54 protein-coding genes (1 of these 54 only partly in view) are annotated in these 55,540 nt (G+C 69.5%); 20 read left to right on the forward strand and 34 right to left on the reverse strand.

The features are described 5' to 3' along the window. Positions 1-65: 65 nt before the first annotated feature. The 5 genes from LCL61_RS11610 to LCL61_RS11630 all read right to left on the reverse strand — a co-directional run bounded on the left by LCL61_RS11610 (position 66) and on the right by LCL61_RS11630 (position 3,572). Positions 66-695, reverse strand: coding sequence for a pyridoxamine 5'-phosphate oxidase family protein (locus LCL61_RS11610; RefSeq protein ID WP_219146274.1), 630 nt, complete (start codon positions 693-695; stop codon positions 66-68). Between the two features lie 15 nt (positions 696-710). Then, on the reverse strand, positions 711-1,595 hold the full coding sequence (purU, locus tag LCL61_RS11615) for a formyltetrahydrofolate deformylase (protein ID WP_340686835.1): 885 nt from the start codon (positions 1,593-1,595) through the stop codon (positions 711-713). Next, the gene (locus LCL61_RS11620; protein WP_340686836.1) at positions 1,573-2,232 is read right to left on the reverse strand and encodes a DedA family protein; all 660 of its coding nucleotides are present in this window, start codon (positions 2,230-2,232) and stop codon (positions 1,573-1,575) included. Before LCL61_RS11620 ends, purU begins: the two co-directional genes overlap by 23 nt. A gap of 63 nt (positions 2,233-2,295) precedes the next feature. After that, a complete protein-coding gene (locus LCL61_RS11625) occupies positions 2,296-3,093 on the reverse strand; it encodes a class I SAM-dependent methyltransferase (protein ID WP_340686837.1) in 798 nt (265 codons plus the stop codon). Next, entirely contained in the window at positions 3,075-3,572 is a 498-nt protein-coding gene (locus LCL61_RS11630; protein ID WP_340686838.1) for a DUF2505 domain-containing protein, read from the reverse strand. Before LCL61_RS11630 ends, LCL61_RS11625 begins: the two co-directional genes overlap by 19 nt. A gap of 26 nt (positions 3,573-3,598) precedes the next feature. Between LCL61_RS11630 and LCL61_RS11635 the strand changes: the two genes are divergently transcribed. The 6 genes from LCL61_RS11635 to LCL61_RS11660 all read left to right on the forward strand — a co-directional run bounded on the left by LCL61_RS11635 (position 3,599) and on the right by LCL61_RS11660 (position 9,686). Further along, positions 3,599-4,651: a UDP-N-acetylmuramate dehydrogenase gene (locus tag LCL61_RS11635; protein WP_340686839.1), complete on the forward strand. Its 1,053-nt coding sequence runs from the start codon at positions 3,599-3,601 to the stop codon at positions 4,649-4,651. A gap of 179 nt (positions 4,652-4,830) precedes the next feature. Next, positions 4,831-6,006 (forward strand): L,D-transpeptidase, encoded by a 1,176-nt coding sequence (locus LCL61_RS11640; RefSeq protein WP_340686840.1) that lies wholly within the window; start codon positions 4,831-4,833, stop codon positions 6,004-6,006. A 46-nt stretch (positions 6,007-6,052) separates the two neighbouring features. Then, the gene (locus LCL61_RS11645) at positions 6,053-6,865 is read left to right on the forward strand and encodes an alpha/beta hydrolase (RefSeq protein WP_340686841.1); all 813 of its coding nucleotides are present in this window, start codon (positions 6,053-6,055) and stop codon (positions 6,863-6,865) included. A 21-nt stretch (positions 6,866-6,886) separates the two neighbouring features. Next, the gene (gene mshA, locus LCL61_RS11650; RefSeq protein ID WP_340686842.1) at positions 6,887-8,191 is read left to right on the forward strand and encodes a D-inositol-3-phosphate glycosyltransferase; all 1,305 of its coding nucleotides are present in this window, start codon (positions 6,887-6,889) and stop codon (positions 8,189-8,191) included. Beyond that, entirely contained in the window at positions 8,188-8,703 is a 516-nt protein-coding gene (locus tag LCL61_RS11655; RefSeq protein WP_034310547.1) for a YbjN domain-containing protein, read from the forward strand. The genes mshA and LCL61_RS11655 overlap by 4 nt, the downstream gene beginning before the upstream one ends. Positions 8,704-8,771: 68 nt before the next feature. Beyond that, positions 8,772-9,686: a DUF4349 domain-containing protein gene (locus LCL61_RS11660; protein WP_340686843.1), complete on the forward strand. Its 915-nt coding sequence runs from the start codon at positions 8,772-8,774 to the stop codon at positions 9,684-9,686. 67 nt (positions 9,687-9,753) lie between these two features. Here LCL61_RS11660 and LCL61_RS11665 read toward each other — a convergent pair whose 3' ends face one another. The 5 genes from LCL61_RS11665 to LCL61_RS11685 are packed head-to-tail and all read right to left on the reverse strand — an operon-like array spanning position 9,754 to position 14,051. After that, positions 9,754-10,611, reverse strand: coding sequence for a biotin-dependent carboxyltransferase family protein (locus LCL61_RS11665; protein WP_340686844.1), 858 nt, complete (start codon positions 10,609-10,611; stop codon positions 9,754-9,756). Beyond that, the gene (locus LCL61_RS11670; protein WP_340686845.1) at positions 10,608-11,213 is read right to left on the reverse strand and encodes an allophanate hydrolase subunit 1; all 606 of its coding nucleotides are present in this window, start codon (positions 11,211-11,213) and stop codon (positions 10,608-10,610) included. The genes LCL61_RS11665 and LCL61_RS11670 overlap by 4 nt, the downstream gene beginning before the upstream one ends. Next, a complete protein-coding gene (locus tag LCL61_RS11675; protein WP_340686846.1) occupies positions 11,213-11,986 on the reverse strand; it encodes a 5-oxoprolinase subunit PxpA in 774 nt (257 codons plus the stop codon). The genes LCL61_RS11670 and LCL61_RS11675 overlap by 1 nt, the downstream gene beginning before the upstream one ends. Continuing rightward, positions 11,986-12,780, reverse strand: coding sequence for a putative hydro-lyase (locus LCL61_RS11680; protein WP_340686847.1), 795 nt, complete (start codon positions 12,778-12,780; stop codon positions 11,986-11,988). The genes LCL61_RS11675 and LCL61_RS11680 overlap by 1 nt, the downstream gene beginning before the upstream one ends. Before the next feature lie 26 nt (positions 12,781-12,806). Beyond that, positions 12,807-14,051, reverse strand: coding sequence for an MFS transporter (locus LCL61_RS11685; RefSeq protein ID WP_340686848.1), 1,245 nt, complete (start codon positions 14,049-14,051; stop codon positions 12,807-12,809). Between the two features lie 182 nt (positions 14,052-14,233). Between LCL61_RS11685 and LCL61_RS11690 the strand changes: the two genes are divergently transcribed. Beyond that, the gene (locus LCL61_RS11690) at positions 14,234-14,881 is read left to right on the forward strand and encodes a GntR family transcriptional regulator (RefSeq protein ID WP_125674432.1); all 648 of its coding nucleotides are present in this window, start codon (positions 14,234-14,236) and stop codon (positions 14,879-14,881) included. A gap of 73 nt (positions 14,882-14,954) precedes the next feature. Here LCL61_RS11690 and LCL61_RS11695 read toward each other — a convergent pair whose 3' ends face one another. Beyond that, positions 14,955-16,181 carry a family 16 glycosylhydrolase gene (locus LCL61_RS11695; RefSeq protein WP_340686849.1) on the reverse strand — a complete coding sequence of 409 codons (1,227 nt, stop codon included), beginning with the start codon at positions 16,179-16,181 and terminating at the stop codon, positions 14,955-14,957. 155 nt (positions 16,182-16,336) lie between these two features. Beyond that, positions 16,337-17,581 (reverse strand): ROK family protein, encoded by a 1,245-nt coding sequence (locus tag LCL61_RS11700; protein WP_340688555.1) that lies wholly within the window; start codon positions 17,579-17,581, stop codon positions 16,337-16,339. A gap of 85 nt (positions 17,582-17,666) precedes the next feature. Here LCL61_RS11700 and LCL61_RS11705 point away from each other — a divergent pair, with 85 nt between their 5' ends. Together LCL61_RS11705 and LCL61_RS11710 are read left to right on the forward strand one after the other, a co-directional pair. Beyond that, entirely contained in the window at positions 17,667-19,055 is a 1,389-nt protein-coding gene (locus tag LCL61_RS11705; RefSeq protein ID WP_340686850.1) for a GH1 family beta-glucosidase, read from the forward strand. 111 nt (positions 19,056-19,166) lie between these two features. Next, complete coding sequence (locus LCL61_RS11710) at positions 19,167-19,880, forward strand: DUF2306 domain-containing protein (RefSeq protein ID WP_340686851.1); 714 nt, start codon at positions 19,167-19,169, stop codon at positions 19,878-19,880. On the opposite strand, the gene LCL61_RS11715 is transcribed toward LCL61_RS11710, so the two are convergent. Together LCL61_RS11715 and LCL61_RS11720 are read right to left on the reverse strand one after the other, a co-directional pair. Further along, positions 19,852-20,994 (reverse strand): acyl-CoA dehydrogenase family protein, encoded by a 1,143-nt coding sequence (locus LCL61_RS11715; protein ID WP_340686852.1) that lies wholly within the window; start codon positions 20,992-20,994, stop codon positions 19,852-19,854. The two genes, LCL61_RS11710 and LCL61_RS11715, sit on opposite strands and share 29 nt — an antisense overlap. Continuing rightward, positions 20,991-23,342: a bifunctional salicylyl-CoA 5-hydroxylase/oxidoreductase gene (locus tag LCL61_RS11720; RefSeq protein ID WP_340686853.1), complete on the reverse strand. Its 2,352-nt coding sequence runs from the start codon at positions 23,340-23,342 to the stop codon at positions 20,991-20,993. The genes LCL61_RS11715 and LCL61_RS11720 overlap by 4 nt, the downstream gene beginning before the upstream one ends. Positions 23,343-23,390: 48 nt before the next feature. On the opposite strand from LCL61_RS11720, the gene LCL61_RS11725 reads away from it, so the two are divergent. Next, the gene (locus tag LCL61_RS11725; RefSeq protein WP_340686854.1) at positions 23,391-23,792 is read left to right on the forward strand and encodes a RidA family protein; all 402 of its coding nucleotides are present in this window, start codon (positions 23,391-23,393) and stop codon (positions 23,790-23,792) included. A 152-nt stretch (positions 23,793-23,944) separates the two neighbouring features. Here the strand turns inward: LCL61_RS11725 and LCL61_RS11730 are convergent, their stop codons facing one another. After that, the gene (locus LCL61_RS11730) at positions 23,945-24,793 is read right to left on the reverse strand and encodes a PaaX family transcriptional regulator (protein ID WP_340686855.1); all 849 of its coding nucleotides are present in this window, start codon (positions 24,791-24,793) and stop codon (positions 23,945-23,947) included. Between the two features lie 73 nt (positions 24,794-24,866). Between LCL61_RS11730 and LCL61_RS11735 the strand changes: the two genes are divergently transcribed. The 3 genes from LCL61_RS11735 to LCL61_RS11745 are packed head-to-tail and all read left to right on the forward strand — an operon-like array spanning position 24,867 to position 26,380. After that, the gene (locus LCL61_RS11735; RefSeq protein ID WP_340686856.1) at positions 24,867-25,538 is read left to right on the forward strand and encodes an oxidoreductase; all 672 of its coding nucleotides are present in this window, start codon (positions 24,867-24,869) and stop codon (positions 25,536-25,538) included. A gap of 36 nt (positions 25,539-25,574) precedes the next feature. Continuing rightward, positions 25,575-25,925 carry a PLDc N-terminal domain-containing protein gene (locus tag LCL61_RS11740; protein ID WP_340686857.1) on the forward strand — a complete coding sequence of 117 codons (351 nt, stop codon included), beginning with the start codon at positions 25,575-25,577 and terminating at the stop codon, positions 25,923-25,925. Positions 25,926-25,963: 38 nt separating this feature from the next. Beyond that, positions 25,964-26,380, forward strand: a complete 417-nt coding sequence (locus LCL61_RS11745; protein ID WP_340686858.1) for a nitroreductase family deazaflavin-dependent oxidoreductase — start codon at positions 25,964-25,966, stop codon at positions 26,378-26,380. A 33-nt stretch (positions 26,381-26,413) separates the two neighbouring features. Here LCL61_RS11745 and LCL61_RS11750 read toward each other — a convergent pair whose 3' ends face one another. Further along, complete coding sequence (locus tag LCL61_RS11750) at positions 26,414-27,595, reverse strand: acyltransferase (RefSeq protein WP_340686859.1); 1,182 nt, start codon at positions 27,593-27,595, stop codon at positions 26,414-26,416. Between the two features lie 99 nt (positions 27,596-27,694). Continuing rightward, a complete protein-coding gene (locus tag LCL61_RS11755) occupies positions 27,695-29,029 on the reverse strand; it encodes an FAD-binding oxidoreductase (RefSeq protein ID WP_340686861.1) in 1,335 nt (444 codons plus the stop codon). Between the two features lie 70 nt (positions 29,030-29,099). Between LCL61_RS11755 and LCL61_RS11760 the strand changes: the two genes are divergently transcribed. Further along, a complete protein-coding gene (locus LCL61_RS11760) occupies positions 29,100-29,984 on the forward strand; it encodes a LysR family transcriptional regulator (protein WP_340686862.1) in 885 nt (294 codons plus the stop codon). Here LCL61_RS11760 and LCL61_RS11765 read toward each other — a convergent pair. From LCL61_RS11765 to LCL61_RS11775, 3 genes are all read right to left on the reverse strand, one after another. Continuing rightward, the gene (locus LCL61_RS11765) at positions 29,953-31,017 is read right to left on the reverse strand and encodes a class I SAM-dependent methyltransferase (RefSeq protein WP_340686863.1); all 1,065 of its coding nucleotides are present in this window, start codon (positions 31,015-31,017) and stop codon (positions 29,953-29,955) included. The two genes, LCL61_RS11760 and LCL61_RS11765, sit on opposite strands and share 32 nt — an antisense overlap. Positions 31,018-31,141: 124 nt before the next feature. After that, a complete protein-coding gene (locus LCL61_RS11770; RefSeq protein WP_340686864.1) occupies positions 31,142-31,966 on the reverse strand; it encodes an NAD(P)H-binding protein in 825 nt (274 codons plus the stop codon). Next, a complete protein-coding gene (locus LCL61_RS11775; RefSeq protein ID WP_340686865.1) occupies positions 31,963-32,571 on the reverse strand; it encodes a hypothetical protein in 609 nt (202 codons plus the stop codon). The genes LCL61_RS11770 and LCL61_RS11775 overlap by 4 nt, the downstream gene beginning before the upstream one ends. A gap of 52 nt (positions 32,572-32,623) precedes the next feature. Between LCL61_RS11775 and soxR the strand changes: the two genes are divergently transcribed. Then, positions 32,624-33,070 (forward strand): redox-sensitive transcriptional activator SoxR, encoded by a 447-nt coding sequence (soxR, locus tag LCL61_RS11780; protein WP_340686866.1) that lies wholly within the window; start codon positions 32,624-32,626, stop codon positions 33,068-33,070. Here soxR and LCL61_RS11785 read toward each other — a convergent pair. Genes LCL61_RS11785 through LCL61_RS11795 form a run of 3 tightly spaced genes read right to left on the reverse strand, consistent with a single transcriptional unit; the run spans position 33,060 to position 36,226 of the window. Further along, entirely contained in the window at positions 33,060-34,277 is a 1,218-nt protein-coding gene (locus tag LCL61_RS11785) for an RNA polymerase sigma factor (protein ID WP_340686867.1), read from the reverse strand. The genes soxR and LCL61_RS11785 overlap by 11 nt on opposite strands. Further along, positions 34,268-34,633, reverse strand: a complete 366-nt coding sequence (locus LCL61_RS11790; protein ID WP_034305837.1) for a YciI family protein — start codon at positions 34,631-34,633, stop codon at positions 34,268-34,270. The genes LCL61_RS11785 and LCL61_RS11790 overlap by 10 nt, the downstream gene beginning before the upstream one ends. 27 nt (positions 34,634-34,660) lie before the next feature. Next, positions 34,661-36,226, reverse strand: coding sequence for a trypsin-like serine protease (locus LCL61_RS11795; protein WP_340686868.1), 1,566 nt, complete (start codon positions 36,224-36,226; stop codon positions 34,661-34,663). Between the two features lie 171 nt (positions 36,227-36,397). Between LCL61_RS11795 and LCL61_RS11800 the strand changes: the two genes are divergently transcribed. Next, entirely contained in the window at positions 36,398-37,165 is a 768-nt protein-coding gene (locus tag LCL61_RS11800; RefSeq protein WP_340686870.1) for an SDR family oxidoreductase, read from the forward strand. Here LCL61_RS11800 and LCL61_RS11805 read toward each other — a convergent pair whose 3' ends face one another. Next, the gene (locus LCL61_RS11805) at positions 37,166-37,702 is read right to left on the reverse strand and encodes a TetR/AcrR family transcriptional regulator (RefSeq protein ID WP_340686871.1); all 537 of its coding nucleotides are present in this window, start codon (positions 37,700-37,702) and stop codon (positions 37,166-37,168) included. Between the two features lie 77 nt (positions 37,703-37,779). On the opposite strand from LCL61_RS11805, the gene LCL61_RS11810 reads away from it, so the two are divergent. Continuing rightward, the gene (locus tag LCL61_RS11810) at positions 37,780-38,274 is read left to right on the forward strand and encodes a DoxX family protein (protein ID WP_340686872.1); all 495 of its coding nucleotides are present in this window, start codon (positions 37,780-37,782) and stop codon (positions 38,272-38,274) included. A 215-nt stretch (positions 38,275-38,489) separates the two neighbouring features. On the opposite strand, the gene LCL61_RS11815 is transcribed toward LCL61_RS11810, so the two are convergent. From LCL61_RS11815 to LCL61_RS11825, 3 genes are all read right to left on the reverse strand, one after another. Continuing rightward, entirely contained in the window at positions 38,490-39,197 is a 708-nt protein-coding gene (locus LCL61_RS11815; protein ID WP_340686873.1) for a hypothetical protein, read from the reverse strand. Positions 39,198-39,737: 540 nt separating this feature from the next. Beyond that, positions 39,738-40,961, reverse strand: a complete 1,224-nt coding sequence (locus LCL61_RS11820; protein ID WP_340688556.1) for an HNH endonuclease signature motif containing protein — start codon at positions 40,959-40,961, stop codon at positions 39,738-39,740. Between the two features lie 336 nt (positions 40,962-41,297). After that, positions 41,298-42,164, reverse strand: a complete 867-nt coding sequence (locus LCL61_RS11825) for a DUF4394 domain-containing protein (protein ID WP_340686874.1) — start codon at positions 42,162-42,164, stop codon at positions 41,298-41,300. Positions 42,165-42,291: 127 nt separating this feature from the next. Here LCL61_RS11825 and LCL61_RS11830 point away from each other — a divergent pair, with 127 nt between their 5' ends. Then, positions 42,292-42,714: a hypothetical protein gene (locus LCL61_RS11830; RefSeq protein WP_340686875.1), complete on the forward strand. Its 423-nt coding sequence runs from the start codon at positions 42,292-42,294 to the stop codon at positions 42,712-42,714. A 160-nt stretch (positions 42,715-42,874) separates the two neighbouring features. Here the strand turns inward: LCL61_RS11830 and LCL61_RS11835 are convergent, their stop codons facing one another. The 5 genes from LCL61_RS11835 to LCL61_RS11855 form a co-directional block, all read right to left on the reverse strand. After that, positions 42,875-45,874, reverse strand: a complete 3,000-nt coding sequence (locus LCL61_RS11835; protein ID WP_340686876.1) for an AfsR/SARP family transcriptional regulator — start codon at positions 45,872-45,874, stop codon at positions 42,875-42,877. An 87-nt stretch (positions 45,875-45,961) separates the two neighbouring features. Next, the gene (locus LCL61_RS11840; protein WP_340686877.1) at positions 45,962-49,945 is read right to left on the reverse strand and encodes a TIGR02680 family protein; all 3,984 of its coding nucleotides are present in this window, start codon (positions 49,943-49,945) and stop codon (positions 45,962-45,964) included. Then, complete coding sequence (locus tag LCL61_RS11845; RefSeq protein ID WP_340686878.1) at positions 49,942-51,162, reverse strand: TIGR02678 family protein; 1,221 nt, start codon at positions 51,160-51,162, stop codon at positions 49,942-49,944. The genes LCL61_RS11840 and LCL61_RS11845 overlap by 4 nt, the downstream gene beginning before the upstream one ends. Next, positions 51,159-52,652, reverse strand: a complete 1,494-nt coding sequence (locus LCL61_RS11850; protein ID WP_340686879.1) for a TIGR02677 family protein — start codon at positions 52,650-52,652, stop codon at positions 51,159-51,161. The genes LCL61_RS11845 and LCL61_RS11850 overlap by 4 nt, the downstream gene beginning before the upstream one ends. 87 nt (positions 52,653-52,739) lie before the next feature. Next, positions 52,740-53,066, reverse strand: a complete 327-nt coding sequence (locus tag LCL61_RS11855) for a hypothetical protein (protein ID WP_340686880.1) — start codon at positions 53,064-53,066, stop codon at positions 52,740-52,742. A gap of 108 nt (positions 53,067-53,174) precedes the next feature. Here LCL61_RS11855 and msrA point away from each other — a divergent pair, with 108 nt between their 5' ends. Both msrA and LCL61_RS11865 read left to right on the forward strand, forming a co-directional pair. Further along, positions 53,175-53,669, forward strand: a complete 495-nt coding sequence (gene msrA, locus LCL61_RS11860) for a peptide-methionine (S)-S-oxide reductase MsrA (protein ID WP_340686881.1) — start codon at positions 53,175-53,177, stop codon at positions 53,667-53,669. Next, on the forward strand, positions 53,648-54,118 hold the full coding sequence (locus tag LCL61_RS11865) for a molybdenum cofactor biosysynthesis protein (protein ID WP_340686882.1): 471 nt from the start codon (positions 53,648-53,650) through the stop codon (positions 54,116-54,118). The genes msrA and LCL61_RS11865 overlap by 22 nt, the downstream gene beginning before the upstream one ends. On the opposite strand, the gene LCL61_RS11870 is transcribed toward LCL61_RS11865, so the two are convergent. Continuing rightward, on the reverse strand, positions 54,089-55,348 hold the full coding sequence (locus LCL61_RS11870; protein WP_340686883.1) for a plasmid pRiA4b ORF-3 family protein: 1,260 nt from the start codon (positions 55,346-55,348) through the stop codon (positions 54,089-54,091). The two genes, LCL61_RS11865 and LCL61_RS11870, sit on opposite strands and share 30 nt — an antisense overlap. A 19-nt stretch (positions 55,349-55,367) precedes the next feature. Further along, positions 55,368-55,540, reverse strand: the 3' end of a protein-coding gene (locus LCL61_RS11875; protein ID WP_340686884.1) for a helix-turn-helix domain-containing protein. 406 nt of this gene lie beyond the right edge of the window; 173 of the gene's 579 nt are visible here — the last part of the coding sequence; its start codon lies off the right edge, out of view; it ends in the stop codon at positions 55,368-55,370.

A 55,540-nucleotide genomic window follows, 5' to 3' on the forward strand; every position in this document is an offset into this window, starting at 1 on the left:
GCAATGAAGGGGCCTTTCATCGCAAAATTTGCGATGAAAGGCCCCTTCATTGCACGCGCGGAGGCTCAGTACTGCGTGGTGAGAGCGCCTTCCGTCAGCGCGGCGTCCAGCGCCTCCGCCGACATGTCCAGCTTCATCTGGTCACGGAAGATCTGGCCGGCGGTCGGCAGGCTGGAGCGCTCCGGCCAGGTTTCCGGCTTCCACAGCGAGGACCGCAGGAAAGCCTTGGCGCAGTGCATGTACAGCTCTTCGACCTCGACCATGATCGCCAGCGCGGGCCGCTTCCCCTTGACCACGAGGTCGTCGAAGAACGGCGCGTCCGCGACCAGTTTCGCGCGGCCGTTGATCCGCAGCGTCTCGTTCATCCCCGGGATCAGGAACAGCAGTCCGGCGTGCGGGTTCTCGAGGATGTTGGTCTGGCTGTCGAGCAGCTTGTTGCCCGGCCGGTCCGCCAGTACCAGCGTCTTGTCGTCGAGCACCTTCACGGAACCGGCCGGGTCGCCCCGCGGGGAGACGTCACAGGTCCCGTCGGACGACGCCGTCGCCAGCAGGTAGAACGGCGAGTGCTCGATCAGCGTGCGCGCGTGCTGGTCGAGGAAGGGGATGATCTTCCCCTTGGTGCGCTCGGCCGGGTGGCCGAGGTGTTCACGCAGCGCTTCGCGCGTCTCGATCACTTTGATCTCTGAGGTCCCCATAACGCCAGTGAACCACTAGAAGACGACAGTCCGGTTCCCGTGCACCAGCACGCGGCCTTCGAGGTGCCACCGCAGCCCGCGCGCCAGCGTCACCTTCTCGATGTCGCGGCCCTTGCGGACCATGTCCTCGACGGAATCGCCGTGGTCGACGCGGATGACGTCCTGGTCGACGATCGGACCCGCGTCGAGGTCGGCGGTGACGTAGTGGCAGGTCGCGCCGATGAGCTTCACCCCGCGCGCGTGGGCCTGGTGGTAAGGCCGCGCGCCGACGAACGACGGCAGGAAGCTGTGGTGGATGTTGAGCGCCCGCCCGGCCCACGCTTCGCACAGTTCCGGGGGCAGGACCTGCATGAACCGGGCGAGGACGACGGCGTGCGGGTCGTGCTCGTCGACGAGTTCGCGCACTTCGGCGAACGCGGACGCCTTGGCCGCGGCGTCACCGGCGGGGAACGGGACGTGGTGGAACGGGATGCCGTGGGCGCGGGTGATGTCGCCCAGCGAAGCGTGATTGCCGATGACGGCGGCGACGTCGATGTCCAGTTCGCCGGAGGCGACCCGGCCGAGGAGGTCGTAGAGGCAGTGCCCGGCCTTGGAGACGAGGATCACGGCGCGGCGGCGCTCGCCGGTGTCGCTGACCTGCCAGTTCGACTCGGCCGAAAGCGACTTCGCGACGTCGGCGAATCGGGTGCGCAGTCCGGCGGCGTCGAACGGGAGCGAGTCGGCGCGCACGACCTGGCGGGTGAAGAACCAGCCGGTGTCGGGGTCCGTGTGGTACGCCGCTTCGACGATCCAACCGCCGTGCTCGGCGAGGAAACCCGAGATACGGGCGATGATGCCGGTGCGGTCAGGGCAGCCGAAGGAGATCACATAGCGACGTTCAGGGTTCGACACGGACTCCATTGTCGCTGGTCTCGGCCGCGGCGCGGCGCCGGGTCAGTATCCGGACACGGACCCGCCGCCCGACCTCGATCGCCGCGACCAGCAGCAGGCCGAGCGCGAAGGACAGCAGAAGGCCCTTCTCAGGTTCGTCCGCGAAGGCCGCTCCGCCGACGAGACCGATGAGGACGCTGTAGACCGCCCAGATGCTCGCGCCGAGGGCGTCGAGCGGGACGAACTTGCGCGGCGGGTAGCCGAGGCTGCCGTTGGCGAGCCCGCTCGCGACCCGTCCGCCGGGCAGATAGCGGGCGGCGAGGATCAGCAAGACGGCGTTGCGCCGCACTTGGATCTTCGCCCATTCGTAGCGCCGGACCCCGTCCGGGCCGCGCTGCAGGCGGGCGAGCGCTCGCGGACCCGCGGCCGCGCCGACGGTGTAGCCGAGACAGTCGCCCAGCCAGGCCCCGAGCGCGGCGACCAGCGCGAGCAGCGCCAGCAGGGAGAAGTCCGTGCCGATCAGGACGGCGACGGTGATGACGGTGGTCTCGCTCGGCATGAACGGCAGGAGCGCGTCCAACCCGGACACGAGGAACACGATCACCCACAGCCAGGGCGATCCGAGCGTGCCCTCGAGCAGCTCGGTGACGTACTCCAGCAGTTCCACGGTTCCATGGTGATCACCGCAGGTCGCTTTGGGGTGACGGAGCGGGGTTCGACCGGTGAATTCCTAGTCCGGGGCGACCGACGACCACGGCACGGTGAGTTCGCCGAGCCGCCACCGCGACGGCCGGTTCAGCACCGGCCAGCCCCGGGCGGTGAGCAGGTGGACGGCGTGCGCCCAGCGGGCGCGGACGCCGAAGTTCTGGTGCGGCGCCGCCGTCGCCCAGCATATGTCCAAAATGGACAATAGCTCGTGGACGCGTTCACCGGGAACGTTGCGGTGGATGAGGATCTTGGGCAGTCGTTCGGCCACTGTGGACGGACGTTCCAGGCTGGCGAGGTGGACGGACAGGGTCAGGCTGCGTGGTCCGCCGGAGCCGACCGCGACCCACGTGCTGAGCCGCCCGATCTCGTCGCAGGTGCCTTCGACGAGCAGCCCGCCCGGCGTCATCGCGTCCAGCATCAGCGACCAGGCGCCAGGGACCTCGGCTTCGTCGTACTGGCGCAGCACGTTGAACGCGCGCACCAGCACCGGCCGCGTCCCGGCGAGTTCGAAGCCGCCGCGCCGGAAGTCCAGCCACGGCAGGTCGACGGCGGCTTGCGCGACGGCGACCCGTTCGGCGTCCAGCTCCAGGCCCAGCACCCGGACGTCGCGCCGGACCGTGCGCAGCCGGCGCGCCATTTCGACCGTGGTCACCGGTGAGGCGCCGTAGCCGAGGTCCACCACGAGCGGTTCGTCCGCGCGGTGCAGCAGCCGGGTCACGCCAGGGTCGCTCGCGAGCCAGCGGTCGACGCGGCGGAGCCGGTTGGGGTTGGTCGTGCCCCGTGTCGGTGCCCCGACCGGTTTCAGCGCTCGGCCAGCCACTTCGCGACGAATTCGGCCTCGCGTTCCAGCAGCTTGGTGACCTGTTCGGCGATCACGCCTTCCAGCTTCCCGCCGACGAACGGGATCCGCACCTTGACCTCGCCGCTGTTGACCAGCGTCACCTGCTCGCCTTCGCCGGTCAGCGATGTCTTCGCGGTGATCTCGCCCGGCACGCCCGAGACCGACGCCGTCGCAATGCCGGTGTAGCCGGATCCGGCGGTCTTCCAGGTCTGCTCGCGCTCGACGATCAGATCGCCCCGGTGCAGCGTCCGCACGGCCGACGGGAGCTTGTCCGAGCTGATGCCCTGGCGCAGCTTGTAGCGCACGCCGTCCCCGGCCGGGACGTACTCCAGCAGCTCCGCGTCGTCGCCGCCGATCTCCTCCAGCCTCGCCCGCAGCGCCGCCTCGCCGGCGACCGCGTCGAACGTGGTCGCGAGGTCTGCGGAGAACGTCGATCGGTGCTCGATACGGGAGGCCATGGCGCCAGACAGTACCGTTCACGGGCGTGAGCACTGCCGAAACTCCCATCCTCGCCGACCACACCACGTTGCGCCTCGGCGGTCCGGCACGGCGTTATGCCGAGGCGAAGACCGTGCGGGCCCTGGTCGACGCGGTCCGCGAGGCCGACGAAGCGGGCGAGCCGGTCCTGCTGCTCGGCGGCGGTTCGAACCTCGTCGTCGCCGACGACGGCTTCGACGGCGCGGTGCTGAAGGTCGGCAACACCGGCTGGACACGTGACGGGGATCTCGTCGAGGTCGCGGCGGGGGAGAACTGGGACGGTTTCGTCGAGGGCCTGGTGGCCGACGGCGTCGGCGGGCTCGAATGCCTGTCCGGGATCCCCGGTTCGGTCGGCGCGACGCCGATCCAGAACGTCGGCGCGTACGGCTGCGAGGTGGCCGAGTCCCTGGTCTCGGTCGACCTCTACGACCGTGCCACCCGCGAGATCCGCACGCTGACCGCCGACGAGCTCGGCTTCGGCTACCGCACGTCGATCCTGAAGGGGACCGACGCGGGCGTCGTGCTCACCGTGCGTTTCAAAGTCACCGAAGACGGCCTCTCCGCTCCGATCCGCTACGCCGAACTCGCCCGCACGCTGGGTGTCGAGATCGGTGACCGGGTCCCGGCGGCCGAAGCACGCGAAGCCGTCCTCGGCCTGCGTCGCGGCAAGGGCATGGTCCTGGACGCCGACGACCACGACACGTGGAGCGCGGGCTCGTTCTTCACCAACCCGATCGTCGGGGAGGCGCGGCTGGCGAAGGTGCTGGCGGGGATCGTGGACGTCGTAGGCGAGGACGTCCGCGTGCCGCAGTACCCGGCGCCCGGCGGTACGAAGCTGTCCGCCGCTTGGCTGATCGAGCGGGCCGGGTTCGCGAAGGGCCACGAAGGGCCCGGCGGCCGGGTCTCGCTGTCGACGAAGCACACGCTCGCGCTCACGAACCGGGGCAAGGCCTCGACAGAGGACCTTCTCGCTTTGGCGCGCGAAGTGCGCGGCGGCGTCGAGGCTCGCTTCGGCGTTTCGCTGCACCCTGAACCCCTGCTCATCAACTGCTCGCTCTGAACCCCTGCCCGCATTCAGAGGACTAAATGCGGGTGGCGAACAACCCCACGCCGTCCCCGTGCGTCTATCCCCTTGAGGGGCGCGGGTGACTTCCGTCGCCGCGGGTAACGTCGGAGAGGTTCCCAGCGCTGAGCGGGTAGGGGCTCGCGGGGAGACGGGGATCTTCATGGGAGGTACAAGTGATCGAACGGCGCACGGTGTTCAAGGCCGCGCTCGCCGCGGGGGCTGCCATGCTGGCCGCTGCCTGCTCCAGTGGTGAAGGCGGCAACGCCAAGCCGGAAGGCAGCGGCGGCGGAGAGCAGAACGCCGCCCCGGTCGCCAAGATCACCGCCGAACCCGCCGCCGACGCCAAGGACGCCTCCGTGGTGACGCCGGTCGTGGTGAAGGTCGCCGACGGCAAGCTCACCGAGGTCAAGGTCACGGGGGACAGCGGCAAGGACGTCAAGGGTGAACTCTCCCCCGATGGGCTCACCTGGACCAGCACGGAGGTCCTCGGCTACGGCAAGACGTACACCTACGCCGCGAAGGCCACCGGCAGTGACAACAAGCCGGCCGAGTTCAAGGGCTCGTTCAGCACGGTCAAACCCGCCAAGGAGGTTCGCGCCACGCTGAACCCGACCGACGACGCCGAGGTCGGCGTCGCGATGCCGATCAGCGTGAAGTTCGCGTCCCCGGTCAAGGACAAGGCGGCCGCCGAAAAGGCACTCAAGGTGAAGACCGACAAGGACGTCGAGGGCTCCTGGGGCTGGCTGTCGGACACGCAGGTCGACTGGCGGCCCAAGGAGTACTGGCCCGCCAACATCAAGGTCAACGTCGAGGCGAAGCTCTACGGTGTCGCGCTCGGCGGCGGCGCGTACGGCAAGGCCGACGTGACCACCGAGTTCAAGATCGGCCGTAACCAGGTGGTCAAGATCAACACCCCGGACCACGTGATGAAGGTCTACCGGGGCGGCGCGGAATCGGCGAGCTACCCGTGCTCGAACGGGCTCGACTCCGACGTCCAGCGCAACACTCCGAACGGCACGTTCATCGTGATGACGAAGGAGCCGACGGCGCGGTTCGACAACGCGCGCTACGGCTACACCAACGTCAACAAGAAGTGGGCCTGCCGGATCTCGAACAACGGCGAGTACATCCACGAGAACCAGGACAACGCGGCGAACATCGGCAAGGCCAACACCTCGCACGGCTGCGTGAACCTGCTCGACGCGGACGCGAAGAAGTACTTCGACACGGCGATGATCGGCGACCCGGTCGAGATCACCGGTTCGAAACTGGGCAGCCCGACCAAATCGGACGTCAAGGACTGGTTCTACGACTGGAAGTCGTGGAAAGCCCTCTCGGCGATCAAGTAGCGAGGGCGCGGGTGGCCACCCCGGCCGACCTCATAAAGTGCGACGCATGAAGACCGAGGTAGTCGGCTACGGCGGGACACGCATCGGGTTGTGGGTCGAGGGCGCCGAGAACACCCGTCCGATCGTGTTCGTGCACGGCTGGGCCCAGTCCGCCAAGGCCTGGGCGCCGCAGCTGGCGGATCCCACGCTCAGCGAGCGGTTTCGCCTGGTCGCGATGGATCTGCGCGGGCACGGCGATTCCGAGGTGCCCTCCGCCGGCTACGACGATCCGCGGGTCTGGGCCGAAGATCTCGCCTCGGTCCTCGACTTCGCCGGTGAAGACGCGATCGTCGTCGGCTGGTCCTACGGCGGGCTCGTGATCGCCGACTACCTCCGCGTGCACGGCTCGTCGAGGCTCGGCGGCGTCGTCTTTGTGGGCGCCATCACAGAAATCGGCAAGAACCGGCCCGGCGGCAAGGTCGGGCCCGCCATGCGCGAGGCCATCCCGGCGGTGCTGGCGGACGATCCGGCGGTCGCGATTCCCGCGTTGGTGCAGTTCAGCGAGCGGATGACCGCCGCCCCGGTGTCCGGCACGCTCACCCAGTCCTTGCTCGGCGCGTGCCTTTCCACTCCGCCCGCGGTGCGTTCCGCGCTGTTCCGGCGCGACATCGGGAGCGAGGACGTCCTTCGTGAGCTGGACAAACCGGCACTTATCGTCCATGGTCTCGCGGACGCTGTGATCGATCCGACGTCGGCGGAATACGCGGCGGGGAAGATTCAGGGGGCTGTCGTGCGTTGGCTACCTGAGGTGGGGCATCTGCCGTTCGCCGAAGCGGCGGACGAGTTCGGTGATCTACTGCGCCGGTTCGCCGATCAGTAGGACTTCGGGAGTGTTGACCAGGTGACGATCCCTCTGCACGGGTTCGACGCCGCGCCCAGGCGCGTCGCGGTGCTGTCGTTGCACACCTCTCCGCTGGAGCAGCCGGGTACCGGCGACGCCGGCGGCATGAACGTCTACGTGAGCCAGACGGCCACCGAGATGGCCCGCCGCGGCGTCGAGGTCGAGGTGTTCACGCGGGCGACGTCCTCGGATCAGCCCCCGATCGCCGAGCTGGCGCCCGGCGTGGTGGTCCGGCACATCCCGGCCGGGCCGTTCGAGCCGCTGGGACGCGACGAGCTGCCCGCGCAGCTGTGCGCGTTCACCGCCGGGGTGCTGCGGGCCGAGGCGTTCCACGAGCCGGGCTACTACGACCTCATCCATTCGCACTACTGGCTTTCCGGTCAGGCGGGCTGGCTCGCTCGCGACCGCTGGGGCGTGCCGCTGGTGCACACCGCGCACACCCTGGCCAAGGTCAAGAACGCCGCGCTCGCCGAGGGCGACACCCCGGAGCCGCGTACCCGCGTGATCGGCGAGGAGCAGGTCGTCGAGGAGGCGGACTGCCTGGTCGCGAACACCCGCGTCGAGGCCCGCGAGCTGATCGAGCTGTACGACGCCGACCCGCACGCCGTGCACGCCATCCCGCCGGGCGTCGACCTCGACCGATTCACCCCCGGTTCCCGGCCCGCCGCGCGCAGGGCCCTGGGCCTGCCGGAGGACGCGATCGTGCTGGCCTTCGCCGGCCGCATCCAGCCGTTGAAGGCGCCGGACGTCCTCCTGCTCGCCGCGGCCGAAATGCTGCGCGAGCGGCCGGAGCTGGCGTCGCGGCTGGTGGTGCTGATCGTCGGTGGGCCGTCCGGGACCGGGCTGGAGCAGCCGCAGGCCCTGCGCGAACTGGCCGTCTCCCTCGGGATCGAGGAGCAGACCCGGTTCATGCCGCCGCAGCCCGGCCAGTCGCTGGTCAACGTGTACCGCGCGGCCGACATCGTCGCGGTGCCGAGCTACAACGAGTCGTTCGGGCTGGTCGCGCTCGAGGCGCAGGCCTGCGGGACGCCGGTGATCGCGGCCGAGGTCGGCGGGCTGCCGGTCGCGGTCCCGCACGGGGTCTCCGGGCTGCTCGTGCCTTCGCACGACGCGAAGGACTGGGCCGGTGCGCTCGCGAACGTCGCGCTGCGGCCGGGCTGGCGTGCCGAACTTTCGGCCAACGCCGTCGTCCACGCGCGGCGCTTCTCCTGGCGCCGTACGACGGACCGGCTGCTGGACACGTACGCTCAGGCGACCGGCGCGTTCCGGCGTGCCCTCGAACAGCGCGCGGAGGTGGCGGTTTGACGCTCGACGAGACCTTGCGGTCCTCTTTGGACAATGCGGGCCTGGAATACGAAAGGCGTGGCGAGGGAAAGTACTTCGTCACGTTGCCCGGTACCAAGAAGTTGCAGACCAACTGCTGGCTGGTCGCCGGGGATCACGCCTTCGCCGTCGAAGCCTTCGTCTGCCGCCGTCCCGATGAGTCCCATGAGGACGTTTACCGGTTTCTGTTGCGCCGCAACGCGAAGCTGTACGGCGTGCACTACACCGTGGACGCGATGGGCGACATCTACCTGGTCGGCCGGTTCGGCCTGGACACGGTCACCGAGTCCGAGTTGGACAAGATCCTCGGGCAGGTGCTGGAAGCCGCCGACGGCGATTTCAACACGTTGCTGGAGCTCGGATTCGCGGAATCGATCAAACGCGAGTGGGATTGGCGCGTTTCCCGCGGCGAATCGCTGGCGAACCTGCAGGCGTTCAAACATCTCGTCGAGCCTTCGAACGGACACGAACCCGGGGCCTTGACCGACTCGTGACCCGAACGGTGCAACGGGCCTGAGCCCGGCTCCGTCTCTTTCCGCGACACTGGAGGGAGACGGTCTTGATGCGCAAGCGAGTGAGATGGGTCGCCGCCGCCGGCATCGTGCTGGCATTGGCGGGCTGCTCGGCGAATGATTCCGGCGGTGAATCCGCCGCGATGCCGATGTCGGCCGACACCAAGCAGGCGGCACCGAACCAAGGGCCGGCGAACAAGGAGGCCACCGACAGCAAGGCGGGTTCGGGCAAGGCCCCGGCGCCGGCGGGGCAGCCGGGGATCACCGACCGCAAGCTGGTGCGCACGGCGAGCCTGGAGCTCACCGCGCCGAACGTCGCCGACGTGATCTCGCAGGTGCGCGTCATCACCCAGGGCGCCGCCGGCTACACGGGGCAGGAGAGCACCCAGGAGAAGCGGGCGTCGGTCAACGTCGTCGTGCCCTCCGAGCGCCTCGACGGCGTGCTGGACCAGTTGGGGAAGCTCGGGAAGCAGGTCAAACGGGAAGTCACCGCGACGGACGTGACCGAGCAGATGGTCGACGTCGATTCGCGGCTGGCCACCCAACGGGCGAGCGTCGAGCGCATCCGCGCGCTGCTCGCGAGGGCGACGTCGGTCTCGGAGATCGCCTCGGTCGAGAGTGAGCTCACCAGCCGCGAGGCCGAGCTCGAGTCGCTCCAGAAGCGGCGCGAGAGCCTGGCCGGAAGTGTCGCCATGTCGACGATCTCCCTGCAGGTGAAGGCGGAGACCGTCGCGGCGGCGGAGGAATCCCGCAGCGGGTTCCTCGGCGGGCTGGCCGACGGCTGGGACGCGTTCCTGACCTTCGGCGGCGGCCTGCTGACCGTGCTCGGCGCGATGGCGCCGTTCCTGCTGGTCTTCGGTGTCCCCGCGGCCGCGCTGGTGTGGTGGCTGCGCAAGCGGCGCCGTCCGGCGGAGCCCGCGATGGCGACCGCCTCGGATCTGCCGTCCGCGCCTCCGCTGGACTGAGCCGATCAGGGCGCCGGTGGCCGTTGGGCTCGTGAGTGGCAAGGACGGTTAGAACCGTCCTTACCACTCACGAGAGCCGGAACCGCACCCGCTGCCCCGGCCGTACCTGCGCGGCCAGATCCAGATCCGCTTCCTCCACCACCGCGATCACCGGGTAGCCCCCGGTCACCGGATGGTCGGCCAGGAACAGGATCGGCTGCCCCGAAGGAGGGACCTGCAACGCGCCCGGCACAGCCGCCTCGGGCGGCAGCTCGCCACTTCGCGCCCGCGACAGCGCGGGACCCCCGAGTCGTACGCCCACCCGATCGACGTCGGACGTGGCGACGTAACCGGAAGAGACCAAAGTGGACAGTGCGGCGGGGGTGAACCAGGAAACCCGAGGACCGGCGCCGACCCGCAGAACCGGGACGTCGGGCAAGGGAGCGCGAGGGGCGAGATCCACCCCGGGATGGGCCTGTACCTCCTGGCCCACCGGCAAGGTCATCCCCGACGAAAGCACGGGCGGGCCGAGTCCGCCCAGGGTGTCGGTCGCCCGCGCGCCCAGCACGGGAGGGACGTCGATGCCGCCACGCACCGCGACATAGCAACGCAAACCGTGAGAAGCCATGCCGAGCACGAGTTCGTCGCCGGGGCCGACCGGGATCGGCGAGTCCGAGCCGAAAGCCCGTCCGCCGACGGTGATCGAGCAGGGCGCGCCGGTGACGGCGATGGTCGCCGGAGCCGGGAACCGCAGGACGAGACCGCCCAGAACGCACTCCAGGGCCGCGTGGCTCTCGGGGTTGCCGACCAGCCGGTTCGCCAGCCGCAGCGAACCGCGGTCGGCGGCGCCGGACCGGCCGACGCCGATCGCGGCCAGGCCGGGCCGCCCGAGATCCTGCACGGTGGCGAAAACCCCGGGCCGGACCACTTCGATCTTCGCGGTCATGAAGTGAACCGGATCCTGGTTCCGGGCGCCAGCAGGTTCGGCGGCTCCCGCTCGACGTCCCACACCGGCAGCGTGGTCCGCCCGATCAGCTGCCAGCCGCCGGGGGAGGCGTTCGGGTACACCGCCGTGTACTCGCCCGCGATCGCGACCGACCCGGCGGGGACGCGCGTCCGCGGGCTCGTCCGGCGCGGCAGGTGCAGCGCCGGGTCGAGCCCGGTCAGGTAGGCGAATCCGGGAGCGAAGCCGCAGAACGCCGAGACGTACGTCCCGTCCTCGTGCCGCCGGACCACCGCTTCCGCCGACATGCCGGCGGCGGCCGCGACGTCGGCGAGGTCCGGGCCGTCGTAGCGCACCGGCACGACGATCTCGGCGGCCTCGCGCGGTTCGACGTCCACTGTGGACCGATCGAGGACGTCGCCGGCGAGCCGGTCGTGATGGGTCCGGCCGGGGTCGAACCGGATGAGCAGGGTCCGCGCGGCGGGGACCAGCTCGACGACGCCGTCCGGCGGGTCCTGCTCCAGAGACGCGTGCAGCCCGAGCACCTCCGACGGATCGTCGAAGTCGACCATGGCCGCACGCGCCCCATAGGGCAGCACTCGCATCAGGCGGCCTCGATGAAGGGTCCGATGTGGACACCGGAGGCGTCGAGCCCCGCGCGGATCCGCCGCGCCAGTTCGACGGCGCCGGGCGTGTCGCCGTGTACGCACAGCGAATGCGGCTGAAGAGCCAGCTCGGTCCCGTCGGCGGCGACGACCTTGCCCGTGGTCGCCATCCCGACCGCGCGTTCGGCCACCGCCTCGGCGTCATGGAGGACGGCGCCGGGCAGTTTCCGGGAGACCAGAAGGCCTTCGGGCGTGTACGCGCGGTCCGCGAACGCCTCGGCGTACGCGGGGAGCCCGGCCTTTTCGGCCTGCTTGGCCATTTCCGATCCCGGTGGGCACAGCAGCGCGAGCCCGGGGTGGAACCGCCGGATCCCTTCGACCACCGCGGCCGCCTGCTCCGGATCCACCGCGGCCGTGTTGTACAACGCCCCGTGCGGTTTGACGTACCGCACTCGCGAGCCCGCCGCGCGGGCGAACGCGTCGAGCGCGCCGATCTGGTAGAGCACGTCGTCGGTGAGGTCGGCGGGGGCGACGTCCATCGCCCGCCGCCCGAATCCGGCGAGATCGCGGTAGGCGACGTGGGCGCCGACGACGACACCGCGCTCCGCCGCGCGCTCGCAGACGCGCCGCATCACCGACGGGTCGCCGCCGTGGAAGCCGCAGGCGACGTTCGCGCTGGTGACGATGTCGAGCATGGCGTCGTCGTCGCCCATCTTCCAGGCGCCGAAACCCTCGCCCAGGTCGCTGTTGAGGTCGATACGGCTGAGATCCATCAGGCCACCCTGAACTCACTGTCGAGCTTGTCGGTCACGAACATGTGGCCCGGCGCGTGCGTGATCGCGAACGGCGGCCGCGAGGCCATCAGCGCCGCCTGCGGGGTCACACCGCACGCCCAGAACACCGGCACGTCACCGGGTTCCGCGTCGACCGGGTCGCCGAAGTCGGGCTTGCCGAGATCGGCGATGCCGAGCGCGGCCGGGTCGCCGATGTGCACCGGCGCACCGTGCACGGCGGGCATCCCGCGGGTGATGCGCACGGCGTCGTCCACACGGTCTCCGGGGATCTGCCGCATCGAGACCACCATCGGCCCGTGCAGGCGCCCGGCCGGGACGCACTCGCGGTTCGTCACGTACATCGCCACGTTGCGGCCCTGGTCGATGTGCCGCAACGGGATGCCCTCCGCGGCCAGCGCCGATTCGAAGGTGAAACTGCACCCGATCGAGAACGCGACCATGTCGCTGCGCCACAGCCCGCTCGCGTCGGTGAGCTCGCCGGACAGCGCGCCGTTCTGCCAGACGCGGTACCGCGGCAGGTCGGTCCGCAGATCCGCGCCGGGCGCCAGCCGGGTCGACGGGTCGCCGGGGTCGCTGACGTCGAGTACCGGACAGGGCTGCGGGTTCCGCTGGCAGAACAGCAGGACGTCGTAGGCCCAGTCCTCGGGGACGGCGATCAGGTTGGTCTGGGTGAACCCGTTCGCCCAGCCGGTGGTCGGGCGGGCCGTGCCCGCGCGGAACAGGGCGCGGGCCTCGCCGGGGGACAACATCGCCGGTTCGTCGAAGGTGGTCATCGCGGTGCCTCCTCTTCCGATTGTGGTCACAGAAGTTCGCGGCCGCGAGTCTCGGGCAGGCCGAGCAGCGCCAGCACGGCGATGCCGTAGCCGACCGCGCCGAACACCATCGCGCCGCCCGCGCCGAGGAAGCCGACCACGGCGGGGAACGTGGCGCCGATGGCCCGGCCGAGGTTGTAGGTGAAGCCCTGCCCGGTCCCGCGCAGCGCCGACGGGTACAGCTCGGCGAGGAACGCGCCGAATCCGCTGAAGATCGCGGACATCGAGAACCCGAGCGGGAAACCGAGGAACAGCACGAGCGTGTTCGCGCCCGCCGGGATCTGCGTGTAGGCGACGATGAGACCCGCCGACAGCACCGAGAACAGCAGGAAGGTCTTCTTGCGGCCCAAGAGATCCGTCAGATAGCCACCGGTGACGTACCCGATGAAGGCACCGGAGATCAGGAACGCGAGATAGCCGCCGGTCCCGATGACGGTGAGGCCGCGGGTGGTCTTGAGGTAGCTCGGCAGCCAGGTCGCCAGCGTGTAGTAGCCGCCCTGGACACCGGTGGCGAGAAGCGCGGCGAAGAACGTCGTGCGCAGCAGGTCCGGCTTGAAGATGCCCGCCAGCGAACCGCGTTCCCTCTTCGTGGCGCGGGCCGCTTCGGCGACGGGCGCGTCCTGGACGTTGCGGCGGACCCACAGCACCAGCAGCGCGGGGATGACGCCGGTCCAGAACATCACGCGCCAGGCGATGTCCGGGCTGAAGAGGCTGAAGACGACGGTGTAGACGACGACCGAGAGCGCCCAGCCGACGGCCCACGCGCTTTGCACGAAGGCGACCGTGCGGCCGCGGTACTTCGCCTGCGAGTACTCCGCCACCAGTGCGGCGCCGGCGGCCCATTCGCCACCGAAGCCCAGGCCTTGCAGGGCGCGGAACACCAGCAGTGTCTCGAAGTTCGGCGCGAACCCGCAGAGCACGGTGAAGATGGTGTACATCGCGATGGTGATCTGGAGAGTGCGGACCCGGCCGATGCGGTCGGCCAGGATGCCCGCGCCGATCCCGCCGATCGCCGAAACCACCAGCGTCGTGGTGCCGAGCAGGCCCGCCTCACCGCCCGAGAGGCCGTAGTAGGCGGTGATCGCGGCCAGGCCCAGCGGCAGGGTCTGGTAGTCGAACGAATCGAGCCCGTATCCGCCGAACGCGCCGACGAAGGCCCGGCGGCCTCGCGAACCGAGCGTGCGGAACCAGGCGAAGGGGCGTGTGTCTTCGGTAGTGGCTGTCGCGTTCATCGGCACCTCCAGAGGGTGAATCTCAGGGTGGCACGGGTCACATGGCTAGCCACTTTAGGTATTGTTCAACAATTCCACAAGAGGATTCTTGGCCGAGCCTCTTGTGGCCAGGTAGAATCGGTCACGTGACGATCGCGGAGAGTGGTCCTGCCTCGGTGGAAGGACTCGAGGCGGATCGCGGCATGATCAGCCGCACCAGCACGGCCGAAAGGGTCGCGGGCGTCCTCCGGACGCGTATCGCGGAAGGCTTCTTCCTGCCCGGCGTCCGGCTGTCGGAGCAGGACATCGGCTCGGCGCTCGGCGTCTCCCGCAACACACTGCGCGAGGCGTTCCGGCTGCTCACGCACGAACGCCTGCTGACCCACGAGCTCAACCGCGGTGTCTTCGTGCGGGTGCTGCCGGTCGAGGACGTCGTCGACCTCTACAAGGTCCGCAAGGTCGTCGAGTGTTCCGCGGTGCGGGCGGTGACGGAGAAGCCACCGACGTTCGGGAAGCTCGCGCGCCTGGTCGAGGACGGCAGGGTCGCCGAGCGGAGTGAGCGCTGGCAGGACCTCGGCACCGCGAACATCCGGTTCCATTCGGCGATCGCCGAGCTGAGCGGCAGCGAACGGATCGACGAGCTGATGCGCGGCATCCTCGCCGAGCTGCGGCTGGTGTTCCACATGATGGCCGACCCGCGGCGCTTCCATGAGCCGTATCTCAAGCGCAACGCGGAGATCCTCGAGCGCATCGAGGCAGGCGACGGCCTTGGCGCCGAAAAGCTCCTCGCGCAGTACCTCACCGACGCCGAAAACCAGCTCGTCGAGGCCTACGCCGAACGCTCCCCCTGACGCAATCCGTCCTCTGAACGCGGTGGTTCGGGATGCGAACCACCGCGTTCAGAGGACGAAACGCGAAATCGGGTCAGGGGGTGACCCACTTCTGGTTCGCGCCGCCTCCGCAGGTCCAGATCTGGAGTCGCGTCCCGTTCGCGGAGCTGTTCCCGGTGGCGTCGAGACACTTGTTCGCCTGCGGGTTCACGATGTCGCGCGCGCCGCTGACCGCCCATTTCTGCGCGCCGGATCCGTTGCAGTCCCACAGTTGCACGGCCGTGCCGTCCGTGGTCCCGCCGCCGGAGACGTCCATGCACTTGCCGAGCGCGCGGATCGTGCCGTCGCCGCCGATGGTCCAGTTCTGCGCGGCGTTCCCGTTGCAGTCGGTGATCTGGATCGGGGTTCCGTTGGCGGTGTTCGCGCCCGCGACGTCGACGCATTTCCCGCCGATACCGGTGATCCGGCCGGTGCGCCCGGCCGTGTCGCTGGAATTGACGTGCACGTAGTCGACGACGAGACGCTGCGGGAACACCGTGCTGGAGTTCGGGTCACCAGGCCAGTAGCCGCCGACGGCGAGGTTCAGGATCAGGTAGAAGGGATGGTCGAAGACCCAGCGGTTGCCGTTGAGGTCGGCGGGGGTGCGGGTCTGATAGAGGTTCCCGTCCACGTACCACTTGATCTGGTTCGGTGCCCAGTCGACGGCGTAGGTGTGGAAGTCGTCGGAGAAGTTCGGGCCGTTGTAGGCCGCGCCGATGCCGCCCGCGCCGGAGTAACCGGGGCCGTGGAGGGTGCCGTGCACCGTGTTCGGCTCGAAGCCGACGTTCTCCATGATGTCGATCTCGCCGCTGTTGGGCCAGCCGACGTTGCCGATGTCGGCGCCGAGCATCCAGAACGCGGGCCACATCCCCTGCCCGCGCGGCAGTTTCATCCGCGCTTCGAACCGGCCGTAGGTCTGGGTGAACTGGCCCTGCGTGGACAGCCGCGCCGAGGTGTACTCGCAGCGCCCGTACCAGCAGTTGTAGTTGCCCGGATTCTCCTTTTTCGCGGTGATGACGAGATTGCCCTGGCCGTCGAGCGCGGCGTTGTTCGTCCCGGACGTGTACCACTGCCGCTCGTGGTTGTTGACGTTGTCACCGGTCTCGAAATGCCACTTCGAGGTGTCGATACCCGCGCCGGCGGGGCCGTTGAAGTCGTCGGTGAAGGTCGCGGCCATGACCGCGGCCTCGGCGGCCGGAGCCTGGGCTGTGGCCGGGAGTGAACCGAGCAGGACACCGGCGGCGAGGAGCGCCGCCCAGCGGAACCGAGCTGAGATGGACATCGTTGTCGCCTCTCTGACCGTTGGGGACCCCGCGCGGCAGGGAGCGCGCGAGAGAACGGAAAGCGCTGGCAGAACCTACTTTGTTGTGCCTGACAACAAAGTATGCATGGTCCCTACCACTGCGACAAGACGTATTTTTCGACCTCGAATTAAGGTCAGGCGGCCGTGCCGCGCTTCGACCCGGCCGTGCGCGGGTCCGCGCCCTGCTCCAGGAGGGCGGCGACCGGGAGGGTGGCGGCTCCTATGGCGACGGCGTCCGGGCCGAGTTGCCCGAGCTCGATCTCGGTCTGGTCGAACACGTGCGCCAGCGCGTGCTCGCCCGCCACGCGCCGGATCTCGGGCAGGTACCGCTCGCCGAGCGCCAGCCCCGCCCAGCCGCCCAGCACGATCCGCTCCGGGTTGAACAGGTTGATCAGGTCGCCGATCCCGGCGCCGAGATAGCCCGCGGTCTCTTCCAGTACCTTGGCCGCGACCTTGGACCTGCCCGCCGACTCCAGCAGGGCGGCGAACTGCGTCTGCTCGTCCTCGTCCGACGCCTTTCCGCCGCGCGCCTTGCGATAGCGGGCGAGGACGCCCTCCGCGCCGACGTAGGACTCCAGGCAGCCGCGCGATCCGCAGCGGCATTCCTGCCCGCCGTAGACGATCGTCGTGTGGCCCCATTCGCCCGCGCTGCTGGTGGAGCCCCGGTAGGTGGTGCCGTCGGTGACCACGGCCGCGCCGACGCCGGACCCGATCAGGGCGATCACCGCGTGTCGCGCGCCGCGGCCGGCGCCGAACCACATTTCGCCCTGTCCCTGGGTTTTCGCGCCGTTGTCCACGAACAGCGGCAGCTCGACGCCCTCCGCGCGCAGGAGGTCGGTGAGCGGGACCTCCTTCCAGCCGATGGTGGGCGCGTGCACGCGCAACGCCTCGCCCTGCTCGACGGTGCCCGGGACGCCGACTCCGACACCGAGCACGGTCGCTTCGTCGACCCCCGATTCCGTGATCACCTCCCGGAGCCCGGACGCCACCTGGGTGACCGCCGCGGCCGCGTCCGGCCGGGGCGAGGCGAGGGGATGCTCGACGCTGGCTAGCCGGTTCATGGTGAGGTCGAACAGTTCGACCTTCACGCCGGTCTCGCCGATGTCGACGCCCGCGACATGTCCGTACGCCGGGTCGACGCGGAGCAGGACGCGCGGCCTGCCGCCGTCGGACTCGACCAGCCCGGCCTCGGTGATGAGCCGTTCTTCGCCGAGTTCGGCGGTCACGTTGCTGACGGTCGCGGCGCTCAACCCGGTCAGACCGCTCAATTCGTGGCGGCTGAGCGGGCCGTCGAAGTAGAGTTTCGACAACAGGAGGGAACGGTTGTGCCGCCGCAGGTCACGGACGGTGGTGCGCTTGGCAGGCATGCGGATACCCATCTTGTGGCGGCGGACCTTTCCAGGATGCCCCACGACCTTATCCTCCGCCATGTATCAACTGGTGAAATAAGGTGGGAAGAGGGTTATGACGGGGGACGACGAGCTCATCGGCACCTTGCCGCCGGACTTCCGGTGGGGCGTCGGCAGCTCGGCTTACCAGGTCGAAGGCGCGGTCGCCGAAGACGGACGGACACCGTCCATTTGGGACACCTACGCCCAGTCCCCGTGGTCGGTCGACAACGGGGACACCGGTGAGGTCGCCTGCGATCACTACCATCGGATGCCCGCCGACGTCGCATTGCTCAAGGAACTCGGCGTCGACACCTACCGCTTCTCCGTTTCGTGGCCCCGTGTGCAGCCGCGCGGGCGCGGCGGCGTCAACCCGGCCGGGATCGCCTTCTACGACCGGCTGGTCGACGAACTGCTCAACAACGGCATCGACCCCTGGCTGACGCTGTACCACTGGGATCTGCCGCAGCACCTCGAAGACGCGGGCGGGTGGCCCGCGCGCGACACCGCCGTCCGGTTCGCCGACTACGCGATGCTCGTGTTCGAGCGGCTGAGCGACCGGGTCCGCCACTGGACCACGCTGAGCGAACCGTGGTGCACGGCCATGCACGGGTACGTCCATGGGGTGATGGCGCCCGGCCGCCGGGACGCGAAGGCGGGCATGGCGGCGGCGCATCACCTGCTGCTCGGCCACGGCCTCGCCGTGCGGCGGATGCGGGAACTCGCCCCGGCCGGGACGAAGTTCGGGATCACGCTCAACCTGAGCACCGCCGACCCGGCCACTTCGAGCGAGGCCGACCGGGCCGCCGCCCGCTTCGAGGACGGGCTCGGGACGAGGTTCTACCTCGACGCGCTCGTCCACGGCCGGTACCCCGAGGACGTGCTCGAGACCCTCGCGCGGCAGGGCATCCGCCTGCCGTCGGAGCCGTGGGATCCGTCGATCATCGCCGCACCGCTCGATTTCCTCGGTGTCGACTACTACTTCGGGACGCGGTACTCCGGGGTGGAGGAGAACGGGGACGCGGTGGAGCATTTCGGGATTCCCGCGTTCCGCAAGGTCCCGTTCGGGGCGCCGTCGACGGTGCTGGGCTGGGAGATCCTGCCGCACAAGCTCACCGAACTGCTCGTCCGGATCGGCCGTGACTATCCGGGTCTGCCGCTCTACGTCACCGAGAACGGTGCCGCGTTCGCCGACGTCCCCGACGAGACCGGCTTCGTCCGCGACGACGACCGCGCCGAGTACCTGTCCGCGCATATCGCCGCCACGGCCGCCGCGAGGCAGGCGGGCGCGGACGTCCGCGGCTATTTCGCCTGGTCCTTTTTGGACAGTTTCGAATGGGCGTACGGCTACGCGAAACGGCTCGGCTTGGTGCGGGTCGACCGCGAGACGCAGGCGCGGACGATCAAACAGAGCGGGCTGGCGTACCGCGACATCGTCGAGCGGGTGCGCGGCGGACGGCGGTAGGGGCTGCTCCACCATCGAACCGGCGGCCCGCTCCATTCTTCCCGGTGGCCCCGCGTCCTAGGTTCGGCTGCGGAAGGTTGTTTGCCGCTACCGGAAACGCGGGGGACAGTGATGACCGTCAGGCTCGAACAACGTGACCAGCGGGAGGCGCCACGGAAATCGTGGTGGCGAAGGCCGTGGGTGGGGCCGTTGGCCGTCGTCATCGTGATCTTCCTGGCCTTTTCGATGCCGCCGTATCTGGCGATGGACCCGGCGCGGTCGAAGGTTCCTCAGCCGCCGGGGTTCACCTCGCACTACTGGTTCCTCTCGGGGCACGTGCTGTTCGGCTCGATCGCGATGGTCGGCGCGCTACTGCAGATCTGGCCGTGGTTCCGGGCGAAGTACCCGGCGGTGCACCGGAAGGCCGGCCGCGTGTACGTCTTCGCAGGGGTGCTCCCGGCCGGTCTGCTGGCGCTGGTCGTCGGCGCGACGAGCCCGTTCGGCCCGGCGACGCGGGTGGCCAACGTGCTGGCCGGGGTGCTGTGGCTGGGGTGCACGTTCGCCGGCTGGCGCGCGGCACGAGCCCGCCGGTTCGGCGATCATCGGCGCTGGATGATCCGCAGTTTCGCGCTGACCATGTCGATCATCGTCAGCCGGGTGGTCGGGCCGATCGCGCTGATCACGCTGCGGCCGCAACTGGAGACCACGTTCGGCGGAAGCGAACTGGCCTTGACCCAGTCGGTCGCCGCGATCTCGGCCTGGGTGAGCACGACGCTGGTCCTGTTCGCCACGCAGTGGTACCTGGATCGCCGTCCGGCTAGGAAGAAACCAGCGATCGCGCGATGATCGTGCGCTGCACTTCGGACGCGCCTTCGTAGATGCGCGGCGCCCGGACCTCGCGGTAGAGGTGTTCGAGCAGATGCCCCTTCCGCAGCGCCCGCGCGCCGTGGATCTGCACGGCCGAGTCGACGACGTACTGCGCGGTCTCGGTGGCGAACAGTTTCGCCATCGCGGCGCGGCCCGCGAGGTTCCGCTCGCCAGCGTCGTAGGCGGCGGCCGCGGCGTAGACCAGCAGGCGCGACGCCTCGGTGCGGGTCGCCATTTCGGCGAGGGTGTGCGCCACGGTCTGCTGTTTCAGGAGCGGACCGCCGAACGCGACACGGGACTGGGCGTGGGCGACCGCGGCGTCGAGCGCGGCCTGCGCCATCCCGACGGCGAAGGCGCCGACACTCGGCCGGAACAGGTCCAGGGTCCGCATCGCCACGCCGAAGCCTCGGTCCTTTTCGCCGAGCAGTTCGTCCCGTTCGACGCGGACGCCGTCGAAGACCAGGGTGCCGATGGGATGCGGGCTGACGAGGTCGAGGTGCTCGCCCGACAGCCCGGCGCGGTCGGCGGGCACGACGAAAGCGGAGACGCCGCGCGAGCCCGCTTCCGGTGTGGTGCGGGCGAAAACGCTGTAGAAATCGGCCTCGGGGGCGTTGGAGATCCACATCTTCTCGCCGGTGAGACGCCAGCCGTCGCCGTCGGGCTCGGCGGCGAGTTCCAGCGCCGCCGCGTCCGAGCCGGCGTTCGGTTCGGTGAGCGCGAAGGCGGCGACGGCGTCACCCGCGGCCACGGCGGGAACCCACTTCGAGACCTGCGGGTCCTGCCCGGACTGCAGTACCGGATACGTGCCCAAACCCTGCAACGCCAACGCGGTCTCGGCTTCGGTGCTCTGGCTCGCGAGCGATTCCCGCAGGATACAGAGATCCGTCGCGGCGGCCTCCCGGCTCGGACTTCCTCCGTCGACGCCGGGGAACAGCCGGGCGAGCAGGCCGAGCGCGCCCATTTCCTTGAGCAGCGGCCGGTTCACCGCGCCTCCGGTGCCGGATTCGGCCAACGGGCGGAGCTTTTCGGCGCCCAGCCGCCGGACCTCCTCGGCGAAGGCCTGCTGTTCGGGGCTCAGTGCGAAGGCGGTCATCGATCGCTCCCAGGTCGCCAGCGGGCGTGCGCGGTGCCGGTTTCGCCGGAGCGCAACAGTTCCAGCCGTGGTTTCGGCCCGTCGGTCCGGCCGCCCTGCGGTTTCCGGCTGCCCGCCGCGAACTGTTTCGGCCACGGCATCGGGTAGCCTTGTTCGGCCGCGGCGTGCAGTGTCCACTGTGGATCGTAAAGGTGGGTCCTGCCAAGCGCGCACAGATCCGCGCGGCCCGCCAGGATCAGCGAGTTGACGTCGTCGTAGGAGGAGATCGCGCCGACGGCGATCACCGCGATCCCGTACTCGCGCCCGATCTCGTTGCGGATCCGGTCCGCGTACGGCGTCTGGTAACTGCGGCCGTACTCCGGTTTCTCCTCGCTGACGACCTGGCCGGTCGACACGTCGATGCCGTCCGCGCCGTGCTCGGCGAACGCGCGGGCGATCTCGACGGCGTCGTCCACGTCGATTCCGCCTTCGTGCCAGTCGGTCGCGGAGATGCGGACCGTCATCGGCCGCTCCGCGGGCCAGGCCGCGCGGACGGCGTCGAAGACTTCGAGCGGGAAACGCAGCCTGTTCTCCAGCGAGCCGCCGTACTCGTCGGTTCGCCGGTTGGTCAGCGGTGACAGGAACGAAGACAGGAGGTAGCCGTGCGCGCAGTGGAGTTCGAGGAGGTCGAAACCGGCGCGCGCGGCGGCGCCGGCGGAGTGCGCGAACTGGTCACGGATCTCGGTCAGCTCGGCTTTCGTGAGTTCGCGCGGGGTCTGATTCGCTTCGCTGTACGGGATCGCGGACGGGGCGCAGATCTCCCAGTTGCCCTCGGGGAGCGGCTGGTCGATACCGTCCCACATCAGTTTCGTCGAGCCCTTGCGTCCCGAATGTCCCAGCTGGACACCGATACGCGCGGGGGTGTGGCCGTGGACGAAGTCGGTGACCCGCGCCCAGGCGCGTTCCTGTTCTTCGGTGTAGAGGCCGCCGCAGCCCGGGGTGATCCGGCCGGTTTCGGAGACGCAGACCATCTCCGTCATCACCAGCCCGGCGCCGCCGAGCGCCTTGCTTCCCAGATGCACCAAGTGGAAATCGGTCGGGACGCCGTCTTCGGAGGAGTACATGTCCATCGGCGAGACGACGACGCGGTTCGGCAGGTCGAGGTTCCCGATCCGGAAAGGCTGGAACATCGGCGGTCGGACGTCGGAGTCCACAGTGGACGCGAACCAGGTATCCAGCTCCGCGGCGAACTCGGGATCGCGCAGCCGGAGGTTGTCGTAGGTGACGCGGCGGCTGCGGGTGAGGATGTTGAACGCGAACTGCGCCGGATCCTGATGGGTGTACTGCGCCAGGTTCTCGAACCACTCCAGGCTCGCCTGTGCGGCGCGCTGGGTGGAGGTGACGACGGGCCGGCGTTCGGCTTCGTACGCTTGCAGCGCACTGTCCATATCGGACTGTTCGTGCAGGCAGGCGGCGAGTGCGAGCGCGTCCTCCATGGCGAGTTTCGTGCCGGAGCCGATGGAGAAATGCGCCGTGTGCGCGGCGTCGCCGAGCAGGACGACGTTCTCGTGCCGCCAGCTCGCGCAGCGGACGGTGGCGAACGCGGTCCACTTCGAGTTGTTGGCGAACACCTGATGACCACCGAGGACATCGGCGCACAGTTCGCGGATGACCTCGATGGACTTCTCGTCGCTCTCGCCCGGCGCCGGCGCGGTCGCGGCGATCTCGCCGAACGCGCGCTGCCAGACGTCCTCGTGTAGTTCCAGGATGAACGTGCTCGCGGTGTCGCTGTACGGGTAGCCGTGGATCTGCATGATCCCGTGCGGGGTTTCGAGGACGTGGAACTTGAAGGCGTCGAACACGAGATCCGTGCCGAGCCAGATGTACTTGCAGCGCCGGGTCTGGAGGCTCGGGCGGAAGCTCTCGGCGAAGGCGTTGCGGGTCCGGGAGTTGACGCCGTCCGCCGCGACGACCAGGTCGTACTCGGCGCTCCCTTCGGCCGCGCTCGGCGCCTCGGTGCGGAAACGCACGTCCACACCGAGTTCCGCGCAGCGTTCCTGGAGGATGCCGAGGAGCCGTTTGCGGCTCATGGCGGCGAACCCGTGCCCGCCCGAGGTGTGCACCGTGCCGCGGAAGTGGACGTCGATGTCGTCCCAGCGCGCGAACTCCCGGCGCATCGCGGCGTGGATCACCGGATCGGCGTGTTCGATCCCGCCGAGTGTCTCGTCGGAGAACACCACCCCGAACCCGAAGGTGTCGTCGGGCGCGTTGCGCTCCCAGACGGTGATCTCGTGATCGGGATGGAGCTGTTTCGCCAGCGTGGCGAAGTAGAGCCCCGCCGGGCCGCCGCCTGACACCGCGATACGCACGTCGCTCAGGGTATGTCGCGGTATGTACGACCGTCAACAATACGGGATATGGTGACCCGTATGGAGCGCATCAATCCGCCCGAGCTCGGTCGCCCTTCCGGCTTCTCGCACGCCGTCGCCGCGACCGGGAGATTCGTCTTCCTCGCCGGTCAGACGGCGTTGGACGAGCAGAACCGCATCGTCGGCGACGGCGTGGTCGAGCAGTTCGAACGCGCGCTGTCCAACCTGCTCACCGCGTTGCGCGCGGCGGGCGGGACGCCGTCGGACCTGTGCAGCGTGACCATCTACATCGTCGACATGGACGACTACCGCGCCCACGCGCGCGAGATCGGCGCGGTGTGGAAGCGGCTGGCCGGGAGCGAGTACCCCGCGATGGCGGGGATCGGCGTCAGCCGGCTGTGGGACGAGGAGGCGTTGGTGGAGGTGCAGGGCTTTGCGGTCGTCGCCTAAGTTGAGGGGCGCCGCAGGGGCAAAGGCGTGTCGCGAAAGCCACTTTCGCGAGACCGTCGCTGGGGAACCCGGACGCTGCTGGTCGTGAGTGGTAAGTGTCGTTAGAACGGCACTTACCACTCACGACCAGCCCGGCGCGTTCGTCGCGCGTGTCAAGGCAGGGTGCGTGAGACGTGCGCGGCCGCGGCCTCGCCCAGCCTCGCGTGCAGCGTGAAGAACAGGTCCGCCGCCCGGATGCCCGCCCAGCCCGGGGGCAGCAGTTCGGCGGGCAGGCCGGGGTCGAGATAGGGCAGCCGCCGCCAGTCGGTCAGCACGCGGACGTAGTCGGCGAACGCTTCGGCCTCGTCCGTGGTCTTGCGCCGCTGCCACCGCCGCAGCGCGGCCGCGTGCTCGTCGAGGAAGGCGGTGTACAGCGACTCGAGTTGATCGAGGTCCCACCAGTCACGGATCTTCTCCCGCACGTCGCCGAACGCGAGGTGCTCGGCGTGGAAGAGATCGGCGTACCCCTCGAGTTCGAGCCGTCGCAGCATGTCGGAGGTCGCGTCACGCAGGTGCGCGGGCGCGATCCAGACCCCGGACGACGCCGTCCCGAAGCCGAGCCGGGCGAGCTGCGTGCGAAGAACGTGCCTTTTGTGCCGTTCGGCTTCCGGGACGGAGAACACCGCGAGCAGCCAGCCGTCGCCGGGGGTGGCGCGTTCGCGGCGGAAGATCCGCTCGTCTCCTTCGCGCAGGATCGCCAGCGCGGTTTCGGAAAGCTCGTAACCCGCGGCGCCGTTCCGGCGTACCGCGGAAAGGATCCCGCGCCGTTTCAGCCGCGAGATCGACGACCGGACGGCCGGTTCCTCGACGTCCACGCCCGCCAGCAGGTCGATCAGGGAACGGACGGAGAGCCAGCCGCCCTCGCCGCGGGAATAGAGGCCGTACACGGTCACGATCAGCTGGCGCGGTTGCGCCGCCCGCCCCGCGCCGTCGACTTCGGTTGCCTCCGACACGGCCGTCACCCGGTCACCATAACAACGACGCTGTGCTCATGTTTCGGCCGTGACCGAAGCGTTCCGCACTTAGCGTCACGGCATGGACGATCCCCTGATCGAAGCCCCTGTCCCGCCGGTGCCCCAGGACGTCGAGCCGGGAGGTGTCCGGTGGTTGCGGGCGAACGTCGCCCGGTTCAGCCGCCCGGAGGACCACGCGCGACGGCGGGCGCTGGTGCTCGCCGAGCTCGCGTCGATGGAGTCCCTGCGGGACAAGGCTTTCGCGCTCGCCGGCGAAATGCGGGGCGGGCCGGTGGAACGGACCGTGTGGACGGTCCCGGTGGCCGTGCTGGCCGCGGAACTCGGCCTGCCGGACGTTTCCCGCGACGTCGCGACGGTTTCCGGCGCCTATCATCCGCACACGGAGATCGGGGCCGATGCCGAGGCGGCCATGCGGCGCCTGGTCGAAACCTGCGGTGACGCCGACGAGCGGACGGCCGCGCGGATCGGGCTCCTGGTGCAGGCCTGTGACGCGACGGCCAAGCTCCTGGGCAAGGCGCTGGCCGCCCGCCGGCCCGGCGAGGACGTCGAAGACCTGCTCGACCGGATCCTGCGTGAAGATCCGCCGGTCCGGGTCACCCGGCGGTGGGTCGGCGGCGAAGTGGTCGAGGTGGACCTGACGAAACGTCCGTTCGGAGCAGGGGTCAAGCAGTGCCCCGGGGAAACGCAGGCGCGGCAAGTGGCCGCGGGAATTCTCGACGCGCTCCTGTGCTAAGACTTACCCGGTCATCTGGAACTGGGGAGTCTTTCGATGCTGTATTTCAATGGTTTCTTCGGCGTTCTCACGCTCGGTCTGTGGATCTTCTGCATCGTCGACGTGATCACCACGGACGAGGGATCGTGCCGCAACATGCCGAAGGGGATGTGGCTGCTGCTGGTGCTGCTCGTCCCGTTGATCGGCTCGATCGTCTGGCTGGTCGCAGGTCGTCCGCAGAATGCCGCCCGCGCCCCGCGCGGCCGCTACGAACGTGAGTCGCCGGCGTTCCCGGAGTACGACCGGCCGGGCCGCTTCGCCGCCACGAGCGCCGAGGACGACGAAGAGTTCCTTCGCAAGTGCCGGGAGCGCGCCGAAGAACAGCGCCGCAAAGCCCGTGAAGGCTGAGTAGCCTCGGCATCGAGAAGATCGACACTGGAGGAAAGTTGTCCGAAGCGCTCGACTGGAACAAGAACATCATCAAGGAGTTCCGCGAGAACGGGGGGAAGGTGGGCGGCCCGTTCGAGGGCGGCTCGCTGCTCCTCCTCACCACCACCGGGGCGAAGAGCGGCGAGCCTCGCACGTCGCCGCTCGCGTACGCGGAGGAGGACGGCAAGTACGTCGTCGCCGCGTCGTACGCCGGGGCGGACAAGAACCCTGCCTGGTACCACAACATCCTGGCGAACCCGAAGGTCACCGTCGAGGTCGGCACGGAGAAGTTCGACGCGACCGCGGCCGTCGTACTCGAAGACCGCGCCGAGCGTGACCGTCTCTACGCGAAGATGGTCGGCATGATGCCGGGCTTCGCGGACTACGAGAAGAAGACCGATCGGGTGATCCCGATCGTCACGATCTCCCGCTGACCCGCTCGCATTCAGAGGACGAAACGCGGGAGGTCAGCGCGCGCCGCTGGGGGCTTTTACGGCTGCGGGGCGCTTGAGTTCGGCTTCGGCCGCACGCAGTGCCTTGCGCTCCTGGCGGCGCGCGATCAGTTTCTTACCGGTGAGGATCATCGGCTGCTCGACCCAGCGGTGGATCAGGTCCGCGATCGCGAGCCCGACCGCGAACACGGTCAGCGCGCTGATCATCCGGTGCTCGCCCAGCGGCGGGATCGCCTCGACCACCGCGAAGTGCACCGGGCCCTGCAGCAGGTAGAGCGAGTACGAGCGCTCACCGACGAACCGCATCGCCTTCGTGGCCAGCAGCCAGCGAAGCGGCCCCGGCGAAATCAGCACGACCAGCAACATCGCCGACAGCAGGCCGTAGGCGATCAGCAGGCCCAGGTTGCTGCCGGTCTCCCACCACAGGCTTTCCATGTTGACGTGCAGCACGGCGAAAGCGCCGAACACCGGGATCGCCGCGAGCGGATGGGTCAGCGGTTTGAGCACCGCGTAGGACCGGCGGTAGTGCATCGCGATCGCCAGCACGCAGCCGATCAGCAGGATCGCGTAATGCACGGTCGACCGGTAGATCGGCAGCTGCGGCCCGTTGAGCACCCAGCCGCTGGTGACTCCCACCAGCCCCGCCATCAGCGCGAACGCGGCGAAGGCCAGCGCGAGCTTGCGCCAGGCCGCGGCCAGCCCGGCCGCGCCGGCGACCACCAGCAGGAACGGCCAGACCAGGTAGAACTTCTCCTCGATGCCCAGCGTCCACGAGCCGCTGAAGAAGTTGTCGGAGCCGTTGCCCTCGCTGCCGGGCAGGAACTCGTTGAAGAAGGTCAGGTAGTACTTCAGCGCGTGCGGGAACTCACGGGTGAAGAACTCCCCGCGCAGCCACACGAACACGATGATCCCGCCGAGGATCACCAGGTACGGCGGCAGGATCCGGAACACGCGCCGCAGGTAAAAGGCCGAAAGCGAGATCCGGCCGGTCCGGTCCTGTTCACGCAGCAGCAGCGTCGTGATCAGGAAACCGGACAGCACGAAGAAGATGTAGACACCGACCCAGCCGGACATCCAGTTCCACTTCGGACCCGCGAAGTGGTAGAGGATCACGATGGTCGCCGCGATCGCGCGCAGGCCGTCGAGCGCGGGGAACCGACGCATGGCGAGGAACTCGTCATGGTCCAAAGCGCGCACGGCATGCCCCCTGATGGCGGTATCGGCCCGGAAGTATACGGGTGCCGTTCGCTGCGCTTTCGCCCCGTGTCGAGGCCTCCTACCTGCGGTTTTCGAAGATCACCCAGCGTCAGGGGCGGGTTCGACGTTATGGGTCAGCCGGAACCGGTTCGTCGGGTCGACGGCCGCCTTGACCTCGGCGAGCCGCCGCAGATCGGCCGGGGAGTACACCTTGGACGCTTCCTCGCCCGCCGCGCTCTCGCCGTAGACGAAGGTCAGTAGTTTGCCGGTCGACCAGGGCTTCAACGCGTCGAACAGCTTCGCGTGCGCGCTCCGGATCTCGGCGATCGAAGCGTCGTCCACGACGGACAGCGCGCGGACGGTGAAGCTCGCTTCACGGTCCCAGCCCACGCCGGGGTGCTCGGGCACGTCGGACAGCGCGCCGCCGAGCAGGTCCAGCAGGACGACGGTCGGCACCGGGGCGTCCGGGCCGGCGTGTTCGAGGATCGCGTCGAGCATCGCGTCGTTGAGTTCGGACACGGTGGCGTTGTCGGCGCGGTAGCCGTGCGGGAAGGGCGGCTCGTTCGCGATCTTGCCCGATTCGGTGAACGGGATCTCGGCGAGCGTGTCACCCAGGACGGGGGCGGCGGCGCGCAGCGGGGCGACGAGGCGCTCGCCCTCGGCGGCGTCACCCAGATAGGCGACCCGGATCTGCGCGACGTGCTGCCCACGCAGCGGTTCGGGCACCATCGGCAGATCCGGCATCGGGACCATGCCCAGCGACGACGTCATTTCGCGGGGCATCCCCGCCGCCCAGTCGCGCCAGGCGCGGAGCACCGCGGACAGCGACTCGGTGCCGAACTGCAGGCTGCCGCCGTACAGCCGGGTGACCGGGACGAGCCGGAACTCCAGCGCGGTGACGATCCCGAAGTTGTCCCGGCCGCCGCGCAGCGCCCAGAACAGGTCGCTTTCGGTGTCCGGGGTGGCACGGCGGAGCTCCCCGTCGGCGGTCACCACCTCGATCGAGGTCACCTGGTCGGCCGCCAGGCCGTACTTGCGGCCGAGCAGGCTGAACCCGCCGCCGAGGGTGTAGCCGACGACGCCGACGCCGGGGAAGGAGCCGCTCAGCGGCGCGAGCCCGTGCTCCGCGGCCGCTTCGATGACCGCACCCCAGCGCACGCCCGCTTCGACCCGTGCGATTTCCTCGTCGATCCGGATCCCGGTCATACGGTGGGTGGTGACGAGGACGCCACCTTCGAACGGGACGCCGACGCCGTGCCCCGTCGAGTGGACGGCGATCGGAAGGTCGTGCTCGACGGCGTGACGGACGGCCTCGACGACGTCGGCGGCCGAAGCGGCGGGCACGATGACATCGGGACGGCGGGGCACTGCGGTCTGGAAACCGGCGAGTTCGTTGTCGTAATCCGGGTCGCCGGAGCGGAGCATCGTGGTCATGCCCCCAGCGTGATCTCGATTCGGCCAGAAGTCCAAGATCTGGTTTGTCTGGCAACTAGAATCATCGGTTATGGAACTGCGCCAGCTCGAATACTTCGTCGCGGTGGCCGAGGAAGCGAACTTCACCCGAGCCGCCGAGCGGCTGCACGTCGCGCAGCCCGGCGTCAGCGCCCAGATCCGCCGCCTCGAACGCGAACTCGGGCAGCCGTTGCTCGACCGGTCGGCCAGGGCGGTCCGGCTGACCGAGGTCGGCGCCGCCGCGCTCCCGCACGCGCGGGCCGCGCTCGCCGCCGTCGCCGGGGTGCGGCAGGCGGTCGACGATCTCACCGGGCTGGTCCGCGGCCAGGTCGCGATGGGCATGGTGTCCTCGCGTGGCCCGGTCAACCTTCCGGATCTGCTCGCGCGCTTCCACGAGCGTCATCCGGCGGTCGACATCACGCTCGCCGAGGCGACCTCCGACGTCCTGCTCGCGGGGGTCGCCGACGGCCGGTTCGACGTCGCGCTGATCGGGGTCTCCGGCGAACCGCCGCCGGGGATCGGCCTGGAGGTCGTCCTCGACGAGCCGCTCGTCGCCATCTCCGGGCCGGATGACCCGCTCACCGGACAGGCCACGATCACCCTGTCGGAGCTGGAAAGCCGTTCCCTGGTCAGCCTGCCGAAGGGCACCGGCATGCGCGCGATCGTCGACGCGGCGTTCCTCGCCGACAGCGCCCAGCCGAGAGTGACCCTGGAGGCGGGCGACCCGAACGTCGTCGCCGAACTGGTCGGGCGCGGTCTCGGCGTCGCCGTGGTGCCGATGTCGCTGGCGACGCACTACACGGAACTGCACGCCATGGAGATCACGCGGCCGGCCGGGCTGCGGGCGAAACTGGCGCTGGCCTGGCGGACGGAGGGGCCGGTCAGCCCCACCGCCCGCGTGTTCATCAGTCAGGCACGGGCGCTGCTCGGATTGTGAGCCGCCACAGCGTCGTGACCTCCTTCGCGTTGGCCCGCGGATGCCGCGGCCGGATGTCCTCCCGGCCCCGGACTTCGAGGCCGGACCGCTCGAAAGCGCCGAGGAGTTCTTCGCGTGTGCGCAGGCCCAGCAGTTCGGCGAGGTCGGACAGGATCAGCCACGCCTCCCCGCCGGGTTCGAGATGCCGGGGCAGCCGGTCGAGGAACGCCTTGAGCATCCGGCTTCCCGGGTCGTAGACGGCGCGTTCGAGCGGGGTGTGCGCGCGGACGGGCAGCCACGGCGGATTGCAGACGACCAGCGGCGCGCGGCCCGGCGGGAACACGTCCGCGTGGAGGGTTTCGATTCCGTCCAAACCGAGACGTGCGAAGTTCTCCCGCGCGCAGGCGAGCGCGCGCGGCTCGTTGTCCGTCGCCACCACGCGCTCGACCCCTCGACGTGCGAGGACCGCGGCGAGCACGCCGGTTCCGGTGCCGATATCGAACGCCAGTTGCCTGGCGGGCAACGGAGTTCTCGCCACCAGATCGACGTACTCGCCGCGGACGGGGGAGAAGACCCCGTGGTGCGGATGGATTTTCGCGCCGAGCGACGGGATTTCGACGCCCTTCACCCGCCATTCGTGCGCGCCGACGATGCCCAGCAGTTCACGCAAGGACACCAGCGACGCGGTCTCGGAAGGTCCGAAGACCTCGGCGCAGGCCTCGCGCACGTCCGGCCCGCGGCGCAACGGCAGGACGTGGCCGGGGTCCAGCGGGACCAGCAGCCTGCCGAGGATCCGCGCCCGGCGTGACCGATGGTTCCGCTGCTCCTGAAAAGGTTTCCCCGCCGCGGTACCGCAACGGCGGGACAACGCGGCGAGGAGGTTCCGCGCGCCGGGGAAGTCGCCGTGCCAGGCGAGACCGGCGCCTGCCGCGGCGAGCCGGAACGCCTCGTCGGCGGTGATCCCGTCGTCGATCGCGACGACGGTGCGGGGCATTTTCGTGCCGACGGTGGTCAGCCAGCGCCGACCACCGTCCTTTGTGGACTGGGGGTTCATGGTTCCGTTCCTGGATCCGCCCGCGGCGAAGAGACCCCGCGGGCGTGGCTCGTCGGGGGACAAGGTCAGGAACGGCGGTTAGTGGACCACCGCGGCATGAACCGGTGTCGACACGAGCCCGAGTTTACCGGAACGCGGCGGCGTGCTCGGCCGCCCAGACCTCGAAGTCCAGCCCCGGCCTGCCGGTGACGTCCTGGACGGTCGAGGTGACCTTGCCCGGTTTCGTCACCAGCCCCCGGAACCCGGACAGCATCGTGTCGACGATGAAATCCGGCATCTTCGTGAGCAGGGCGGCGCGTGCTTCTTCGAGCGGGATCTCCTCCCAGCGCGCCGGGCGGCCCGCGGCCTCGCCGATGATCCGGACCTGCTCGGCCTGCGTCATCGGCCGTGTGCCGGTGAGCGTGTACTTCGCCCCCGAGTGCCCGTCACCGGTCAGCGCTTCGACGGCCACCGCGGCGATGTCCTTCTCGTGGATCAGCGGCATCGACGCCTCGCCGTACGCGCCGCGGACGACGCCGTCCGCGCGGATCGACGGCGCCCAGCCGAGGGTGTTGGCCGCGAAGCCGTGCGGTCGCAGGAAAGTCCATTCCAGACCGGCGGCTTCGATCGCCTCCTCGACGGTGCGATGCCAGGCACCGATGGCGTTGTCCTGCTCCGCCAGGGAATCGTCGACGGCGCCCGAGGAAAGGAACACCACGCGCTTCGCCCGTTCCCCGAGCAGCGACACCGTGGGCACCAACGCCTCGGCGGGGCCGGCGAGCATCAGGAACACCGTTTCGACGCCGTCGAGCGCCGGCACGATGGTTTCCGGTTTCGCCAGGTCACCGCGGACGCCGTCCGGCGGCGGATTACGGCTCAGCGGCCGGACCGGGACGTCTCGCGCCCGCAACTGGGCGACTACCTGCGAGCCGACGTTGCCCGTCGCGCCGGCGACCAGGATCGGCTTCATGCCGCCACCGCCGAGAAGACCGGGCGGTACCGCTTGACCGACCCGCCCGACATCCCCGGGTAGGTCTGCACCTTCTTCCACGCGTCCGTCGTCCCGATGCCGTCGGCGCCAGGGGCCGCGAGCGCGGCGCGGTGGGCTTCGGCGCTGACCCATTCGGCGTAGTTCAGCACCCTGGTCCCGTCGGTGCTCACGTGGAAGAACCCTGAGATCCCGCCTTTGGGGTGCGCGGGTTCGGACGCCAGCGCTTCGAAGACGAGGTCGATCCAGTCGCGTTGCCGCCGCTCGTCGGGTCCTTCGAACTCGACCGAGACGATCACGAGGCAGCCTGGCGCTCCTTCGCCGCGGTGGCCGCGGTAAAGGCGGAACACGGGCGCGCCGTCCAGGTTCTGGATGGCTTCTTCGCTGGTCCATTGCTCGTAGGTGAAGGCGCCGTCGTGGTCGATGCCTTCGTACGCGGTGAAGGAAACGAGTCCTTCGTGGCTCTTGAACGCCTCCCGTGCCGCTTCGGCGTCCGGCCATTCCCGCGCCACCACGACCGTCGCCTCGTCCGGTGTCGGCCAATGTCCCTTGTGGATGATCATTTCGGAGGTTCCCTGTGCTGTCATGACTCCAGCATGAAACTTAAACAAGGGTTCAAGTCAAGCTAGGATCGTGACCATGTCCGAACCGCCGTCCGAACTCACCATCGGCGAGCTGTCCCGGCGCAGCGGCGTCGCCACCTCCGCCCTGCGGTTCTACGAACGCCAGGGCCTCATCAGCAGCAGGCGGACCAGCGGAAACCAGCGCCGCTATCCCCGCAGCGCGCTCCGCGTGGTCGCGTTCATCCGCGCGTCGCACCACCTCGGCATCCCGCTGGAGGTGATCGGCGGAGTGCTCGATCTCCTGCCGGAGGGCGCCGCTCCGGACCAGGCGTTCTGGCAGCGGGCTTCCCAGTGCTGGAGCGCCGAACTGAACAAGCGCATCGAGCAACTGGAGTGCATGCGGGACCGGTTCACCGAATGCATCGGCTGCGGCTGCCTGTCCTTCGACCAGTGCGTGCTGGTGAACCCCGGCGACGTCCTCGCCGCCAAGGGGCCCGGCCCGGCGCGGCTGATCACGGACTGACCGCGGCCAGTTTCCGTTCCAGCAGCCGCCGTTCGGCGCTGTTCTCCGCTCGCGCGATCGCGGCTTCGTAGGCCCGCGCCGACTCCTCCGGCCGGCCGAGGCGGTGCAGCAGGTCCGCGCGGATGGCGTGGTACAGGTGGTATTCGCCCAGTCCGAGGTCGTCGATCACGGCGAGGGCCGCATCGGGACCCTCCACTTCGGCGACCGCGACGGCCCGGTTGAGCGCGACGATCGGTGTCGGATTCGCCGCCAGCAGCAGGTCGTACAGCTGGACGATCTGCGACCAGTCCGTGCTCGCCGCGTCGGCGGCGTCGCTGTGGACGGCGTTGATCGCCGCCTGGATCTGGTACGGACCCGGCTGGTTCCGCCGCAGGCAGGCACGGACCAGCGCCTGCCCTTCGGTGATCAGCTCGCGGTTCCACCGTGACCGGTCCTGCTCCGCCAGCAGCACGACTTCGCCGTCCGCTCCGGTGCGGGCCGCGCGGCGCGACTCGGTGAGCAGCATCAGCGCCAGCAGCCCGGTGGCCTCCGGTTCGTCGGGCATGAGAGCGGTCAGCAGCCTGCCGAGCCGGATCGCCTCCGCGCACAGGTCCTCCCGGACCAGCCGTTCGCCCGAAGTGGCCGTGTACCCCTCGTTGAACACGAGGTAGATCACGGCGAGCACCGACCGCAGCCGGTCCGGCAGGTCGGCGTCGTCCGGGACGCGGTACGGGATCTTCGCGGCGCGGATCTTCCCCTTCGCCCGGACCAGCCGTTGCGCCATCGTCGTTTCGGGGACGAAGAACGCGTGCGCGATCTCGCCGGTGGTCAGCCCGCCCAGCAGTTTCAGCGTCAGCGCGACCTGCGCGGTGATGGCCAGCGCGGGGTGGCAGCAGGTGAAGATCAGCCGCAAACGGTCGTCACGCACGGGACCCTCCTCCACTGGTTCACCGCCGGCGCTGATCAGCGCGGCCTGGGCGTGTTTGTCGTCGCGCGCGGCTTCCCGGCGCAACCGGTCGATGGCCTTGTTGCGGGCGGTCGTGATGATCCAGCCCGCGGGGCTCGGCGGTGGACCGCTGGACGGCCAGCGGTCCACCGCTTCGGCGAAGGCGTCCTGGACGGCTTCCTCGGCGATGTCGATACTGCCGAAGACCCGGACCAGTACGGCCACGGCGCGGCCGTACTCCTCGGTGAAGACGCGTCCGATGTCCTCGGTGGTCACACGCACGAAGGACCTTCGTCGCCCTGGAACGGCCGGACCTCGACCGGGAGGTAGGTGATCTCGGTGACCCGGCGGCCCCATTCGAGCGCGGCGTCCAGATCCGGCGCCTCGATGATGGTGAAGCCGCCGAGATGTTCCTTTCCCTCGACGTACGGGCCGTCGGTCATCGCGATCTCGCCGTTCTCCTTGGCCCGCAGCACGGTCGCCGTGGTCGGCGGGTGCAGCCCGCCGGCGAAGACCCAGACACCCGCGGCCTTCATCTCGTCGTCGAGCGCCTGGATCTTGCGCGCGATCGGCTCCAGGAACTCCGGCGGCGGGACGGGACCGTCGGGCTGGTACAGGCTGATCAGGTACTGGGTCATGGCGTCCTCCTCGTTCGAAGCGATTGGTCACTCCCTATACGAAGGGCCTCCCGCCGATTCGACAGCCGGTGGGAATTGTTTTTCGCCGGCACATCGTCGCAGGTCGATCCGGGATCCCTTGGTCAGACAGGCCGCGATCCGGTGGACCTGCTGGCCGTAACCGCGGCCCTTCAGCGCCTTCACGGTCCCGTCCCGGCCGACCTCGCACGGGTTGCCCTCGGTGCAGCGCTCACCGTCACGGTTGTGGGTGTTGTTGATGCCCATGACCGTGTTCCCGTCGCGGGACAGCAGCACGGAGCCGGAGTGGCCGGGCCTGCTCACGCAGGTGTCGCTCGGCGCGTAGCGGACCGCGTCGTCCTGCTGGTACCCGGCTTCGCGCAGGTGCGGCACGACGGCCTCCACCGTGCAGCTCGGCCGGCTGCTGGAGTAGGCCATGAGGAGCCGGTCTCCGGCCCGCATCGGCTTGGTGGTCAGCCGGAAGACCTTCGCGCCTTCTCTGGCCAGCTGGGCGTAGGTCTTGTCCAGCCGGTACAGCGCGATGTCGGTGCCGGTCATCGTCGCGTAGACCAGCCGGGTGGCGCGGGCGCTGGTCTTCGGATAGCCCTCCCGGTCGGCGATCGTGACCGGACGGGGCAGGTCGGCGGGCCGGTCGACCAAGGCCTTCCCCGGGGCGGGCCGCCCGCTCGGCACGCAATGGCCGTTGGTCAACGCCAGCGCCGGGTCTTCAGGACGAGAGGTGGCGGCGCGCACCACCGCGCCCTTGCAGTTACCCACCTCGGCCGTGCCTTCCACGTTCGGCACCGGGGAGTCCGGGGGAACGGCGGTCCCGGTCACGATGCCGTTGATCCACGCGGAATTCTTCGAGACGTCGGTGTACATGTCAGGGAAGTCGGCGCCCCTGATGCCGGGACCGATGACCGTTCCGGCCAGCGCCCAGCCGTCGCCCGAACGGATCAACGCGGGGCCGCCGGAGTCCGTCGTGCCCGGACCGACGGGCGGCTCGGCGCGGCCGACGCACAACGGCAGGGTGTGCCCGTCGTCGTCCCAGCATCGGTCGAGCGGCACGACCTCGGTGTCCGCTTCGCGCAGCTTGCTGGGAAAGCACTTCGGGTCCTTGAAGTCGTTGCAACCGGTCGCGGCCGCACCCCAGCCGAGGATGCGGACCGGGGTACCGACGGCCGGCGTGGCCCCGGCGAGCCGGACGGGTTGGGCTCGCACGGGGTTGCGCAGGTGCAGGACCGCGATGTCCTCGCCAGGCGGGTTGTACGTGACGATGCGCCGATAGAACTTGTCGACCTCGGTGACCTCGCCACCGGTGGTGGTGTCCAGCGAGCCGACGCGGACCTTCCAGCCGCGGGGGACCCCGACGGCCGAGCCGGTCGGAGTGTTGGCGCAGTGGGCCGCGGTGACCGCCCATTGGGGCGCGATGAGCACCGCCCCGCACCGGTGTCCGTCCGGACGGGGCGCGTCGTACTGCAGGGAGACCATGAAGTCGTAGGGCGTGGTGGACTCGGTGCCGCCGATGACGGCCGACGCGGGGGCCGCGGTGGCCGTCATCATGGCCAGCGCGAGCGCGAGGGATCGGATTCGCATACGGGTCACGCTGGCCGGTCGGTGTCCGCGGAACTCGATGAGCGCGTAACAGTTCCGTGCGCGGCTTGACTGGTACTGCCGGACCCAGGCTGAACAGACCGTGCCATCTCCGGGCGGGGCCCGGTTTCCTGGACTCATCACCGAGAACGAGTCCACTTAGGAGAAACAGAGATGACGAACTCCCCGGCACCGCACGCGAACAGGGTCGCCGTCGTCACCGGAGCGTCCAGCGGAATCGGCGAGGCGGCCGCCCGGCGGCTGGCCGCCTCCGGGGCGGCGGTCGCGCTGATCGCCCGCCGGGCGGACCGGCTGGAGATCTTGGCCAAGGAGATCGAGGCCGACGGCGGTACCGCGCTCGTGCTCGCCGTCGACGTCGCCGACGCCGCGGCGATGCGGGCCGCGGCGGCCGATATCGAGGCGAAGCTGGGCCGCGCGGACCTCCTGTTCAACAACGCCGGCGTGATGCTGGCCGCGCCGATCGACGAACTCGCCACCGGCGACTGGCAGCGCATGATCGACGTCAACATGACGGGCCTGATGAACGCGATCGGCGCGTTCGTCCCGCATCTCGTCGCTTCGGCGGCCGAGAAGGGCGTCGCGGACCTGGTGAACACCTCGTCCATCGGCGCGCAGGCCGTCTTCCCGTCCTTCGCCGTGTACGTCGCCTCGAAGGCGTACGTGACGCACTTGTCAAAGAACCTTCGCGCCGACCTCGGGCCGAAGGGTGTGCGGGTCGCGGCGATCGAGCCGGGGCTGGTCGAGACCGAACTGCAGGGCCACGTCACCGACGCCGGCGCTCTGCAGTGGCTGGACGGCGCGCGCGAGTCGCTGACCTGGCTGAAGCCCGAGGACATCGCCGAGACCGTGGCGTTCCTGACCTCGCTCCCGGCTCGGGTGAACCTTCAGCAGGTCACCGTGATGCCCACCGCGCAGGTCTGATCACGGGAACAGGATCCGGGCGATCGCGCGGGCGGCGGTGTCCGGATCCTCGAGGTGCTCGGCACGAAGCGCGCCGGTGAGCCACAGGTTCGCGAAGCCGTGCATCAACGACCACGCGGCGACCCCAGCCATCGCGTCGTCGCTGACCGACGCCGCGCCGCTGGTCAGCAGGGCTCCGGCGCGGTCACGGGCGGCGGCCAGCGCCGCGTCGCCCTCGCGGTGGAGTTCGGGGCGGAACATCACCTCGAAATGCGCGCGATGCTCGATCGCGAAGCGCACGTAAGCCACCCCGACCTCGACGAAATCCCGATCGCTCTCGGCCGCCAGCGCGTCCGCTAGCAGGTCGAATCCCTCGGCGGCCAGCGCGGTCAGCACCCCGGCCTTGTCGCCGAAATGGTGGACCGGCCCGGCGTGCGAGACGCCCGCGCGCCGGGCGAGGTCGCGGAGACTGATCCCCGCGGGGCCGTGTTCGGTGATGGCCGCGACGGCGGCGTCGAGCACGGCCCGGCGGAGGTCGCCGTGGTGGTACGGACTCATGGCCACGAATCTAGTCATTGACAAGATGGCCCGCAATCGCGCATCTTGTCAGTGGAAAGATTCACTGCTCGGAAGGCATGGTCATGGATCCCGGTCTCGCACCCGTACTGATGCTGATCGCCGTCACGGCGACGTTGGCTCTGCTGGGCGCCTTCGGCGTCCAGCGGTTCAAACCCTGGCCCGTCGCGGTGCGCGGCGGTGTCGCGGCGCTGTTCGTCACTACCGGTCTCGCGCACTTCATCGGCATGCGCGAGGAACTCGTCGCGATGGTGCCGCCCGCCCTGCCCGCGCCGGGACTGCTGGTGACCGTCACCGGCGTCCTCGAACTCGCGGGCGCCGCGGGGGTGCTGTGGTCGCGCACGGCGCCGTGGGCGTCCGCCGGGCTGACTCTCCTGCTGCTGGGGATGTTCCCGGCGAATGTGTACAAGGCACTGCACGGGCCGGTGACTTCGACGATGGACGAGCTGGTGCCGCGGAGCCTGATGCAGGTGGTGTTCCTCGCCTCGACGGTGTCACTGGTGGTGTATTACGCGCGTACTCCGGACAGACCCTTTGCCCAAAGGAGACCTTAAGTCTTTCCCAAGTTCGGGTCCCGCTCCCGGGAACGGCACTACCCTCTGAGAATGAAGATCTCATTGTGGATCGGATTCTGTGGGCTGTGCATCCTCGCCGGGCACATGCTTCTCGGGGCGGTCGGTGTCGTACTGCTGATGAGCTGTCTCCCGGCGGGGCGCGAACACGAATCCGTTGACAGAAAAGGGAAAACGTCCGCGCGTCTGGCCTGAGCTCAGCCCAGTGCGCTCGCGAAGGCGAGCGCGCCCAGAACCGGAACGGCGATCGCCGTGAACACCATCGTGCGGCGGCTCGGTTTGGGACTTTCCAGTAATGCCCGGATACCGGCCGGAACCAACGCGACACAAAGCCCGGCGGTGCCGATGATCGAAACGAATTCGGTCCCTTTCAGCACGCCGAGCGGCAGAAGCCCCATCGTCGCCAGCCCGATCGACCCGGCGACGCCGAGCACTTTCGCCCGATAAGCGGCGAAGGCGAGCACGTACCAGCCGAACATGATCGTGAACGACAGAAAACTGAACAGATGCAGGTCCTGATACGACTCGCTGACCACGCTCTCGGCGAACCCGGAGCCACGGCGTTCGGTGAGTCCCAGCGCCGCCTGGTCGATCCCGGCGTGAAAGGTGCGCTCGAAGAGTCCACAAAGGACGAACAGGCCGCCCCAGGCGGCCAACGCCGGCCTGGTGCGGCCGATCTTCGTGGCGAGCGCGACGATCGCGGGCCACAGCACGACATTGCCCGCCAGGAAACACGTGTACGCGGCGGTCATCAGCGCGGGATGATCGCTCATCGCCCTGAGCTGGCTCGGGAAGAAGAAGTCGAAGCGCGCCCGCAGCAGCGTCCCGGTGAGCAGCAGGACCGGGCCGAGGACCATCGAGACCGCGGCGACGCGGCGGCCGGGGAAGACGTAGTCGGTTTCCATATCCGGTGAGCCTGCCGCGTGTGGTGGTGGCGCGGATCGGATCACGGTCCGGTCTTCGGGCTCAGACCGTGGGTGGAGTCGGTCTCTTGGGCCTCTCGCAAGGGGAGGGCGTGGTCGGTTTTCGGCTATGGGCTGGGTGCGTGGCAGCTGGAGAACTCGCTGTCGCTTGGGGGGCGTCGCCGTTTGTCGGCGAGGCCGCTGGGTGCCCGGCCGCGACTCGGTACTTGGGGAGTCGGCTGGTGTCTGAGCGGATCGTGGCCGTCTTTTGGTTACGTGGCGGGTGTGCGGCGGCGCTGGGAGAACATCCCGCCGCACGAGTCGGCTGTCGCTGTTTACGGCAACGCTGCTGAGCGCCCATGCAACTCGGTACCCGGGGGAACCAGCAGGTGTCTGAGCAGGCCCTTGCCGTTTTCCGGCAACACGATCGCTCCTGGCGGGTGCCGAACGAGCTACCGCCCTTTCCTGCCGCCTGGCGGTTATGCGGCGTCTGGGGAAACTCGGCTGCCGGACCGGTGTGTTGCCGTTTTCCGTCAACAGCGCTCAGAAGGGTGGTGGTTCGTCGGGTGCCGGCCGGGGTGGATGGAGTGGGGGCGGTGTGCTGGTGTGGGTTTGTCCGGTGGGTGTGGTGATGCTGAGCGTGCCGTTGGGTGCGAGGTGGTAGGTCCAGCCAGGTTCGTCTTTGAGGCGGTGGTCTCGTCGGCAGAGATCGACTAGTTCGTCGGCGTTGGTGTGGCCACCGTGCTGCCACGGCAGCGAATGGTCGATGTCGCAGGCCTGGGCGGGGCGGTGGCAGCCGGGTCTTCGGCATTCCCGGTCCCGCACCCGCACGAACTCGTCCACACCCGCTGTCGGCCGATAGCGGCCGCGGCCGAGGTCGAGGACCTGCCCGGAGAGCGGGTCGGTGATGATCCGCCGCAGCACAGTGTTCGGGCCGGTGGCGATCTGGCGGGCCAACCCGGCGGGAAGGGACCCGTGCCCGGCCATCTCCGCCGGGTCGTCGTTCAGGCCGAGATAGGTGAACAGATCCATATACAAAAACACCTCACTGCGTTCACCCACACCACCCCGGCCGCCCAGGAGGAGATCGAGAGCGACGTCGGCACGCAGCTGATCCAGAGTGCGGGTCTCACCACCGGTTTTCAGGACTCGCGCTTCACGATCGATCCGCTGATAAGCGGAGGCCGCCTTCTCGACTGGGGCGTCTTCGACCTCGATCGACGCGACACCGGTCTCACCGTGACGCAACGTGAGACGACGGCTCTCACGATGCCCCTCGGCCCGCTTGTCCGCGCCCTCGGGGTCGATCGTGTTCGCCGCATGATTGGCGGCTTTGCGGACCTGATCAGGGTTCTTGTCCGCGATCCGGTCCTCCAGTAGCGCGTCGACGGCACGCGCGTTCTCGTCTGAGAGCCACGAGGTGGCCGCGGCGACTTTCATCGCCCCGAACCCGCCGAGTTTCCCTTGGTCCATCAAGCCCAGGGTGTGGGGCAGGCGAGTGGTCAACGCGTCGGCCGCGGCGACCATCGCACCCGCATGATTGTCCACAACAGACAACGCGAACGCCACCTCCTGCGTGACACTACGAGCACCGGCGCGGTGCCGGTTCAGCTGCGCCACAGCCCGGAACCGGATCGCTTCCAGCCGCGCGATCCCGGCCGATGCCGCTTGCGCGACAGCAACGGCATCCTTGTCATCCAAGGAATCGACAGCAGCGTTGACCGATGCCAGCACCTCGGGATCGGTGAGGTTTTCGAGTAGCGCCACCGGCGCGGAATGTGTGTCCACCCCACGAACATACGACCCACCACCGACAATTCCCTGCCTTACAGACCCCGCGAGGCGTTGCCGATTTCCGGTAATGAGACAGGACGGACGGCCTATTCGTGACGGTCGCTTGGTACGCCAATATTGTAGGCTGGGCTTGCCTGCCAGAGAACGGTGATGCGTTGCCGGTCTTCGGTCTTTCACAACGATCACCTACCATCGCCGATTTCCGGCAACGACAACGACAACGGCTTCGACAACAGGACCGGCAAACGACCACGAACCACCGCCCGGTGCCCGGCCGAAGACCGGACACCGGACAGCGGCGTTCCCCACTCAGTTCGTGTCGAGCGCGATGGCGATATCCCCGACCGGCAACGGGAAGTCGCCGACCTTGGTCGCCGCGCCGGTCAGCAGATTGACCGTGTAGAACGTCGACGGCCCGGCGGCCGGGTTGAGGACGGCGAACGCGCTCACCGAGGACGTCTTGCCGTTGGTGAGGTCGCTGAAGATGTCGAAACCCGCGATCGGGCCGGTGTCGACGCCGAGCGCGCCGGTCGGGCTGAGGAACCCGGCGTTGGCGGGTGCCTGGACGAGTACCTGGTCGGTGGCCGTGCCGATGTCGAACAGCGTGGTCGCGGTGTCGGGGTTGAGGTCGTTGTTCGTGTAGGCGGCGGCCGTGACGCCCCTGGTCGGCCCGCCCGCGGGCGGCGTGGTCAGGATGGTGTCTTCGACCGTGACGTGGTCGCCGAGGTTGTGCCGCAGGTTCTGGCCGTAGTCGCTGATCACCCGCAGCCGGTCGGCGGCCGGGTTGAAGTCGACGCCGAAGTCGGTGCCGTACAACGGAACGCTCAGTTGCGAGACTTTCGTGACGACGACATCGGGTGCCGCCGGCGGGAATTTGATCGTGTAGATACAGCCTTTCTCGCCCACTCCGTACAGCAAACCGTTCTGGACCCGGAAATCGATCCCGATCAGGCGGGTCTCCCCGCAGGTGAGCCCTTGTACGAGCCGCACCCAGTCGAGGACCTGGGGCTGGGCGGTCCAGTAGGTGGCCATCAGCTTGCCGTCCGACGAGATCGCGAACGCCCGCAGCCCGGCCGCCTGCGCCGAGCTGCCGGTCGCGGTCCCGACGACGAGCGCCGCCGTGACGGCCACCGTGGTGGCCGCCGCGGTCATGGCCTTCTTGAGTCGTGCCCTCATCCGTACTCCCCTCAGCGGAAACTGTGCGAGCACAAGCTAATCGGCGGCACTGGACGGCCATTGGACGTCGGTTGGATCCGGCGGCCGGCGGCTTGCGGGCGTGGTGAACCGGCGGAACAGTGGGACGATGACGGTCAAGAAAGTCCTTGCCTGCTCGATGATCCTCTGCGCAGGCCTCACGATCGCCGCGCCGGCCGAGGCGGACGCGGCCCCGGAATGCGCTTCCGGCGTCAAGGTCATCAAGCCGGTGGTGCTCGAAGAGGCGGGGAGGTGGACCTACACGTTCGACCTCTCGTGGTGCTCGGACGGCGGGACGATCATCTGGGCCGAGCCGTCGGTGACGGCGCTAGTCCACAGTCCGGCCTGTCGCTGGGCCGGCCGGATCGAGGAGTCGATCAAAGAACTGCCGGACAAGGCGTGGAGCGCGTTCGACATGAGTGAGTTCTCGTGCCAGGACAGCGCGGGCAAGGAACACGGCGTCAACCCGTGGGTCGTCGTCACGTTCCATCCGGCCGGCGGGTACTACACCAGCAGCGACATCGCGGCCTAGGCCGTGTCCTGCAAGTCATGTTCGCGGTCTTCGCGCCCAGGTGCTCCCTGACGGCACGGGCGGGCTCGGCCGAGTACGACCCGGTACGAGGCCGACCCGCCCGCACCGTCAGGAATCACCTGGATCACGAAGCCCATCGAACAGACTCACAGGACACGGCCTAGGCGCGAAGGATCGACTCGACCGCGGCCGCCGCCCGTTTCCGCAACGCGCCATACCCCGCCCGTTCGGCGAGGGCGAGCGCCCGGCGGGCCTGCCCGAGGTCGCCGGTCGCGGTGGCGAGCCCGATGAGCGCGTCGACCTCGGGGTACCGATCACCGGTCTCCCGCAGGAGGGCCAGCGCCTGCCGGTACCGGCGGACGGCGTCCTGCCGGTGCCCCACGCGCTGATGCACGCCCGCGAGCGCGACGAGCGCCTCGCCCTCACCCCGCGGTTCTCCGGTCTCCCGCGCTAGTCGCAGCCCTTCGCGCGCGTGGTCGAGCGCGTCGGTGAGACGGCCGAGATCGCAGTACACCGAGGCGAGCCTTCCGAGCGTTTCCGCTTCCCCGGCACGGTTCCCCGCCTCTCGATGCAGCGCGAGGGCCTTGGCGAGCAGGCCGGCCGCCTCGCTGACCCTGCCGCGAGCGTGTCGTGCCTGCCCGAGATTGGACAGGTTGATCGCCTCCCCGTAGCGGGAGCCGATCCCGCGATACCGGCGCAGCGCCCGGACGTAGTGGCCGGCCGCCCCGGAAAGATCCCCCATCTCCCAGTGGACGAGCCCCAGATTGCCCAGCGCGACGGCTTCCCCGGCCGGGCTTCCGGCGCGTCTGCTCAGCTCCAGACCCCGGGAGAACCGCGCCGCGGCCGCCGGGAGCCGTCCCGACTGCCAGTACACGCACCCGAGGTTGCCCAGCACCGCGGCCTGCGCCTCCACCCACCCGGCCCGCCGGGCGAGCACGAGCGCGCCGGTGTGCTCCCGGACGGCCTCCCGGTACCGCCCTTGGCGAAAACCCAGATCCGCCAGGCTGAACCGGGCGGACACGCGGGCGCGGAGATCGCCGTCCTCCTCGGCGGCGGCCAGCGCGGCCCCGGCGGCCGCCCGCCACTCGACCTGACGCGACGACATCCAGAAGTAGCCGCGTAGCGCGTCGGCCAGCAGCCAGGCCACCGGACGCGGCCCGGTCCGCGCCGCGTCCTCGACGACGGCGACGAGGTTGCCCAGTTCGGTCTCCAGCCATTCCGCCGCGTTCTCCTTCGCCGCGGCGGGAACCGGGCCGTCCGGCACGGACAGCGGGACACGGAACATGTGCGGGTAGACGATTTTCGCCGCTTGGTCGGCACCGCGCAGATACCACTCGTGCAGGCGGCGCCGGGCGGATCGGGTCTCCGCCGGGGAATCCCGCAGGCGATCGGCGGCGTAGCTGCGGAGGAGATCGTGGAAGTGGTAGCGGCCGGGCGCGTGCTGTTCGACGAGATGCGCGCTCGCGAGCGTGTCCAGCATCGGGCCCGCCCGCTCCTCGCCGGTCAGGATCTCGACGGCTTCGACGCCGATGTCGTTGCCCGGCACCAGGCTCAGCAGCCGGAACAACCGGCGCGTTTCGGCGGGCAAGGCCGCGTAGGAAAGGTCGAAAGCGGTCCGGACGGCGATCTGCTCGTCGCCCGGCACGGTCAGCGCGGCGAGCGGATTGCCCTTGCGCAGCTCGATGGCGTAGTCCTCGATGCCGTTCCCGGGATCTTCGGCGAGGTTGGCCGCGGCGATCCTCAGTGCCAGCGGCAGATACGCGCACAACCCGGCCACCTCGGCGGCCGCTTCGTGCTCGGCCCGGACCCATTCGGAACCGAGCACACGCGCGAGCAGTTCCAGCGCCTCGCCGGGTTCGAGCATGCCCAGCGTGAGCCGCCGGGCGCCGTGGAGCGCGACCAGCCCGCCCATCCGGTCCCTGGCGGTGACCAGCACCAGACATCCCGGCCCGGCGGGCAGCAGCGGCCGGACCTGATCGACGTCCACGGCGTTGTCCAGCACCACCAGCGCTTTCCGATCGGTCATCAGTGTCCGGTACAGCGCGGACGCGGTCTCGGTGTCCGCGGGCAGGCGTTCGGCGGGGACGTCCAGCGCGGCCAGGAACCGGGTGAGCACTTCGAGCGCCGTCGCGGGCTCGCCGGCGGAATGGCCGCGCAGGTTCGCGTAGAACTGCCCGTCCGGGAACCGGTCCTTCACCCGGTGACCCCAGTGCACGGCCAACGCGGTCTTCCCGGCCCCCGCCTGCCCGGTGACGGCCGCGAGCGCCACCGCGCCGCCGTAGCTCCCGGCGCGGGGCACCAGTTGGTCCAAAATGGACAGTTCGGTCGCCCGGCCGGTGAACCCGGACGGCTCGGCGGGCAACTGCCGGGGAACGCGTAGGGCGGATCGCGGAGCCGGGAGCGGTTCCCCGTCTTCGAGCAGCGCGGAGTGCGCGGCGGCGAGTTCCGGCCCGGGCTCGACCCCCAGTTCCTCGACGAGCCGTTCGCGAACCTCCTGGTAGAGCCGGAAAGCCGTCGCCCGCTGACCCGTGGCATGGTACGCGCGGATCAACCGGGCCTGCGCGGGCTCGTCCAGCGGCTGGTCCGCCGCGGCTTCGGCCAATTCGGCCAGTACCTCGTCTGCGGCGCCGATCGCGAGCATCGCGTCGCCGTAGCGGGCGAGCAGCGCGCGGTGTTCCGCGAGCAGCGCCATGACCTTCGGATGCGTTGCGAGCAAAGGAATATCGGCCAGCGGCCTGCCACGCCACCAGCGCAGGGCCTCGCCGAACAGCGCCGCGGCACGGCCGGTCTCGCCGTCGCGCTGGGCTTCGTTCGCCTCGGCGACGAGCCCGCGGACATGGGGAAGGTCGATCTCGACGGCGTCCCAGCGCACCGCGTAACCACCGCCGACATGCGGCAGGATCTCACTCCCGGACCGCGACGGACGGCCGGGTTCCAGCAGCCGCCGCAGGTGTTTGACGTGCGTCTGGAGCACGTTCACCGCGCTGCGCGGCGGCAGTTCGCCCCACAGCGCGTCGACCAGCTCCTGCTTGGACATCGCCTCGCCGCCGGCGAGCACCAGCAACCCCAGGACGGCACGGCGACCCGGTGGGCCCAGATCGACTTCCGCCCCGGCCAGCCATACGCGCAGCGAGCCCAGCACCTGGATCCGCACAGCCACCGGCAGGAACGTAGCGAGCGGTCCCGCGCCGCACAAGGACGAACGGCGGAAAGAACCCCGCTGCGCCCGGCTTTGGGGCCGCTCAGGCTAATGGCCCGCCGGCGCGAGGTCGTGACCGTTCCAGGTGAACCGGGCCGTGGTGACCGCGTCGTCACCGTCGCCGCCGGTGATGAGCTGGTGGATCCCGACGCCGCCGAGCTCGGCGTAGGTGCACCATTCGTGGTCCGAGGTCAGCATCAGGTCGAGGTCGAGTTCGGACAGCAGGCCGAACACCTGCCCCCGGTTGGTGGTGTCGACGCCGACGAACACCTCGTCGAGCAGGATCACCCTCGGCGCCTCGGGCGCGGCCTGATAATGCGCGGCGACGGCGGCGAACAGCGGCAGGTGCAGCGCGATCGCCTTCTCCCCACCGGAAAGCGCGCCGTGCAGCTTCTTGGTCAGCAACTGCCAGCCCGCGCCGTTCGCGCGGTCCACCTTGACCACGAACCGGTGCCAGGACGTGTAGTCGAAGACCTGCGCGAGCTGCTGTTCCCAGCTGGTCGCCGTGTCGTCCGCCTTCGCCTGTTCGACGCGTTCCCGGAAGAACCTGTGCAGGGACACGCGATCCTCGGCGGTCAGCTGATCAGGATCCTTCAGCAGCAGATCCCGCGCGGTCTTGGTGCCCGGCGGCAGGTCTGGGGAGACCTGCCAGACCAGCCGGACGGCCACCCTGGACGCGGTCCGCACGCGTTCCAGCCGCGCGTTCATGCCGTCGACGAGGTCGTTGGCCTGCCGGATACGGGCCGCGAGATGACGGCGGGTGTCGCCGGTCAGCGTCTTGTCGAACAGGTCGCTTTCCCGGTCGGTGATCTCGTGCCTGCTCTGTTCCGCTTCCGCGTAAAGGATCTTCAGCAGTTCGGCCGCGCCGACCCGCAGCCCGTCGACGACGGCGGTGAAGATCTGGACGTCCTCGTCGGTCTCCAGATCGAGTTCCGCCCGCGCGCTGAGGGTGTTCCGGCAGGTGTGCACGGCCTCGGAGAGCCGGTGCAGCGCCTCGCCGAGGTTGCTCGGCGCGTGCGGCACGGACGGCCACGCCGCGGCCACCAGCCGGGCCGTTTCGAGCGCCGACCGCACCCCGTCGGAGGCGGACAGGGTGGCCTGGAACTTCGGCAGGTCCTCGATGCCGCCGTCGGCGGGGAAGACGCCGGTCGCGAGCTTCCGGAACCGGTGCGCGGCCGCGTCCTGCTTCTTGGCCGCGTCCTCGCGGGCCCGTGCGTCGGTCGTACGCCGGACGCCGAGCGCGCCCAGCGACACCGCGAGCTCCTTGGCGTCGGCGTTCGCGGCGCGGAGTTCGCCCGAGAGTTCACGCAGTTTCGTGCGCAGCCCGTCGATTTCGGCGAGCACCTCGCGCTGCCCGCTGCCCGCGGTCCCTTCGATCGCTTCGAGCATCGCCGTGAGCTTGACGCGTTCGGCCTCCGCCTCGGAAGCCTCGTCCTCACGCCGGGCCGCGTTCGCCTCGGACCGGTCCGCCTGTTCGGCGCACAGCTCGGCCCGCTGGGTCGCGGTGAGCAGGTTCCCGTGCTCGTACAACCAGTTCTCGCCCTGGTCGGAGTAGGTGCGCAGGGCCGTGGCGAGCGCGGCCAGTAGCGCGCGTTCGGTCGGGAGCCCGCTCTCCGAGGCCTGGGCGGTCAGCTCGTGCAGCGCCGTCTTGGCCTCGATCTCCAGCGCGGAGACGGTGGTCTCCAGATGCCGGACGGCGGCGTCGGCGGCGGTCAGCTCGGCGTCGGCCGCGTTCAGTTCTCCCGTGGCGGCAAGGAGATCTTCGTGGCTGGGGCGGGCGGCGCGTTCGATCTTGATCAGCTCGCGCCTGCCGCGCAGCGCGGCCAGCTCGCCTTCCAGCTCGGCGATGGTCTTCTCGCGAAGGGAGATCTTGTCCCGCAGTTCGGCGATCCGGCGTTCCCGCGCGCGAAGGCGGGCGGACGCGCCGATGTACGCCGGGGCGTCCTTCGCCCAGCTGCCCGACAGGCCGCCCATCCGCCAGCCGCCGTCCGCGCCGATCGCGGCAGGCCCGGCGGGGAGCGTGTCGTCGAAGGCGATCACTTCCAGGATCCGGCGGATCTTCGCCGGGGAAAGTTCCGCGTCGGATTCGGGTACGAGGACGTCGGCGAGTGAACGGCCGGTGGCCACCGGCAGCGTCCCGATCTCCGCGAGCACGTCGTGTCCGTCGACGACGCCGTGGGAGTTCACCCAGGCGTCCAGCAGGCCGGCGCCTTCGAGCGCGGCCTCGATTCCCGCGTGGGCGCTTTCGGGGACCGAGCCCGCGAAATCGACCAGTCGCCACAGCGGCGCGCCGCTCATCTCGGCGCGGTCCGTCGTGCGGGTGCGTGGCGGCTCGGGCGCGAGGACGTCCTCCGTTTCGAGCACGCCCGCCTCGACGAGGAGCCCGTCGTGCTCGGCGCGCGCGGTGGCCAGCGCGGCACCGGTCGCCGCCTCCCGCCGGATGATGTCTTCGAGCACGGTCTCGGCGACGACGCCGAGCCTGCCCAGCAGCGCGACCTCCGCCTCGGCCTCCCGGACGACCGCTTCCACGTCGGGGAACCGCAGCTCGCGGCAGCCGATCGCCCATTCGGCGAGCCGGGTGCGCAGATCGCTCAGCGCGAGTTCCCGCGTCGCCGTCGTGAGGTCCAGCCGCTCCTGCGCGGCCGAGAAATCCGACCGCGCGCGGTCGAGATCCGCCTCGGCCCGGTGCCGCCGCCCCACCGCGAGTTCGTGCTTGTCCAGCGCCCGGCCGAGCGTTTCGACCTGGTCGCGCTTGCCGCGGACGGCGGCCTGCAGCAACGGACGGAGCCGGGCCGGTTCATTCAGTCCGGCGACGAGTTCGTCGTGCACCCCGGCCAGGTTCGCGCGGGTCGCGGCGGCACGGACCTCGGTCTCCAGCGAGCGCACGAGGTCGGCCTGCCGTTTCGCGACCTGCTTCGCCGCCCGCGAACGCTCCTCGTCGGCGTCCGCCTCGGCACGGAGCCGGTCCGCGTCCGCGCGCAGTGCTTCCGCCTTTTCGCGCGTGGACAAGGTCCGTTGCCGCAGCTTGTCGAGCTCCTGGCCCTTGCGGTACGACTCGGATTCGGTCAGCCCGGCGAGGCGGGCTTCGGTCTCTTCGACGTCTTTTTCGAGCTTCGCCGCCCGTTCCTCGGCGGCCTCCTTCTTCGCGGCGACCTCGTCGTGCTCCTCGGCCGAACGGCGGGCGGCCGCGGCGAGTTCGTCGAGTTCGGTGGTCGCGGCGATGAGGTTCGCGGCGCCCGCGCGCAGCACACGCTGGGCGTAGGTCCTTTGCCGCGCGGCGAGCGCGCGGGTCGCGTCGACCTCGGTCTCCAGCGAGCCCAGCCGTTCGCGCTGCGCGTCGAGCCGCTCGAAACCCTCGGCGAGATCCGCGATTTCCTGCTGTCCCAGCGGCGGAAGCGCGCGGGAGAGCAGATTGGACAGCAGGCTCGGGTCGAGCCGCTGCGAGAGCTTGGGCATCCGCAGCTGGAGCAACGCGGTGATCAGCGCGTCGTACCGCTGTTCGCTCAAGGTGGGGAACAGTTTCGCGCGGATCGCCGCGCGGTACTCGGCCGCGCCGTCGTGCACGGTCCCGTGTTCGCCGAGGGCTTCCTCCAGCGCCTTCTTGGTCAGCGGCTGGCCGGCCTCGTTGACCAGCGGCAAGCCGTCGCCCACCCGAAGATCGGTGGTGAAGAAGTCGGCGTGCACCGTGCTGGTGTGCGTGCTGGCTTGAAGCCGCGCGCCGCAGGTGAACCACTTCTCGCCCGCCATGCCGAATTCGAGCCAGACGTACCCGACGCGGGTGGCGCCCGAAGCGCCTTCGCCCATCAGGTTCCAGTGCATGCTGCGTTCGCTGGTGCCGAAGGTCGACAGCCGGTTGGCGCGCAGGCTCGCGTCGAACAGGAACGGCAGCAGCAGCTCCAGCGCCTTCGACTTCCCGCTCCCGTTGGGGCCGCGCAACAGCAGGCGCCCGTCGTGGAACTCGAAGATCTCGTCGTAGTAGCGCCAGATGTTGAGAATGCCGGCACGGGAGGGAATCCACCTCGTCACGGTCACGGCGCCTCCTCGGTGCGGTCGGTGTACCTCGCGGCGGCCGGGAGCGGCCGGACGAGTTCGGCTTCGGTGCGGATCAGGCCGAAGCCGGTCAGCACGGCGAGCGCGTCGACGGTCAGCCGCCGCACCCCGTCCTTGCCCCGGTAGGTCTTGGCCCAGCGTGGGAAGCGTTTCAGCAGTTTGGCGGTGGCCTTCTGCAGATAGTCGGTGGTCCGCGGCTCGTCCAGTGCGTCGAGCAGCAGGAGCGCGGCGACCTTGGCGTTGCTGCCGTCGTCCGGGAATTTCTCGTCGGTGGCCAGCCCGTCGACGTCGACGAGCAGCACGCCCTCGGCGCGTTCTTCGAGGACGAAACCGCCTTGCTCCGCGGCTCGCCGCAGCAGCTGGCGTCCGGTCGGCGTGCCGAGGTACGCGCGTTCCTCCGCGGTCAGTTCGGCGAAGTACAGCACCGGATCGTCGACGAGACGGCGGAAGACCGTGTGACGGAGCCACAGGTTCCGCTGGACGTCCGACGCGCTCGGCGTGTCCTCGTGGCGGCCCGACGAGAGGCCGTAGCGCTGCTCGTGCGACACCGCCTCCAGCAGTTCCTCGAACCGCAGCGCGACGTCGTCGGCGGGCACGGCCAGCTGCGACGGCCCGACCGGCGCGGCGAGCATCCGCAGCAACAGGGTCGCGTCCACCCGGAACAGCACCTTCGCCGCCGGATCGTCCACAAAGGACTCCGGGTCGCCGTCGGCGGCTTCGAGGACGCCGTAGGACTCCAGGAGCTTGAGGACGTCCACGAACGCGAGGCGCTCCGCCCTGGTGGCGACGTCGAAGGTGGTGACGAGGTCGTCGGCGGCGCTCGCCTGCGCGACGCGGCCGGCGAGCAGGCCGATGGTGGTCACCGGCACGGTCAGCAGTTCGGCGGCCACCACGCACAACAGGACGTAGCGGCGGCGGTCGAACGCGGCGCGCCCGGAGCGCAGCCGTCGCGCCGGACGCGTGGGATCGGTGGCCGCGCGGACCTTGACCAGCCGGGCGTAGCCGAGCCGCGGTTCGACGGTGAGCGTCCAGCCGCAGTAGTAGTCGAACCACTGCCGGATGGGCTCGCGGCGGCGCCGGATGAGGTCGAAGGTCTCGGGGGAGCCGCGCTCGCCGATCAGCGGGGTGGCCAGCAGCGCGCGGATCCCGCGCGCGACCTCTTCGCGTTCCGCGATGACCAGTTGGTTGGTGAGGCTCACGCACCGCCTCCGGCCGTACTGATCTCGATCTCGTAGTCGGGGCCCCGGAAGACACCGCTCGTGGTGGTCAAGCGGGCGACCGCGCCGGTCTGTGGCGGCCGCAGGACGATCTCGATCTGTCCGTCGGACGTGGTGCTCCGCCGGGTGCCGTCCGCGCCGACGGCACTGCCCAGCGCTTGCCCCAGCAGGTCGAGCAGCCGCTCGAAGACGCTGTGGTCGAGCTTCTCGAACGCCGAAAGCCGCACGACGCCGCCGGTGTCGAGCATGTTCCACGCCGCTTCGAGTTCGGCGCGTTCCTGCAGGGCTTTTTCGGCTCTCGCGGCTCTGATCGCGCTGACGTCGCGCACCCGGCCGGTCCTGGTGAACCGCTCGGTGCGGCCCGCGGAGCGAAGCAGTTCCGACACCTCGACCGGCGGCGCGTCGAGCCACGACGCCGTCGTGCTGACCACTTCCGGATCCGCGTGGGCGAGGTGCGCGTGCCGAGCGGAACTCAGCCCGAACATCGTGGACCACAGGCGATGCAGGTCCTCCTGTGCCGGGACGACGGTGAACCACCGCGCCAGCTCGCGGAAATCGGCGACCGCGCTGCTCGCGCGCCGCCGCGATTCGGTGATCCGGTCGAGGACCTGGAGAAGCGTGATGATCGCGCGCCGCGCGAGGCGATGAAGGTCCTCGACCCGCGGCGTCGCCCCGTCCTCGGGCAGGAACCACGCGCGAAGGCCGTCCCACCGCGCCTTGCGGACGTCGAGCCAGCGCGGATCGGGGTTCGGCAGCGACGCTCCGTTGAGCGCCCGCCGGTGCATCCGCTCGACGCCGTGGTCGTCGACCTCCTTGATCCGGGTGGCGATCGTGTGCGCGTGATGTTCCAGGTCGTTCAGGAACCCCTGCAGATACGTGACCGTGGCCGCCTTGACCTCGTGGAACGTCGCGAGGTCGGCTTCGGCGTGCAGGAGGCGCTGGAGGTCGCCGTTGAAGCGCTTCGTGTTGTCGCGGAACGCTTCGAGGTGGCTCTCGACTTCGGTGAGCGTGCTGAACACGCGCCTGTCCGTGCCGTCTTCGAGCTGCTTCGCGAGCTCGCCGAGCCGCTCACCCAGCGCCTCGAGCGTCGCAGTCTGGAGCGCCCCGGACGCGTTGAGCACCTCGTTCGCGCGGACCACCCCCGCGTACGCCGCTTCGCCCTGCCGGCTCAGCGAGTACTGGAGATTGCGGCGCTCGTACTCCGACGCCGTCCGGTAGTCGCCCGCGTGGCTCTGGACGACGTCGAGGTGGCCCTGGCTCCTCAGCTGGTCCAGCGCCTTGACGAGGTCTTCGTCGTCCAGCGTCTCCAGCCAGCCGACTTCGCGCAGCCTCGCGCGGACGTCGTCGATCCCGAGGGCCGTCTCAAGTCGCTCGTTCGCCTCGCCGAAGGCGTGCAGGATCGCCAGGGGGAGCCCGGATCTGCTGCCGTCGGTGAAACGGAACATCTCGGGCGGAACACGGATCGGATCCATGCGTCCTCCGGCGGCTGGTGCGTGGAGCTACACGTTAGGGGGTAACCCAGGCGAGTCCCAACGGACCGTCGTTTTCACGCAGAGTGCTCACGTCGTGAACAGTTCGAGACGCACCGTGGTCCCGTCGACGGTGACCTTGCGGACCACGCGGCGGCCGTCGACGAGCCGGTCGTCGTTCATCACTCCGGGAGCGAAGTTCGACGCCTCGAGCAGCTTGGGCACGTCCTCCGCCGGAAGGGTGAGGACGACGACGTACCTCGAGTCGATGCCGCGGTCGTGCTGTGTCTCCAGCACCTTGCCGCTGGCGGGCATCGAGATCCCGCCGAACCGGAAGGCTTCTTCTGGTTTTGGGCTTGGCGGGGGCGTCGCGCAACCGGCCAGGAGGAGGGCGAGGACCGCGAGCAGGGTTTTCACCTAACGTGAGACGCACGGTGGACGTAAGCGTTCCGTCACACTCGGACGGGGATGACAGGGGCGGTGCGACACGTTGTACTGGGTGTCAACGACCGAAGGAGATCTACAGTGACGGAAAAGGCTGTTCTCGCGGGCGGCTGTTTCTGGGGCATGCAGGACCTGTTCCGCCGGCACCCCGGGGTCGTCTCCACCAGGGTCGGCTACACCGGCGGCGACGTGCCGAACGCGACCTACCGCAACCACGGCTCCCACGCCGAAGGCATCGAGATCGTCTTCGACCCGGCGCAGCTATCGTACCGGCAGATCCTGGAGTTCTTCTTCCAGATCCACGACCCGACGACCCGCAACCGCCAGGGCAACGACATCGGCACGACCTACCGCTCGGCGATCTTCTACACCGACGACAAGCAGAAGCAGGTCGCCGAACAGACGATCGCCGACGTCGACGCCTCCGGGAAGTGGCCGGGCAAGGTGGTCACCGAGGTGACCCAGGCCGGTGACTTCTGGGAAGCCGAGCCGGAGCACCAGGACTACCTGGAGCGCATCCCGAACGGCTACACCTGCCACTACGTGCGGCCGGAATGGCAACTCGGCGAGCGCTGATCGTCGCGCTGCACGTCTCTTCGGTGCACGCGTACGAGGGCCGTCCCTCTGACGGCCCTCGTGCTGATCCAGTGCCGGTCTCGCGCGACCGCGTCGAGGTGCGCGCGGGACTGGGGCTGGTCGGGGACCGGTACTTCAACCACCCAGCGCATCGTTCCGCCGCGGTCACGCTCTTCTCTTCTGCTGTCCCTGGCGATCCGCTGCCGGCCCGGCGGAACATCGTGCTCTCGGGCTTCGACGTGGACGCTTTGCCGCGGGGTTCGGTGGTGGCTTTGGACTCGGGCGATGGTCCGGTGCGCTTCGAGGTCCACCGGCCCGCGAACCCGTGCGCGTGGATGGACGTCGTCTACCCGTCGGGCACTTTCCGTGCTTTGCGGGGCCGCGGCGGGAAGCGCTGCGTGCCGCTGGACGACGGTGTCTTACGCGTTGGGCCGGTAGAGATCTCCTAGGGTCAGGCGCTGGTTGGCCTCGTCGAGATTGAAGCGCGCAGGGTCGAATTGGTCCGGGTCGTCGAGACCGAGCCAGTCGACTACGTCTCGGTGTTCCGGGTGTCCGGGATCGCCGAGGATCTGGATCAGCCGGGCGTAACCCCCGGTTCCGCCGACGTCCTCCGGCGGGCAAGCCGCTTGCCCCGCGACGCATCGCGGGTAGCGCCCGTCGGAGGTGGCGGCCGTGGCTTCCTCGATGAGGATCTCGTGGTCCCAGTTGTCGCCGAAGTCGTAGTTGTACAAGAGACGGCCGCCGGGCTTCACCAGGTCGTCCAGCCGCACTTTCCGTTCGTCGCGGTACTGCAGTTCAGGCTCGGCCTCGCCGTAGTAGGTGTTTCCATCGAGGAAGTAGTGCAGGTGGTAGTTCTCCCAGCCCATCGCGGCCTGGATGACGATGTGCAGCCGGTCGAGCGGGATGGCCGCCGGAACCACCACCCGTCGCCACACCGGGAGACCCTCGATTTCCAGCAAAGTGATTTTCGCCTGGTAGATCGGATCTCCGGCTTCCGGCTCGCCCAAGATCCGTCGCATACCCGACCTGCCGAGTTCGGTCAGCTCGGCCGATTTGTCCCCGAGGGTCACCGCCCCCAATCGCTGAAGGGCATCGAGTGCACGCTCGGTATCGCGATCGGTGGTGATGCGCAAAGTCTCGAGTTGGAGTTCGGTGAGATCTTCCAACACGTAAGGTGCGCTCACGACATCCCAGACCGTCGCACACAAGCTCGCGATGTCGACAGCACCATCGGTGTTGTACAGCAAGGCCAATGCCGCACGGCTGCCATCGTGGAACTCCGGGCGCAGCAGTGACTCGCCGAATCCCGAGTGCAGGAACGCCTCGCCCAGCTTGTCGAACCTGGTGAACAACGCGAACCACAGCTTCTGTGGGTCATCGAGAAGCGCCTGGTTCTTCTTCACCGGAACCAATCGATGCCCGGTCTTACGGACCAGCCCCGCCGCCTTGGCGCACTCCACGACGAGCATGAGGTTGAGCAGGCGCTCGCTCGACCTGGTCCGGTACACGTGGCTGCCGATGGTCTGCTCGAGCACGTCACCGGTCTTCAACATCGGCACCAGCGCCTTGGCGTCAGCCAAGGTGATACGCCCGGTCTGGGTGAGTTTCCGTCCTGCGCCCACCCATTCGGTGAACGTGCGCACCTGCTCGACCAGTTCGGACTTCACCGCGAGATCCATGCCACCCCCTTCCGAGACACTAGTCATCGAGCCGGCACAGACCGATCAGCCCTGCTTTGATCTGCTCCGGCGTCATGCTGTGCCGCTGATAGAGGTACTGCGCCGCTGCCAGTGGCGCGAGCAGCGCGTCGGCCCTGAAATGCGCGTCCGCTTCCGGCTCGATTTCGCTGATCAACGCGACCAGGTGACTGT

It is taken from the genome of Amycolatopsis coloradensis, from assembly GCF_037997115.1.
Classification (GTDB): Bacteria; Actinomycetota; Actinomycetes; order Mycobacteriales; family Pseudonocardiaceae; genus Amycolatopsis; species Amycolatopsis coloradensis_A.

What these genes read in the sequence shown, in the direction of transcription:
- LCL61_RS11715 (WP_340686852.1), bottom strand. Translation starts at nt 20,994, where the DNA reads ATGACCGCCTTCGCACTGAGCCCCGAACAGCAGGCCTTCGCCGAGGAG.
- LCL61_RS11825 (WP_340686874.1), bottom strand. Translation starts at nt 42,164, where the DNA reads ATGAGGGCACGACTCAAGAAGGCCATGACCGCGGCGGCCACCACGGTG.
- LCL61_RS11690 (WP_125674432.1), top strand. Translation starts at nt 14,234, where the DNA reads ATGATCAGCCGCACCAGCACGGCCGAAAGGGTCGCGGGCGTCCTCCGG.
- LCL61_RS11735 (WP_340686856.1), top strand. Translation starts at nt 24,867, where the DNA reads ATGGACGATCCCCTGATCGAAGCCCCTGTCCCGCCGGTGCCCCAGGAC.
- LCL61_RS11800 (WP_340686870.1), top strand. Translation starts at nt 36,398, where the DNA reads ATGACGAACTCCCCGGCACCGCACGCGAACAGGGTCGCCGTCGTCACC.
- LCL61_RS11695 (WP_340686849.1), bottom strand. Translation starts at nt 16,181, where the DNA reads ATGTCCATCTCAGCTCGGTTCCGCTGGGCGGCGCTCCTCGCCGCCGGT.
- LCL61_RS11740 (WP_340686857.1), top strand. Translation starts at nt 25,575, where the DNA reads ATGCTGTATTTCAATGGTTTCTTCGGCGTTCTCACGCTCGGTCTGTGG.
- soxR (WP_340686866.1), top strand. Translation starts at nt 32,624, where the DNA reads ATGTCCGAACCGCCGTCCGAACTCACCATCGGCGAGCTGTCCCGGCGC.
- LCL61_RS11680 (WP_340686847.1), bottom strand. Translation starts at nt 12,780, where the DNA reads ATGACCACCTTCGACGAACCGGCGATGTTGTCCCCCGGCGAGGCCCGC.
- LCL61_RS11610 (WP_219146274.1), bottom strand. Translation starts at nt 695, where the DNA reads ATGGGGACCTCAGAGATCAAAGTGATCGAGACGCGCGAAGCGCTGCGT.
- LCL61_RS11755 (WP_340686861.1), bottom strand. Translation starts at nt 29,029, where the DNA reads ATGACCACGATGCTCCGCTCCGGCGACCCGGATTACGACAACGAACTC.
- LCL61_RS11760 (WP_340686862.1), top strand. Translation starts at nt 29,100, where the DNA reads ATGGAACTGCGCCAGCTCGAATACTTCGTCGCGGTGGCCGAGGAAGCG.
- LCL61_RS11660 (WP_340686843.1), top strand. Translation starts at nt 8,772, where the DNA reads ATGCGCAAGCGAGTGAGATGGGTCGCCGCCGCCGGCATCGTGCTGGCA.
- LCL61_RS11725 (WP_340686854.1), top strand. Translation starts at nt 23,391, where the DNA reads ATGGTGACCCGTATGGAGCGCATCAATCCGCCCGAGCTCGGTCGCCCT.
- LCL61_RS11830 (WP_340686875.1), top strand. Translation starts at nt 42,292, where the DNA reads ATGACGGTCAAGAAAGTCCTTGCCTGCTCGATGATCCTCTGCGCAGGC.
- LCL61_RS11765 (WP_340686863.1), bottom strand. Translation starts at nt 31,017, where the DNA reads ATGAACCCCCAGTCCACAAAGGACGGTGGTCGGCGCTGGCTGACCACC.
- LCL61_RS11865 (WP_340686882.1), top strand. Translation starts at nt 53,648, where the DNA reads ATGGCAACTCGGCGAGCGCTGATCGTCGCGCTGCACGTCTCTTCGGTG.
- LCL61_RS11685 (WP_340686848.1), bottom strand. Translation starts at nt 14,051, where the DNA reads ATGAACGCGACAGCCACTACCGAAGACACACGCCCCTTCGCCTGGTTC.
- LCL61_RS11700 (WP_340688555.1), bottom strand. Translation starts at nt 17,581, where the DNA reads ATGGGTATCCGCATGCCTGCCAAGCGCACCACCGTCCGTGACCTGCGG.
- LCL61_RS11705 (WP_340686850.1), top strand. Translation starts at nt 17,667, where the DNA reads ATGACGGGGGACGACGAGCTCATCGGCACCTTGCCGCCGGACTTCCGG.
- LCL61_RS11775 (WP_340686865.1), bottom strand. Translation starts at nt 32,571, where the DNA reads ATGACAGCACAGGGAACCTCCGAAATGATCATCCACAAGGGACATTGG.
- LCL61_RS11790 (WP_034305837.1), bottom strand. Translation starts at nt 34,633, where the DNA reads ATGACCCAGTACCTGATCAGCCTGTACCAGCCCGACGGTCCCGTCCCG.
- LCL61_RS11710 (WP_340686851.1), top strand. Translation starts at nt 19,167, where the DNA reads ATGACCGTCAGGCTCGAACAACGTGACCAGCGGGAGGCGCCACGGAAA.
- LCL61_RS11795 (WP_340686868.1), bottom strand. Translation starts at nt 36,226, where the DNA reads ATGCGAATCCGATCCCTCGCGCTCGCGCTGGCCATGATGACGGCCACC.
- LCL61_RS11815 (WP_340686873.1), bottom strand. Translation starts at nt 39,197, where the DNA reads ATGGAAACCGACTACGTCTTCCCCGGCCGCCGCGTCGCCGCGGTCTCG.
- LCL61_RS11675 (WP_340686846.1), bottom strand. Translation starts at nt 11,986, where the DNA reads ATGGATCTCAGCCGTATCGACCTCAACAGCGACCTGGGCGAGGGTTTC.
- LCL61_RS11630 (WP_340686838.1), bottom strand. Translation starts at nt 3,572, where the DNA reads ATGGCCTCCCGTATCGAGCACCGATCGACGTTCTCCGCAGACCTCGCG.
- purU (WP_340686835.1), bottom strand. Translation starts at nt 1,595, where the DNA reads ATGGAGTCCGTGTCGAACCCTGAACGTCGCTATGTGATCTCCTTCGGC.
- LCL61_RS11645 (WP_340686841.1), top strand. Translation starts at nt 6,053, where the DNA reads ATGAAGACCGAGGTAGTCGGCTACGGCGGGACACGCATCGGGTTGTGG.
- LCL61_RS11805 (WP_340686871.1), bottom strand. Translation starts at nt 37,702, where the DNA reads ATGAGTCCGTACCACCACGGCGACCTCCGCCGGGCCGTGCTCGACGCC.
- LCL61_RS11770 (WP_340686864.1), bottom strand. Translation starts at nt 31,966, where the DNA reads ATGAAGCCGATCCTGGTCGCCGGCGCGACGGGCAACGTCGGCTCGCAG.
- LCL61_RS11670 (WP_340686845.1), bottom strand. Translation starts at nt 11,213, where the DNA reads ATGCGAGTGCTGCCCTATGGGGCGCGTGCGGCCATGGTCGACTTCGAC.
- LCL61_RS11850 (WP_340686879.1), bottom strand. Translation starts at nt 52,652, where the DNA reads ATGGATCCGATCCGTGTTCCGCCCGAGATGTTCCGTTTCACCGACGGC.
- LCL61_RS11870 (WP_340686883.1), bottom strand. Translation starts at nt 55,348, where the DNA reads ATGGATCTCGCGGTGAAGTCCGAACTGGTCGAGCAGGTGCGCACGTTC.
- LCL61_RS11810 (WP_340686872.1), top strand. Translation starts at nt 37,780, where the DNA reads ATGGTCATGGATCCCGGTCTCGCACCCGTACTGATGCTGATCGCCGTC.
- LCL61_RS11665 (WP_340686844.1), bottom strand. Translation starts at nt 10,611, where the DNA reads ATGACCGCGAAGATCGAAGTGGTCCGGCCCGGGGTTTTCGCCACCGTG.